General features: G+C 62.0%; 51 protein-coding genes and 2 pseudogenes (1 of these 53 cut by a window edge). 22 read left to right on the forward strand and 31 right to left on the reverse strand.

Annotation, left to right across the window (positions count from 1 at the left end; genetic code table 11):
- The 5 genes and pseudogenes from VE25_RS18995 to VE25_RS19015 form a co-directional block, all read right to left on the reverse strand.
- Positions 1–574, reverse strand: a pseudogene (locus VE25_RS18995) (class I SAM-dependent methyltransferase); the annotation flags it as partial.
- Between the two features lie 86 nt (positions 575–660).
- Complete coding sequence (locus VE25_RS19000; protein WP_046110247.1) at positions 661–1059, reverse strand: DUF3085 domain-containing protein; 399 nt, start codon at positions 1057–1059, stop codon at positions 661–663.
- 12 nt (positions 1060–1071) lie between these two features.
- Complete coding sequence (locus VE25_RS19005; protein ID WP_046110312.1) at positions 1072–1674, reverse strand: DUF1419 domain-containing protein; 603 nt, start codon at positions 1672–1674, stop codon at positions 1072–1074.
- A 128-nt stretch (positions 1675–1802) separates the two neighbouring features.
- Positions 1803–2783 (reverse strand): DUF3991 and toprim domain-containing protein, encoded by a 981-nt coding sequence (locus tag VE25_RS19010; RefSeq protein WP_083989059.1) that lies wholly within the window; start codon positions 2781–2783, stop codon positions 1803–1805.
- A 279-nt stretch (positions 2784–3062) separates the two neighbouring features.
- The gene (locus tag VE25_RS19015; RefSeq protein ID WP_046110248.1) at positions 3063–3248 is read right to left on the reverse strand and encodes a hypothetical protein; all 186 of its coding nucleotides are present in this window, start codon (positions 3246–3248) and stop codon (positions 3063–3065) included.
- A gap of 1186 nt (positions 3249–4434) precedes the next feature.
- On the opposite strand from VE25_RS19015, the gene VE25_RS19025 reads away from it, so the two are divergent.
- Together VE25_RS19025 and VE25_RS19030 are read left to right on the forward strand one after the other, a co-directional pair.
- Positions 4435–5415, forward strand: a complete 981-nt coding sequence (locus VE25_RS19025; protein ID WP_046110314.1) for a sodium-dependent bicarbonate transport family permease — start codon at positions 4435–4437, stop codon at positions 5413–5415.
- Positions 5416–5420: 5 nt separating this feature from the next.
- Complete coding sequence (locus VE25_RS19030; protein WP_046110250.1) at positions 5421–5732, forward strand: P-II family nitrogen regulator; 312 nt, start codon at positions 5421–5423, stop codon at positions 5730–5732.
- Between the two features lie 370 nt (positions 5733–6102).
- On the opposite strand, the gene VE25_RS23040 is transcribed toward VE25_RS19030, so the two are convergent.
- Positions 6103–6267, reverse strand: a complete 165-nt coding sequence (locus VE25_RS23040) for a hypothetical protein (RefSeq protein WP_160300005.1) — start codon at positions 6265–6267, stop codon at positions 6103–6105.
- A gap of 91 nt (positions 6268–6358) precedes the next feature.
- On the opposite strand from VE25_RS23040, the pseudogene VE25_RS22500 reads away from it, so the two are divergent.
- Positions 6359–6748, forward strand: a pseudogene (locus VE25_RS22500) (transposase); the annotation flags it as partial.
- A 594-nt stretch (positions 6749–7342) separates the two neighbouring features.
- Here VE25_RS22500 and VE25_RS22505 read toward each other — a convergent pair.
- The 5 genes from VE25_RS22505 to pyrC form a co-directional block, all read right to left on the reverse strand.
- A complete protein-coding gene (locus VE25_RS22505; protein WP_244466981.1) occupies positions 7343–8260 on the reverse strand; it encodes a DUF6671 family protein in 918 nt (305 codons plus the stop codon).
- A 63-nt stretch (positions 8261–8323) separates the two neighbouring features.
- On the reverse strand, positions 8324–10249 hold the full coding sequence (gene cysC, locus VE25_RS19040; RefSeq protein WP_083989060.1) for an adenylyl-sulfate kinase: 1926 nt from the start codon (positions 10247–10249) through the stop codon (positions 8324–8326).
- Entirely contained in the window at positions 10249–11178 is a 930-nt protein-coding gene (gene cysD, locus VE25_RS19045) for a sulfate adenylyltransferase subunit CysD (protein ID WP_046110252.1), read from the reverse strand. The genes cysC and cysD overlap by 1 nt, the downstream gene beginning before the upstream one ends.
- 162 nt (positions 11179–11340) lie before the next feature.
- A complete protein-coding gene (gene ilvD, locus VE25_RS19050; protein WP_046110253.1) occupies positions 11341–13062 on the reverse strand; it encodes a dihydroxy-acid dehydratase in 1722 nt (573 codons plus the stop codon).
- A 37-nt stretch (positions 13063–13099) separates the two neighbouring features.
- The gene (gene pyrC, locus VE25_RS19055) at positions 13100–14155 is read right to left on the reverse strand and encodes a dihydroorotase (protein WP_046110254.1); all 1056 of its coding nucleotides are present in this window, start codon (positions 14153–14155) and stop codon (positions 13100–13102) included.
- Between the two features lie 172 nt (positions 14156–14327).
- Here pyrC and nhaR point away from each other — a divergent pair, with 172 nt between their 5' ends.
- A complete protein-coding gene (gene nhaR, locus VE25_RS19060) occupies positions 14328–15242 on the forward strand; it encodes a transcriptional activator NhaR (RefSeq protein WP_210166890.1) in 915 nt (304 codons plus the stop codon).
- Between the two features lie 216 nt (positions 15243–15458).
- On the opposite strand, the gene VE25_RS19065 is transcribed toward nhaR, so the two are convergent.
- The 4 genes from VE25_RS19065 to VE25_RS19080 form a co-directional block, all read right to left on the reverse strand.
- Entirely contained in the window at positions 15459–15974 is a 516-nt protein-coding gene (locus tag VE25_RS19065) for a hypothetical protein (RefSeq protein ID WP_046110256.1), read from the reverse strand.
- 124 nt (positions 15975–16098) lie between these two features.
- Positions 16099–16584, reverse strand: coding sequence for an isocitrate/isopropylmalate family dehydrogenase (locus VE25_RS22810; RefSeq protein ID WP_046110257.1), 486 nt, complete (start codon positions 16582–16584; stop codon positions 16099–16101).
- Between the two features lie 89 nt (positions 16585–16673).
- Positions 16674–19094, reverse strand: coding sequence for a YbcC family protein (locus VE25_RS19075; protein ID WP_046110316.1), 2421 nt, complete (start codon positions 19092–19094; stop codon positions 16674–16676).
- A 22-nt stretch (positions 19095–19116) separates the two neighbouring features.
- A complete protein-coding gene (locus VE25_RS19080; protein ID WP_439328919.1) occupies positions 19117–20628 on the reverse strand; it encodes a proton-conducting transporter transmembrane domain-containing protein in 1512 nt (503 codons plus the stop codon).
- 153 nt (positions 20629–20781) lie between these two features.
- On the opposite strand from VE25_RS19080, the gene VE25_RS19085 reads away from it, so the two are divergent.
- On the forward strand, positions 20782–21687 hold the full coding sequence (locus VE25_RS19085; protein ID WP_046110259.1) for a LysR family transcriptional regulator: 906 nt from the start codon (positions 20782–20784) through the stop codon (positions 21685–21687).
- 307 nt (positions 21688–21994) lie between these two features.
- Here VE25_RS19085 and VE25_RS22515 read toward each other — a convergent pair whose 3' ends face one another.
- The 3 genes from VE25_RS22515 to VE25_RS19095 form a co-directional block, all read right to left on the reverse strand.
- The gene (locus VE25_RS22515; RefSeq protein WP_083989061.1) at positions 21995–22207 is read right to left on the reverse strand and encodes a Y4oE-related protein; all 213 of its coding nucleotides are present in this window, start codon (positions 22205–22207) and stop codon (positions 21995–21997) included.
- Between the two features lie 187 nt (positions 22208–22394).
- Positions 22395–23588, reverse strand: a complete 1194-nt coding sequence (gene tcmP, locus VE25_RS19090; RefSeq protein WP_046110260.1) for a three-Cys-motif partner protein TcmP — start codon at positions 23586–23588, stop codon at positions 22395–22397.
- On the reverse strand, positions 23585–24358 hold the full coding sequence (locus VE25_RS19095; RefSeq protein WP_046110261.1) for a DUF5131 family protein: 774 nt from the start codon (positions 24356–24358) through the stop codon (positions 23585–23587). Before VE25_RS19095 ends, tcmP begins: the two co-directional genes overlap by 4 nt.
- A gap of 482 nt (positions 24359–24840) precedes the next feature.
- Here VE25_RS19095 and VE25_RS19100 point away from each other — a divergent pair, with 482 nt between their 5' ends.
- The gene (locus VE25_RS19100; protein ID WP_046110262.1) at positions 24841–25869 is read left to right on the forward strand and encodes an IS110 family RNA-guided transposase; all 1029 of its coding nucleotides are present in this window, start codon (positions 24841–24843) and stop codon (positions 25867–25869) included.
- A gap of 438 nt (positions 25870–26307) precedes the next feature.
- Here VE25_RS19100 and VE25_RS19105 read toward each other — a convergent pair whose 3' ends face one another.
- From VE25_RS19105 to VE25_RS19120, 4 genes are all read right to left on the reverse strand, one after another.
- Positions 26308–27249, reverse strand: coding sequence for a DUF4238 domain-containing protein (locus VE25_RS19105; RefSeq protein ID WP_046110263.1), 942 nt, complete (start codon positions 27247–27249; stop codon positions 26308–26310).
- Positions 27250–27337: 88 nt separating this feature from the next.
- The gene (locus tag VE25_RS19110) at positions 27338–27982 is read right to left on the reverse strand and encodes an RES family NAD+ phosphorylase (RefSeq protein WP_046110264.1); all 645 of its coding nucleotides are present in this window, start codon (positions 27980–27982) and stop codon (positions 27338–27340) included.
- Positions 27979–28584 carry a helix-turn-helix domain-containing protein gene (locus tag VE25_RS19115; RefSeq protein WP_046110265.1) on the reverse strand — a complete coding sequence of 202 codons (606 nt, stop codon included), beginning with the start codon at positions 28582–28584 and terminating at the stop codon, positions 27979–27981. The genes VE25_RS19110 and VE25_RS19115 overlap by 4 nt, the downstream gene beginning before the upstream one ends.
- Positions 28585–28691: 107 nt before the next feature.
- Positions 28692–29801, reverse strand: coding sequence for an RHE_PE00001 family protein (locus VE25_RS19120; protein WP_046110266.1), 1110 nt, complete (start codon positions 29799–29801; stop codon positions 28692–28694).
- 283 nt (positions 29802–30084) lie between these two features.
- On the opposite strand from VE25_RS19120, the gene VE25_RS19125 reads away from it, so the two are divergent.
- Together VE25_RS19125 and VE25_RS19130 are read left to right on the forward strand one after the other, a co-directional pair.
- Positions 30085–31008: a recombinase family protein gene (locus VE25_RS19125; RefSeq protein ID WP_046110267.1), complete on the forward strand. Its 924-nt coding sequence runs from the start codon at positions 30085–30087 to the stop codon at positions 31006–31008.
- A 115-nt stretch (positions 31009–31123) separates the two neighbouring features.
- Positions 31124–31330, forward strand: coding sequence for a hypothetical protein (locus VE25_RS19130; protein ID WP_439328917.1), 207 nt, complete (start codon positions 31124–31126; stop codon positions 31328–31330).
- A 37-nt stretch (positions 31331–31367) separates the two neighbouring features.
- Here the strand turns inward: VE25_RS19130 and repC are convergent, their stop codons facing one another.
- The 5 genes from repC to VE25_RS19155 form a co-directional block, all read right to left on the reverse strand.
- The gene (gene repC / locus VE25_RS19135) at positions 31368–32678 is read right to left on the reverse strand and encodes a plasmid replication protein RepC (RefSeq protein WP_046110269.1); all 1311 of its coding nucleotides are present in this window, start codon (positions 32676–32678) and stop codon (positions 31368–31370) included.
- 166 nt (positions 32679–32844) lie between these two features.
- Entirely contained in the window at positions 32845–33855 is a 1011-nt protein-coding gene (gene repB / locus VE25_RS19140) for a plasmid partitioning protein RepB (protein WP_046110270.1), read from the reverse strand.
- Between the two features lie 75 nt (positions 33856–33930).
- On the reverse strand, positions 33931–35154 hold the full coding sequence (gene repA / locus VE25_RS19145) for a plasmid partitioning protein RepA (RefSeq protein WP_046110271.1): 1224 nt from the start codon (positions 35152–35154) through the stop codon (positions 33931–33933).
- Between the two features lie 429 nt (positions 35155–35583).
- Positions 35584–36813 carry a Fic family protein gene (locus VE25_RS19150; protein ID WP_046110272.1) on the reverse strand — a complete coding sequence of 410 codons (1230 nt, stop codon included), beginning with the start codon at positions 36811–36813 and terminating at the stop codon, positions 35584–35586.
- A gap of 259 nt (positions 36814–37072) precedes the next feature.
- On the reverse strand, positions 37073–37777 hold the full coding sequence (locus tag VE25_RS19155; protein WP_160300006.1) for an autoinducer binding domain-containing protein: 705 nt from the start codon (positions 37775–37777) through the stop codon (positions 37073–37075).
- A 211-nt stretch (positions 37778–37988) separates the two neighbouring features.
- On the opposite strand from VE25_RS19155, the gene traI reads away from it, so the two are divergent.
- Genes traI through VE25_RS19225 form a run of 14 tightly spaced genes read left to right on the forward strand, consistent with a single transcriptional unit; the run spans position 37989 to position 49140 of the window.
- Complete coding sequence (gene traI / locus VE25_RS19160; RefSeq protein ID WP_046110273.1) at positions 37989–38618, forward strand: acyl-homoserine-lactone synthase; 630 nt, start codon at positions 37989–37991, stop codon at positions 38616–38618.
- A gap of 25 nt (positions 38619–38643) precedes the next feature.
- Positions 38644–39627: a P-type conjugative transfer ATPase TrbB gene (gene trbB / locus VE25_RS19165; RefSeq protein ID WP_046110274.1), complete on the forward strand. Its 984-nt coding sequence runs from the start codon at positions 38644–38646 to the stop codon at positions 39625–39627.
- The gene (locus VE25_RS19170; protein WP_046110275.1) at positions 39617–39985 is read left to right on the forward strand and encodes a TrbC/VirB2 family protein; all 369 of its coding nucleotides are present in this window, start codon (positions 39617–39619) and stop codon (positions 39983–39985) included. Before trbB ends, VE25_RS19170 begins: the two co-directional genes overlap by 11 nt.
- On the forward strand, positions 39978–40277 hold the full coding sequence (locus VE25_RS19175; protein ID WP_046110276.1) for a conjugal transfer protein TrbD: 300 nt from the start codon (positions 39978–39980) through the stop codon (positions 40275–40277). The genes VE25_RS19170 and VE25_RS19175 overlap by 8 nt, the downstream gene beginning before the upstream one ends.
- A gap of 3 nt (positions 40278–40280) precedes the next feature.
- Positions 40281–42716: a conjugal transfer protein TrbE gene (locus VE25_RS19180; protein ID WP_046110277.1), complete on the forward strand. Its 2436-nt coding sequence runs from the start codon at positions 40281–40283 to the stop codon at positions 42714–42716.
- Positions 42694–43482: a P-type conjugative transfer protein TrbJ gene (gene trbJ / locus VE25_RS19185; protein WP_046110278.1), complete on the forward strand. Its 789-nt coding sequence runs from the start codon at positions 42694–42696 to the stop codon at positions 43480–43482. The genes VE25_RS19180 and trbJ overlap by 23 nt, the downstream gene beginning before the upstream one ends.
- A gap of 4 nt (positions 43483–43486) precedes the next feature.
- Positions 43487–43747 carry a DUF2749 domain-containing protein gene (locus tag VE25_RS19190; protein WP_046110279.1) on the forward strand — a complete coding sequence of 87 codons (261 nt, stop codon included), beginning with the start codon at positions 43487–43489 and terminating at the stop codon, positions 43745–43747.
- Positions 43748–43770: 23 nt separating this feature from the next.
- Positions 43771–44934 (forward strand): P-type conjugative transfer protein TrbL, encoded by a 1164-nt coding sequence (gene trbL, locus VE25_RS19195; protein WP_046110318.1) that lies wholly within the window; start codon positions 43771–43773, stop codon positions 44932–44934.
- Between the two features lie 33 nt (positions 44935–44967).
- Positions 44968–45630 (forward strand): conjugal transfer protein TrbF, encoded by a 663-nt coding sequence (trbF, locus tag VE25_RS19200; protein ID WP_046110280.1) that lies wholly within the window; start codon positions 44968–44970, stop codon positions 45628–45630.
- A gap of 41 nt (positions 45631–45671) precedes the next feature.
- A complete protein-coding gene (gene trbG / locus VE25_RS19205) occupies positions 45672–46493 on the forward strand; it encodes a P-type conjugative transfer protein TrbG (RefSeq protein ID WP_244466986.1) in 822 nt (273 codons plus the stop codon).
- Positions 46494–46495: 2 nt separating this feature from the next.
- Positions 46496–46957, forward strand: a complete 462-nt coding sequence (gene trbH / locus VE25_RS19210; protein ID WP_046110282.1) for a conjugal transfer protein TrbH — start codon at positions 46496–46498, stop codon at positions 46955–46957.
- Between the two features lie 14 nt (positions 46958–46971).
- The gene (trbI, locus tag VE25_RS19215; protein WP_046110283.1) at positions 46972–48279 is read left to right on the forward strand and encodes an IncP-type conjugal transfer protein TrbI; all 1308 of its coding nucleotides are present in this window, start codon (positions 46972–46974) and stop codon (positions 48277–48279) included.
- Complete coding sequence (locus VE25_RS19220) at positions 48279–48902, forward strand: hypothetical protein (protein WP_046110284.1); 624 nt, start codon at positions 48279–48281, stop codon at positions 48900–48902. The genes trbI and VE25_RS19220 overlap by 1 nt, the downstream gene beginning before the upstream one ends.
- 25 nt (positions 48903–48927) lie before the next feature.
- Positions 48928–49140, forward strand: a complete 213-nt coding sequence (locus VE25_RS19225; RefSeq protein WP_046110285.1) for a DUF6894 family protein — start codon at positions 48928–48930, stop codon at positions 49138–49140.
- Between the two features lie 177 nt (positions 49141–49317).
- Here VE25_RS19225 and VE25_RS19230 read toward each other — a convergent pair whose 3' ends face one another.
- The 4 genes in view from VE25_RS19230 to VE25_RS19245 are tightly spaced (at most 34 nt apart) and all read right to left on the reverse strand, a layout consistent with a single transcriptional unit that may run on beyond the window.
- On the reverse strand, positions 49318–51360 hold the full coding sequence (locus tag VE25_RS19230; RefSeq protein WP_046110286.1) for an ATP-binding protein: 2043 nt from the start codon (positions 51358–51360) through the stop codon (positions 49318–49320).
- A 34-nt stretch (positions 51361–51394) separates the two neighbouring features.
- Entirely contained in the window at positions 51395–52600 is a 1206-nt protein-coding gene (locus tag VE25_RS19235) for a GIY-YIG nuclease family protein (RefSeq protein ID WP_046110287.1), read from the reverse strand.
- On the reverse strand, positions 52593–54656 hold the full coding sequence (locus VE25_RS19240; protein WP_046110288.1) for a DEAD/DEAH box helicase family protein: 2064 nt from the start codon (positions 54654–54656) through the stop codon (positions 52593–52595). The genes VE25_RS19235 and VE25_RS19240 overlap by 8 nt, the downstream gene beginning before the upstream one ends.
- Positions 54653–57292, reverse strand: the 3' portion of a protein-coding gene (locus tag VE25_RS19245) for a class I SAM-dependent DNA methyltransferase (RefSeq protein ID WP_046110289.1). It continues 123 nt past the right edge of the window; only the last 2640 of its 2763 coding nucleotides appear in the window; its start codon lies beyond the right edge, outside the window — the gene reads right to left on this strand; its stop codon occupies positions 54653–54655. The genes VE25_RS19240 and VE25_RS19245 overlap by 4 nt, the downstream gene beginning before the upstream one ends.

Raw genomic sequence — 57292 nt, forward strand, 5'->3', positions numbered from 1 at the left:
AGCGCGACCACGCCACGCCCTCCCGCTGGACCCCCGCCCAGATCGCCCGGATGATGTATTCGGGGGTGAAGTGCGCATACTGGGTGCAGCGCGAAAGCGAGGCGTAGTCGCCGGCATCGACCGTGCTTTCCAGCTCCGCGCCGATCTCTTCCCAGCCCTTGCGAAAGCCGTCCTCGCCCGGGCGACGAAACACGCCGTTGGCAAGCTCCGACGCGCCGAAGCCGGTGAACCGGATCAGTGCGGCCTGCTCGTCGACCGACGCCGGGCGCTGTTCATCGACGATCGAGGCGGCGAGCCGGATCGCCGCTACGTTGTCGCGTGCGCGCTCCCGCCAGGACCTGGCGAGGCCGCGCATGCCAGCGAGATGGAAGTTCTCGCCCTTCGGTGGTGCCCGACGCAATAGTTGACCATCCGCCGTGGCGGGCACGGCAGGCGCGGGAGAATGCGGGGCCGGGTCGTCATCGTCCGGATCGTCCGCCGGACTGTCGGAAAAGGCGGTCAGGCCAAGGCCGAGACCTGAGAAAAGTGCCGTATCGCCGAACAGGTCGAGCGTGAAGGGGTCGTCATGGGACATGGGATAATCTCCAGGTGTTATGGCGAGCGCGATCACGCGATCCGCGTTTGCGGCCGCGCGAAACGCTGACGGGCTGGTGGGATGGGCTAGCGGGCGATCAGCGACAGCGAGACGTCTGTCTCGGTCAGTTGCACGCGTAGATGCGTGCAGCGTGTGTTGCGATCGAACAGCGGGATCAGTGTTTCGGCGGCGAGGAACTCGATGCCGTCGTCACCGCCGAAATGGCGGCGCTTGTAGTGCCACCAGTCGGGATTGCCGACCGGGTGGCATTCATCCGAATAGACCACCAAGGGGCGCTCACCCTCAGCGAGCTTGCCGTTGGAGAGGAGATAGACCCCCTGGTCACCGACCAGCCAGAGTCCCGGCTTTTCATCCTTGCCGGGCTTGGTGCCGTAGTAGGGATTGCGAAATCCGCCATTGGCGGCGGCATCGGCTATGCCGCGCTCGATCACCTTGCGAACGCCGAGAATAGGGAATGTGAACATGACAGCCTCCGATCAGGCTGCAATCGCGACGGGCAGGCAGCGAAGATGGACCGGCAGCTTGGCGCTGATCTCGGCATCGGTGAGGTCGTCGAGCAGCTTCAGCACCGTGCCCTCAGCGCCACCGTAAACGGTGATGGTGCGAGCGCCCCGGTCACACTGTGGCCAGCGCTCACCCGCATAGCCACGATAGTCGGCATGGGTCGTGCTCCAGATGTGGTCGAGGCGTTCAGCGCGCGTCATGGCACGCACAGGGCGGGATTCGCGCTCGACGATCGCTTCGCGCATGCGCTCGGCCGAACCCCTAGACGACATATCGCAATAGGCGTGGAAGTAGCGGGGCCGCCCATCGATCGAGAGGGCGAAGAAGACGCTGGTGATCGAGCCGGTCATGAATTCGCTGAGCGCGAACATGTCGCCGCGCATCCAGAGCGGCGGCAGGAGCTCGAACATGTAGTCGTGCTCGGCCCGGCCGATCTCGAACCACTCTCCATCATAGAGCCGGCCGGTGAGGCGTGCCTTGCTCATCGGTGCGTGGCCGTGGCGGTCGAACATCTGGAACATCTGGGCACGCGTCGCGACGCCCTCGAAGACCTTGCGGAAGGAGGATTGGGTGATCATGGCGGCTCCTGTCGTCCGTCGGCATCAAGCGCGATCCTGTCCACCCGACCGAACCATCACCTTCATGCCTTCTCATCACCCCTTCGCGCGGCCGCCTCTCCGGTCCGGCGGGTCAAGGGCCGGCGCTAGCCGGGCGCAGCTTCCCTTGACGCGACGGCCGGGCATGCGGCAGCGATTCCGTTCTCCTTTCCCCTTCCATTCTCGGGTTTCCCTTCGCCGGTCCTTTTGAGATCGCTGTTCCAATCCTCTGTGAATGGCCTCAGCCGCTCGTACCGGCACCCGATCTCACTCACGATTCCCTGCAAACGACCGGCATAGATCTCGCCCTGTCGATCATTGTCTGTGGCCGCGGCGATCAATATGTCGGGACCCGCGGCTATCGCCCGGATCGCGGCATCGCTGGCGGGCGACCACCCGCCCCCGGTGCTGACGTAAAGGGTGTCGGTGCGCATGCCCTCGAGCGCGGCAAGGCTCATGGCGTCGATCGCCGCCTCGGTGACGCAGAACCGAAGCGCCGCTTCGTTGCCGAGGCGGAACAATTCCTTGGCTCCGCCGGTAGAGAAGCCGCGCCACCGCGGGCCGCGTTCTTCCCATCCGCTCAGCTGGCCGGCCCGGTCGACATGCGCCGTCCAGATGCTGCCGCTCGGACCCTCGCGCAGCAGGTCTTGAGCGATAGCGGCGTGCAGAATGGATATGGGGATCGCACGCTCATCCGCCAGATACCGCCAGGCGCGAGATCCGCTGGCCGGAGGTCGTCGGCGCCGCCATCGCTCCGTGCTCGAAAGTGGGGTGCTTGCGCGCTTCGGGCGGTTCCAGGACGGCGGTACCGGAACATAGCCGACGAGACCGCGAACCTGCTCGACGGCCGCCGGGAAGCCGATACCGGCCAGGTGACCGGCGAGGGTGAAGACGTCGCCCTTGGCATCCGAGAGTGGGTCGAACCAGCCCCTGCCGGCATGGATGACGATGATGATCTCGCCTTTCCCGCGTCGGTACTTCACGGCGCGCGCGGTGCTCTCCTTGACGTCTACCTTCCAGCCCTCGCGCTCGAGCACGGCCGCGCAGGGCACCTTGGCTCGCAATGTCTCGATTTCATGTTGCTCCATGGTCGATCACGCCGGCACCGCGGGGCGTCCGGCCCTTTCCTTGTCCAGATCTGTTTTTTTCTGCCTTTCCGGCAGGCCTCGAGGTCGGCCGCGAAGCCGGAAGCTTGCCACGGGCGCACCGGCTTGCCGGGGCAGCGTAGCCTCCCTTGCGGGCTTCCCGGCGCAAGCGGCAAAACCTCGTCCCGATGAGCGCTCATGGGCGTCCACCCACCGCCAAGGAAAGGACCGTGCGGCGCGCAACCCGGCCTTGACGGGCGCGTGGCGCGTGTGGAAGGCCGCTCAGTGGGCCGGCCGACCGCCCTGATAGGGATCGTACTCGAAGAGCCGCTCGATTTCGGCGTCGTCGAGTTCGTCGGCAGGCACGACGCCGTATTCGTCGTCGACCTTGAAGAGAATGACCGGCACCATCAGGGTGCGGGCGAGGTTCCAGGCATGGCTCTGTGCGAGGGAAAGATCGTGCGACATTTGAAGGGCTCCGTCCATGGGCGGGGCCGATCCCCGCTCTGGCGCCCGTCGGGTCCGGGGCCCGGCCGCAATCACCGCGAAGGCGAAGCCGCAGCGGCCGCACGCTCGCGTAGCGGACCCCTTGTGGGTTGATTGGAGGAGGACGGACCTGGACCAGGAAGCCAGCACAGCAAGCGGGGGCGGGCCTGCGCGTGGATGGATCCGCATCCAGTCGCATCCTTCCCGGTAGCAGAGAGCTGTTGGAGAGACTGGACTTATGGTCCCTTCATGATCGTCGCGGCGACCTACCCGTTCGTGTCACCGCTTAGGATCCGATTGAGGGCCTCGATGACGAAGTTCGCGATCGACAATCGACCGGACGACGTCGATATCCATCTCGGCGGACGGTTCGATCCGCGCCACCTCGGCAGCTACCTTTGCCCAATGGAGGAACCGGCCGTCGTCGATCGCGCGGGATCGTGCTGCAAGCCGTTGTGCCTCATAGTAGGCAGTCGGGCCGTGAAGGCGGACGAGGTGCCGGGCGTCCTCCCGCCATTGACGACGGATCACACGCCGTCTCTCCACCCATGCCAAAATCGCCCTCAGCATCTCAGAAGCACTCCCCCAACTTGCACGAGCCTCACTGCCCGCGTCAGGAATGGACGCCCGGAGGGTGAAGACCCGCGACGCGGGGCTTCAGCTTCGCCGACAGTCTGGTTCCGGAGGAAGACGCCCCGCCCCTCGAAAGATCTTGAAGTTCACGCTATCCTTGCCGGATGTGCAATGCATATGAGCAACACGTTCGCTGGGTCGAATATTGCCAGATTATGCAGGCGTTGGAGCTGGAGATTCCAACGCAACAGACAGAACTCGATCTGCCCCAGGCGGACGACATCAGGATCAACGACATGGGACCGGTCATACGTGCGGCCGGCAACATGATCGAACTCGCGCGGCGACGTCGCCAAGTCAGGCAGTCGAGTTTTCAGCTTGCCTGGCTGGCCTGCGATAGGAAGGATATAGCCGCATCAACTCTAGCAACATTTCCCGCGCCTAATGTCCATCGACCATGTCGCAACGACAGCACCAGCTTTCATGGCGTCATCAGCCCTCCATCAGGCGCGGCTTCTATACGGGCATATTCCTCGCGCTTTTCGCGCGTCCGGCTGGCCAGTTTAGCGCATCCAAGTTCTTAAGGGGCAGCTCATTGGACAACATCCTAGCATTGGCGGGAGCGAACCTGGTCTCGCCGATCATTCTCAGTTTCGTGCTCGGACTCGCGGCGGCTCTGGTCCGCTCCGATCTGAGCTTTCCAGAAGCGATTGCCAAAGGGCTGTCCCTTTATCTCCTGTTCGCAATTGGTTTCAAAGGTGGGGCGGGCGTTGCAGCCCACGGCGTGGATGCGCGACTAGTCGCAGCCCTGGTTTCAGGTGTGGCGCTTTCGCTGCTCTTGCCATTTGTCGCCTTTGCCCTGTTGCGCGCCCTCGCAAGAGTGTCCGTGGTCGATGCGGCGGCGGTGGCTGGGCATTACGGATCGATCTCCATCGTGACGTTCGTCGCAGCAAGTACGCTTCTGAGCGGGCGCGGTATCCCGGCCGAGGGCTTCATGGTTGCGGTGGCGGCGGCTATGGAAGCGCCGGCGATCCTGTCGGCCCTTTGGCTTGCAATGCGGCGTGGCGGCGGGAGCGAGCGGGTGGGCACTGAACTCTGGCGCGAAATCCTGCTCAATGGCTCGATTGTCCTTCTTCTTGGCGCTTTTGCCATCGGCTGGATCACAGGAGAGAAGGGACTGGCGGAGATCGAGAGCTTCATAGTCGAGCCATTCAAGGGCGTACTGTGCCTGTTCCTGCTCGATATGGGGCTAGTGGCCGGCAGGGGCCTGCGCGGCAGCCGCGGCGTGCTGTCGCCCGGCGTGGTCGCCTTCGGCATCCTGATGCCGCTTGTGGGCGCAGCACTCGGCCTTGCAGCCGGACTGGCTCTGGGGCTGTCCCTCGGCGGCGTGGTGCTCCTGATGGTGCTGGGAGCTTCGGCCTCCTACATCGCCGTGCCTGCGGCCATGCGGGTGGCGCTGCCGAAAGCCAATCCCGCCCTGTCGCTGACCCTGTCACTGGGGGTGACCTTTCCGTTCAACCTGACGATCGGTATTCCACTCTATATGATGCTGGCTACCGCCGTGGCCGGGAGCTGAAGACGATGAAGATGCACGAGGCCAAGCGGGTGGAGATCATCATCGAAGCGGTGATGGAGCGGCAGCTTACCAACGCGTTGAACGACGCCGGGGTGACCGGCTATACCGTGCTTCCAGTGAGCGGCGGTTCGGGGCGCTCGGGCCAATGGAATCGTGAAGGACAAGTAGGGCGGGCCGGTGGCATGGTCGCCGTCATCTGCCTGATCCGCCCCGAGCGGTTGGACCGCCTGCTCGAAGCCGCCTTTGCCGTAGTCGAGCAGCATATCGGGGTTGTGAGCGTATCCGATACGCAGGTGCTCCGGGCAGAGCGCTTCTGACCGGGCATATCCACGGTCAGAGGACCACCATGAATAACGCCCAAAGCACCACGGCAACTTCCGTCAGCCGCGCCCATAGCGGCAGGCCGGCATAGGTGGCTTGCGCTGCGACGGAGGCCTCCAACCGCAACTATGAGATAGGGCAGCGGAAGGAAAAGGACGGCGAGCGCAGGGGCCACCGGGATGAACCCGGCGGCGACAAGCCCTACTAGCGCGCTACCGGCGGCCAGTAGGCTGGCCGGGGTGCCTTAGAGCAGAGCAATTTCCCAGAATGCCCGCGCCAGGGAAGCTGGCCCGTCCACAGCGCGCAAATCGGCTACTCCGTCCTGGCGAGCTTCTCGGCCGCTCGCTCCGCGGGGCTGCCGGGCACTCAGCCCGTCGGCAGCGTCTGCGGCTCGAGAGTCATTCCGCGAGTTCGCCACAGCGACAGCAGGATGGAGCTTTCTATCAGCACCACGGTGATCACCAAGGCGAGCTCCGTGAGCACGAATTTCCCGCCGTAGAAGTAGTTGGCGATCATCTTGAAGCCGATCACCACCAGCACCAGAGAGCGCGTATTTGATATAGACGAAGCGCGGCACGACGCCCGCGAGTGGGAAGTAGAGCGCGCGGCGGCCCGGGATGGCGAACGCGTTCGACGTGTACCCGGCATCGGCGTGGTGACCGCAACCACCTTTACCACGGCGATTGAAGATCCTTCCAACTTCGCCAAGTCACGATCCGTAGGCGCGTGGATTGGTTTGACCACGCGGCGATATCAATCTGGCGAGGTCGACTATGACGGACATATCTCAAGACGTGGTGACGCCAATCTGCGAGCTCTTCTGTATGAGGCCGCGACCGTGATCTTGACGCGCACTCATGCGGAAAGCGAGTTGCGAACCTGGGGGCTCAAACTTCGTGAGAAACTCGGTTTCAAGCGAGCCGCTGTCGCCGTCGCTCGGAAGCTGGCGGTCATCATGCATGCCATGTTGAAATCAGGCGAACTGTTCAGTCGGACGACGGCTACAGCATAAATACTTACAGTTCGATTGCGCCGAGACGTCCCTGCCGGGACGTGAGCTGGCCCATTCCGAGAACAGGCGTTGCACCGTTAAGCTATCTTGGCGCGTGCGCTTCGTACAGTGGAAGGGCCGTTCCGTGGAGACCCATCATGCAGCGACATCATATCGACTGCGAAGACGACCGTGCTCCCGGCATACGACACTTCATGCGGCAAAAAGGGCTTGCATTATTGGGTGCGATTAGACGACGCCTGCCGGCGCCCGAAACTCAGGATATGCTTCCGTATCCGGACGGCGCCACCAGACACATGACCAACTCTCGCCGAGAGCCCGGAGTACCGCTGTCCCACGCCTCGCACGCAGCTGACCACGGCCTCCGCAGCAGATCCGTAATTCGCGATAGAGATCAGTCAGATCGCCGCTCTGGCCGAAGCTAGTGACGCCGAGGGCATGCACCGGATTGCGCTGCACGCTGCCGAGCCAGCGTGAAAGTCGATGCGCGACGGAGCATGGCCTATGCATCGTCCTGACATTCGCTGATAGGCGTTGTACAGCAAACGTGCGTACACATGAGAGAGACCCAGATTCCTTTAGAGGTCCATCAGATTAGGGATTGCATCCGTTGCACTGCCCGGGATCTGCTGTGGGATGATCTCCCACGGAGCGCTCGATGCGGTGCCCGCATGCCGCGCAGCTCGAGACCTCCGCCTTGATAACCTGGGTCGGTTCGCCACACCATTCGCACGGCAGGCCGGGGATACGCTCGGTGACGTCATATCCGGGATAGGCACAAGCAGGGCAACGGCTTTTAAAGCGGCGAACGAGATCGCGGGTGGCGCGCTCAATGGCCTCCATCCTGGTTGGATTGAGATGGGCACGCATGTCGGTTTCGATGAAGGCTGCGCCGCAGAGCGCTACGACGTCGCGGACGGCGCGGTCGAGAACGTCTGCAGCGACAATGCCCTTGCACAGCGCAATGTCCGGTGCTGGTTGATGGCCGCGGCAGCCCATCACGATCAGACCCTGCTCGGGAAAGCGCATGAGTTCGGCGAACGCCAAGGCTGCAACAGGGCCGTCGACGATGCGGTGGGCGAAGTGAGTCTCGATGGTTGCATCGTGGCCCGTAATCTCGAGCCCCGTCGGCCGGTCGACAAGCAGCACGAGCTCGCGCCCGAGCGGGGCGAACGGAATCCATGGGTGTGGCCCGAAGCTGCCCTCGCTTGCGACAGCCACACTGGCATGCGGTTCAAGCTCGAAGGCCGCGGCGATCTTGGCGCGCGCAGCGTCGAGCTGCGTGCCGGTCCGCTCAATCTCTCGGGTGAAGGTCCCGAATCGGTCGGTATCGAAGGCCTGTGGCACAACGCAATCGAGCCCAAGCGCCTCGGCAAGCAAAGGGGCGATCACGCGTTCCTTGCCATGCATGGTGGCGATCACTGCCCGTTCGCCGGCCAGCCGGAAAGCGTCGCCATCGACAGGATTGAGAAGCGAGTGGCCTGGGGCATTTCGGAGATCGGAGATCGGCATGGGGCGTGACTCTACGTCGGTTCGTGGATGGGTACGGCGGATTGGGACATTCTCGGAAGCGCGTTAGTTGTCGGACACCTTGAGAGTGCGGCCGAGCTCCAGAAGACGGAGGACGCGATCCGCCAGGGCCTCGGCTGGCACGTCGTGAGAAGCGAGGCGCAGTTCCGGCGCCTCAGGCGCCTCGTAAGGCGCATCGATGCCGGGGACGTGGGTGGTTTTTCCAGCCCAGGCCTTCGCATAAAGTCCCTTAGGATCGCGCGCTTCCACCACCGTCAGCGGCGCGTCGACAAATATCTCATAGAATGGATGGCTGCCGGCGATCTCACGCGCGAGCGCCCGGTCGCGCGCATAGGGTGAAATCGCGCAGACCAGCACAACAAGCCCGGCATCGGCCATTAACTTCGCCACCTCGGCCATGCGGCGGATGTTCTCGACCCGATCCGCCTCGGTGAAGCCCAGATCGCGATTGAGCCCGTGGCGGACATTGTCGCCGTCCAGCACAGATGGATGGAAGCCGGCGGCCATCAGCTTGCGGTCGATGATGTTCGCAATCGTAGACTTGCCAGCCCCCGACAGTCCGGTGAACCACAGGATCGCCGGGCGCTGCCCCTTCGCCGCGGCACGCGCATCGGGAGCGGTATCGAAGGGTTGCCAAGGGATATTGCCCGCACGCCGCAGCGCGAAGTCGATCATCCCGGCACCCACCGTGGCATGGGTGAAGCGGTCGACCAGCACGAAGCCGCCCATGTCGCGGCTTTCGGCATAAGGGTCGAAGGCCACTGGGCGATCGGCGGCGAGGTTCACGACCGCGAGTTCGTTCATTGCGAGCTGACGGGCAGCCAGATGCGCACGCGTGTCGATGTCGATCCGATGCTTCAGCGCCGTGATGCTCGCCGGCACTTCGTCTGTGCCGAGCCGCATCTGGTACTGGCGGCCAGGGATCATCGGCACCTCGCCCAACCACAGCAGATGCGCCTGAAATTGATCCGCGATAGCGGGCGGCCCGTCGGCCGCAGCCAGCACGTCGCCACGGCTTACGTCCACTTCGCGGTCGAGCACCAGCGTGACCGACTGCCCGGCGACGGCCTGACCGGGGTCACATTCCTGGATGATGCGCGTGACGACGGCACGCGCATCGGAGCGCGCCACCATCAACGCGTCTCCCGGCCGCAGCCGGCCGCCGACGATCCGTCCGGAGTAGCCGCGAAAATCCTGGCCGGCGCGACTGACCCACTGCACCGGCATGCGGAACGGTCCGATCTCCAACGCATCGTCGACGTCGACCGACTCGAGCCATTCAATGATCGTAGGGCCGTCGAACCAGGGCATCGCGGCCGAGCCGGTCAGCACATTGTCGCCCTTGAGCGCCGAGACCGGGACGGCAACCGCGTCGGTTAAGCCGAGCGCTGCCGCGAGCTCGGCAATCTCGGCCGCGTGCCGGTCGAACGCAGTGCGGTCGAAGCCAACCAGATCCATCTTGTTCACCGCCACGGCGACGTTGCGGATGCCCATCAAGGCGAGGATATGAGCATGACGTCGCGTCTGGGTGAGGACGCCCTTACGCGCGTCGATCAGCAGCAGGGCAGTATCCGCCTGCGATGCGCCGGTAGCCATGTTGCGCGTATATTGCTCGTGGCCCGGGCAGTCCGCGACGACAAACTTGCGCTTGTCGGTCTCAAAGAAGCGCCAGGCGACGTCGATGGTGATGCCCTGTTCGCGCTCGGACATGAGCCCGTCGAGCAGCAGCGCGAAGTCGAGATCGCCCACCGGCACACGGCCTTTGCTGTCATTGAACAGGCGCGCAAGCTGGTCCTCGTAGACGCAGTCGGCATCGTAGAGGATTCGCCCGAGCAGCGTGGATTTGCCATCATCGACGCTGCCGCACGTCAACAGGCGAAGCTGCGACTTGGCTTGCTCGGCGGCGATGACGCGGGCGATGATGGCGTCCGGGCTTTCCTCTTCCGGCATCTGACGAGGCGTGTCGCGCATCAGAAATATCCTTCCTGTTTCTTGCGCTCCATCGATCCGGGCTGGTCGTGGTCGATCAAGCGTCCCTGGCGTTCGCTCGCACGGGTTGAGCGCATCTCAAGCAGGATCTCGGCGAGCGTGGCGGCGGTGCTTTCAATTGCCCCGGTATAGGGATAGCAGCCGATCGAGCGGAAGCGGACGGATCGCAATTCAGGCTGTTCGCCGGGCTCAAGAGGCATGCGGCCGTCGTCCACCATGATCCAGGTGTCCTGGCGGCGGACGACGGGCCGGAGCTTCGCGAAGTAAAGGGGGACGAGGGGAATGCCTTCGATCCAGATATAGGTCCAGACGTCACGCTCGGTCCAATTGGACAGCGGAAACACGCGCATCGATTCGCCGGGAGCAAGATGGGTGTTCCAAGCATGCCAGAACTCCGGCCGCTGGGCCTTGGGCTCCCAGCGCTGGGCCGGATTGCGGTGTGAGAAGATACGTTCCTTGGCGCGCGACTTCTCCTCGTCGCGTCGGGCACCGCCGATCGCAGCATCAAAGCCCCAGCGGCGCATCGCCTGCTTCAGGCCCTCGGTCTTGGTCGCATGGTTGTAGACCGCCGAAGAGGCGGTGAACGGCGTGATGCCGGCCTGCGCTGCTTCCTCATTCGTGTGAATCAGGAGTTCGAACCCAAGGCGAGCGGCGGTGCTGTCGCGGTGGGCGATCATTTCCCGGAACTTCCATCCGGTATCGACATGCAGCACCGGGAAGGGCAGCGGTGCCGGGGCGAATGCCTTTTGCGCCAGATGCAGCAGGAGCGAACTGTCCTTGCCGATCGAGTACAGCACGACTGGTCGTCGAAAACAGGCGGCAACCTCGCGGATAATGGCGACGGACTCGGCTTCGAGCCGACGAATGTGCGAGAATCGTGCATCAAGTCGGCTGGGAGCTTCGACTGTCATATCAGCATGGTCCTCCAACTCTCAACTTGTGCGGCGGCAGAGGAGATGGCGGCTTCTTGAGCTTCCAAGTGCCCCTTGCAGAGACGTCGCGCGCGGTCAGGTCGATACGAGACGGAGCGCGCAAGCCGCGAATAACCGCGGGCATTCAGCTTCGCCCGGCATTCAAATGTCGGCATAGCAGTGCGTCTCCGCGGCGGACCCAGGGTGGGTGACCGCGCCTTTCGAGGCGGGCCCCACGGTCTGCGCAAATTTCCATAGTGCCCCCGATTGAAAGTTGTGGTGACGCGGTCGCCACTTCTTGCGCCGAACCTCCAGCTCTTCGGCCGAGAGCTCCACATCGAGCGTACCCACCTCGGCATCGATGGCGATGATGTCACCGTCCTTCAGCAATGCGATCGGGCCGCCAACGGCCGCTTCCGGATCGACATGCCCAATGCAGAAGCCGCGCGTGGCGCCGGAGAAGCGCCCGTCGGTGACGAGCGCCACCTTGTCGCCCATTCCCTGGCCGTAAACGGCTGCCGTGGTCGCCAGCATCTCACGCATGCCGGGGCCGCCCTTCGGCCCTTCGTAGCGGATGACGATGACCTCCCCCGGCTTGTACCCCCGCTTCTGCACCGCATCGAAGGCTGCCTCCTCGGAGTCGAAACACCGCGCCGGTCCGCGGAACTTGCGGTTCGCCAAACCAGCCACCTTGACGATCGCGCCCTCGGGCGCGAGCGTGCCGCGCAATCCGATTACGCCGCCGGTGGGCGTAATCGGGTCGGAGATCGGGCGCACGATGTCCTGGTCGGTCGGGAAGACCGCATCGGCCAGGTTCTCACTAAGCGTGCGGCCAGTTACCGTAATGCAGTCGCCGTGCAGGTAGCCGCCGTCAAGCAGCACCTTCAGGAGCACCGGCACGCCGCCGATCTCGAACAGATCCTTGGCAAGGTAGCGCCCGCCGGGTTTGAGGTCGGCGATATAGGGCGTGCGCTTGAAGATCTCGGCGACCGCATGCAGATCGAAGTCGATACCCGCCTCGTGGGCGATTGCCGGCAAGTGCAGCGCCGCGTTGGTCGACCCCCCTGAGGCGGCCACCACGGTGGCGGCGTTCTCCAATGCCTTGCGGGTAACTATGTCGCGCGGCCTGAGATCGCGCGCCAGCAGGTTCATCACGGCTTTGCCGGACGCTTGAGCGAAAGAGTCGCGACTCTCGTAAGGCGCCGGCGTGCCGGCCGACCCCGGCAGCGCAAGCCCAAGCGCCTCGGAGACGCAAGCCATCGTATTGGCTGTGAACTGGCCGCCGCAGGAGCCGGCGGACGGGCAAGCGACGCATTCCAGCGCGTGCAGCTCGTCGGCGGAAACCTGGCCAGCCTGATAGCCGCCCACCGCCTCGTAGACGTCCTGCACGGTGACGTCCTTGCCGCGAAACCGCCCCGGCAGGATCGTTCCGCCGTACAAGAACACGCTCGGCACGTTGAGGCGCACCATCGCCATCATCATGCCGGGCAGCGATTTGTCGCAGCCGGCAAGCCCAACCAGCGCGTCGTAGCAATGGCCGCGCATGGTGAGCTCGATCGAATCGGCGATCACGTCCCGGCTCACCAGCGACGACTTCATGCCCTGGTGGCCCATGGCGATGCCGTCGGTCACGGTGATGGTGGTGAATTCGCGCGGCGTGCCGCCGGCCGCCTTGACGCCTAGCTTGGCTGCCTGCGCCTGGCGGCTGAGCGCAATGTTGCACGGCGCCGCCTCGTTCCAGCAGGTGGCGACGCCGACAAAGGGTTGTGCGATCTCCTTTTCGGTCAGCCCCATGGCGTAGAGGAACGAACGATGCGGCGCCCGCTCGGGACCAACGGTTGTGTGGCGGCTCGGCAGCTTGGATTTGTCGAAGCGATGTGTCATGGGTCGGCCTCGGTTCGTGAGCAGGGAACGGTTTCTTTCAGTCCGGCGGCGCAAGGAGGCGCCAACGAACCACCCCGTCCGGGCAGAACACCCGCACCTGGTCCTTATCTCCAACCGGCAGGGTTTCGGGGGGATGCCACGGCGACTGAGCGAGTGTGACCGTGCCGGAGTTGGGCGGCAGACCGTAAAATCGTGCACCGTTGAGAGACGCGAACGCCTCAAGCCGATTCAGCACCGCTTCTTCCTCGAAAACCTGAGCGTACAATTCGAGCGCAACCGGGGCTGTAGAGATGCCGGCGCAGCCGCAGGCCGATTCCTTGTCCCGGACCAGGTGAGGCGCCGAATCCGTGCCGAGGAAGAACCGGGGATTGCCGGAGGTCGCCGCTGCCCGCAAGGCCAGACGGTGGCGCTCCCGCTTGGCTACCGGCAAACAGTACATGTGCGGCCGGATGCCGCCTGCGAACATCGCATTGCGATTGATCATGAGATGATGAACCGTAATGGTGGCGCCGATGGGACCCTCGGCATCCTGCACGTAATCCACGGCTTCGGCGGTCGTGATGTGCTCGAAAACGATCCGCAGCGCAGGGAAGTCGGACCGGAGCCGGGTTAGCACGCTGTCTATGAACGCCTTCTCCCTGTCGAAGACGTCAACTTCACTGCCAACTACCTCGCCATGGACCAGGAGCGGAATGCCTAGGGCCTGCATCCTCTCCAAGACCGGGTAGACCCGACCGACGTCCGTTACCCCAGCGGCGGAGTTCGTCGTGCTGCGCGCCGGGTACATTTTGACCGCGGTGAACACCCCCTCGGCGAAACCCTGGGCAACGTCTGCGGGATCGGTCTCATCGGTGAGAAAGCATGTCATCAGTGGCGCGAACGTCCAGCCCGGAGGCGTTGCTCTGCGGATCCGATCGCGATATGCCGCAGCCTGGCTCGCCGTCCTCACCGGGGAATCGAGGTTGGGCATGACGATGGCGCGCGCAAATGTGCGCGCCGTCCACGGCAACGCCATGCGCAGCATATCGCTGTCGCGGAGGTGTACGTGCCAGTCATCGGGTCGAGTGAGGTTTATCTCATTTACCGGAGTAATTTCGTCTCCTTTCCGCGCCTAAGGCGCACCTGCGGTGGTGTCTGCAGTTCCGCCGGCGTGACCTCTCGAATCTTGAGGCGGTGCGGAACGTAAGCTTGATCTAGCCTCGAAAAAAGCAGATTATCCGGCAGGATTTATTCGAAAAAATCTGCGAACAGGACGGTCCCCTGTGTTGAATTACAAGCAGTTGCATTATTTCTGGAAGGTTGCAAAAACAGGCAGCATCGCGCGCGCCGCCGAACAGCTGCGCCTCGCGCCACAGACGATCAGCGCCCAGATCGGCACACTGGAGGAAGCACTCGGAACAGAGCTGTTCCGCCGCGTCGGACGACGGTTGGAGCTGACCGCGACAGGGCAGCTGACCCTGTCCTACGCCGATGAGATCTTTCAGATCGGAAGAGAGCTGGAAGAAACCGTGCGCAACCGCCCGGGCCGCGGCGCCATGTTGTTTCGCGTAGGGGTGGCGGACTTCGTTCCGAAGTCGATCGCATACCGCCTGCTTGCTCCGGCTCTGGATGGTACCGAGAGCGTGCGGCTGATCTGCCGGGAGGACAAGCTGGAACGGCTGTTCGCCGAACTCGCTATTCACAAGGTGGATCTTGTGCTTGCCGACCGACCGCTGCCCTCCGAGCTAGGCGTGAAAGGCTACAGCCATGCTCTCGGACGCACACCTATTGCCTTCTATGCCGTACCTGGGCTTGCCAGGCGCTGTCGGGAGAACTTCCCCCAATCCCTGGACGGTGCCCCCATGCTGATCCCAAGCGAAGGTGCGACCGTGCGGGAGGCGCTCACGCGTTGGTTCAGCAAACATCAGATCGAACCACGCATCGTAGGCGAGTTCGACGACACCGCGCTGATGAAGGCCTTCGGCAAGGCGGGCACAGGCGTTTTCCCAGCACCGGCGGTGCTGGCCGAAGAGATCAGAGGCCAGTACAATACCGAGATCATCGATTGTGCCGACGGCGTCGCCGCAATGTATTATGCCATATCGATTGAACGCAAGCTGACCCACCCGGCTGTGGTGGCGATCAGCGAAGCAGCGAAGAAGGATCTGGTCATCGACGACAGAGACTTCGCCTCATCTTGAGCGGGGCCGCCCGGCGTAATCGCCAGCGCGAACGTGAGCCCCATGGGCTCATGCGCGGCGTGCGCTTTTTCGGTAGGATTGGTACACCTTCGGTTTTCGACCGCGACGCTCGCATCGTGCGCCGCGGCCACTCCCGCCGCAGCAGAGCGGCGACGCACCAGCATCATGCTGGCTACCCCGTCGAGTGCCATGGCAGCAACATTCCGCGCCGCACGCTCACTTACGCGGGTGAGTTGCTGTCTCCAGGTAGTCCGACGGCAAGGAAATCCTTCCCGTCTCCCCTTCCTGCCAGAGCGAAGGCATTACGCACGACGGGCGATGCCGCCGCAGTTCGTGCATTTCGGATTGTACTTCAGATACGGGCAGGTCGTCGAGGAATACAGGGATGAATCGTCGCCGTGCCGCGTTCTCAGCGTCGGCTATCGACTGCTCCAGTAGCGTTTCCAGGAGCGGGAGACGCACCACCCGCTCGGAATCCAACCAGCATAGCGTCCAGACACCACCGAGACTGACGGACTCGCGGACCTTGCCAAACCCGGCAGCCGTCTTCGGAGCTTTTTCGTTCAACTCGGCGACCATCTCTGCTGCCATGCCAGGGTCAAGCCAGATTCCGATCAAAGGCTCGGCGCGCGAGGCTGCTCGCTTTCTGTGGTGAAACGCCAGAAATGCGGAGATGTCCTCACATGCGCGAGCCAAGTCCGCAGGGCGGTGAACAACTGCAAACATGCTCATGCCACACCTCGATATGTAAAAAGCCGCTTCGCGATCAAACGGCGGAACCAAGGGCCGTCAGCCAAACCGCCCCTGACAATATGGAACGCTTCGCGCTCTAAAGCCGTGAGATGAGAAAGGCTCATCATTGGCCCTGACCCAAGGAGAATGCCGCCTCACCGTCGAAGGTGAAGAGTTGCTCCGTCTTCACGGAATCAACCCCAGCGTGGGCCAAGTTGCGCAGCAGATCCACGATCAAGGCCTTATTGAACTGCCGGCCCGGCTTCATCATAAACAGGCAGCGCCAGGGGTCGGTGCAGAACGTCTCGGGCAAACCCTCCGGCCAGACCTTCACGCCTCCGCCCTGTGGCGTAGCAATAGGCGCTTTGTAAAACACCTTCGTCCGGCGCAGGCTATTCCAGGCGTCGCCGGTAACCCCCGCTGTGTTGCCAGCCAGATAAAGCTTCTCAGCGATGTCAATCGTCTCGACGGCCAATCGAGCGCCGGCGGCCTGCAGCACTTTCAGGCTGGCGTCCATGATCTCCGGGCCGATGCCGTCGCTAGAGGCGACGGTGATGGGGACGATACTGCCTTCCGTCTTTTTCGCTGCCTTGGACTTTACATTGCTCATGACTTCCTCCTGAGTAAATCTAGTTAGATTTCCTGCAAGGCGTTGCGCAAGCCTCCGACTTGAGAGCAGCGGCCACCCCTGCCATGAGTTCAGCCCACTGCTTCGAGGCGCAGTTGCGGGTCGCAACCGGCCTGCATAGCCTCCCATTCGAGATCGCCGGCGTAGCGCCAAGCCACGCGGCCTGCCTCATCAAGAGCGAAGAGATGCAGCCAGCGATTGTCGAACAGGGCGCGGACCTCATCGTGCCGCTTCAGGATACCTGTCATCGCTTCCTGCGGCGCCTCGATGCAGACGGACAGGCGTAACGGATCGTGGACCAGCCTCTCTCCATCGTGCACCGATTGCCAGGGCAGGCCCGGCCGCAGCAGACCGCCATTGCCCTCGACGACGCCGATGCCGCCGGTGACATTGTGCAGGAGCTTGTTGCCCGCGCCGAACACCTCTGGCGCCACGGTCGAACCGTAGTATTGCAGGCTGATCCAGCTCGCTACCACCACGGGTGCCGTCATGATCAGCTCGAGCACGCCGAACCCATCGTCCCTCTTCCAGTCGTAGTCGTGGAGGAAGGCCCGGCCCTCAAGGTTCTTGCCCGCAGTGCGGGCCCGCGGCGCGGCGATGAAGGCGCGGCAGCCGGCGAGTGCCCATTCGGGGCGCACCTCGGCCCAGTTGCGACTGCGGTGCGGGACTTCTGCCTCGCGCTTCGCCCGCGGCAGGCGCAGCGCCCTTTCGGTCCGCGTGACCTTTCCCGCCGCGGCGAGCCAGGCGCATGCCCGCTCGAGATCCCCCTCATGAGCCGCCGAAGGATGATCCTGCTCGTAGAGGACGACGGCATCGGTGGTCGTGTCGTGTAGCGCGCCGACGAACAGCGTGTCTCGGGGGATGTTGATGCCCCTCTCCACAAGCTGGCGTCGCACCTCCGCATCGTTCAGGAGCGCTGCGAGCAGCCGGGCATTCACTTCGCCGGAATAGCCGCCGCAGGCCCCGCAGTGCAGCGCGCTGGCGTGCGGGTTGTTCACAACGTTGGCGCCATGGCCGGTGAGGAGGACGAGGCGCGCGAAGTCCCGGGTCAGCGACATCGCCCGTAGGACCTTGTCCGCCGCCTCGGCGCGGGCCTCGATGTCAAGGGCCGGGTCGAGCCGTGGCGCAGGATCATCCGGCCGCGGAGCCGATTCGAACCCGAGGGCGTCGCGCAGTAGCTTCAGGATGTAGATCGGCCCCGTCGCCTCGACGAAGGCAAACGAGGAGACGGCGGCGAGCTTGAAGCGGCCCCAGGCCCTCTTCGCGCGCTTGCTGAACCGCATCGCTAGATCGGCTTTCGCGAGCTCGGGACCGCCCGAGACGCTCGTGACGGCTGCGTTGAGCAGAACCGGCAGCCGGTGCTCGCGCACGTCGGACGCGAACTGCCGATGCTCCGTCGCGATCCCGAAGAAGCCGGCAAAGCCTGACGTGCGGATTGCCGGATCCACCGCCTCGAGCGCCCGGCGGAAACGCTCCGAGCGCACGTCGATGCAGAAGAACGCTTGGAGCGCCGGACGCAAGTCTGTCGCCGTGGGCGCTGGATCGCCAAGCACTGCGGAAAGCGCTCGCTGGTCCGCGCGCTCCGCGGCCTCCTGCAGGATCGCGTCGACCGCTAGCTCGGGTGTCGGTGTATCCGGCGCAGCGTAGTCGGCCCGCGCGCTCTCCCAATCGCCCACGATCTCCTGCGCGTAGCGGGCGAACAAGGCGTCCTCCCAGATCAGGCGAATGGCGAGCAAGTCCCTGAGGGTTGTGTCGGACTCGCCGCGGAGCTCCGCCTGCCACAACTGGTAGCGGGCGTATTGCGACCATCCTCCAAGGGTCATGAGCAGCCGGTGAAAATACGTCTCGAGCGCCTCATGCTCGAGGCCGAGACGCTCGACGGCCCGGACAAGCACCTCCTCGGCGCGCTCTGGCGCGTTCACGACATGGCTCGCGAAACCCGTGAGCCCGACGATCTCGGGCGTCAAGTCCCGGCTCGCAACAGCACGCCAAGCGGGATACGCGCCCTTGCCGCGAGGCGCAGCCCACAGGGCTTGGCCCTCATCGAAATAGCCCGCGGCCCATGTCCCGAACCGCTCGGCAATCAGGCCCGGCCAGTCGATTCCCGAGGCGCGCGCCGCTAGATCGGCCACAGTAGGGATCGCTTGTGGAGTCGACGCAGGTGTCTCGGCAGCCACCTTCAGCGCAGCCAAATCCGAGGGGCGACAATTCGGTGGCGCCACCGCAAACGCGGCGGCGAGGTCTTCATCCGTGATTGTGCCCACCTCGATGCGTTCCCGATACCAGGTGCGCGGCATCGTGACGGCCGCCCCGGCAACGCGCCCGAGCCGGGCGCCGGCCTCGGCCAGGCTGCGGTGCGCCTGCCCGAGGAACGGGTTGACCGCGACGCTCGAGCTCAGTGGCCAGACCGGCGGGATCGCCCGCGCCGCGGCATCGACAGCATTGGACAGCTTGTCGCGACAGAGCGGGACCGGCCGGGATTGCATATTCATCAGCAGATTCTCCATAACTTCGTCATACGGCGCGTGCGAAGGACCAGCCGCCGAGTATGCGGTCGAACACCGCGTTGGCATAAAGCCCATTCGAGAGGTGCACGCGCAGACCCGCCGCCGCCGGGTGATAGGCCCAGAGCGGGAACATGGCCTGCGCCACCGCCACGATTCCGAAGCTGATCACGGCGAGCACGATCAGCGCCCACTCGAGCGGCCCAGGCGCCGGCGTGGGCGGCAAGGTGCCCGACATCAGCCACTGCGCTCCCGTCTGGAGCCCGAAGTATCCGGCTGCGGCCGCCGCCGAATAGAGGGCGGTGCGCCGGGTGAGGGCCCTGGGTGCGGCGTCAGCCAGTCCCTGCGCGAGCAGGTAGGCCACGCCGAGGATCAGGATGGCGCCGAGCGCGATTGCCTGGGGCGACTTCTCCGCGATCCCGAAGACGGCACCGATCACAGCGTAGATCACGAGCGCGAGCACAAAGGCGCGGCCGACCGCCTTGGCGTTCGGAATCGCCACCGGGCCGGGTCGCCGGGTTGCCGCCACACGCTCGACAGCGCCGCCCGAGTCGAGGAAAGCGTGCGCCTTGTAGAGCGAGTGGGCGACTATGTGCAGGAGCGCCAGCGGGAACAGCGCGAGCCCGCATTGCAGGATCATGAAGCCCATCTGCGCAACCGTGGACCAAGCGAGCGAGGTCTTGACTGCCGGCTGGGTTAGCATCACCAGGCCGCCGATGAGCGCCGTGAAGCCGCCCACCATCACCAGCACCGCGAGCACGCTAGGCACGAGCAGCATGAGATCGGCGAAACGGATCAGTAGGAAGCCGCCGGCGTTGATGACCCCGGCGTGCAGCAGCGCCGAGACCGGCGTCGGCGTCTCCATCACCTCGGTTAGCCAGCCATTGATCGGGAACTGCGCCGAGATCAGCAGTGCGGCGAGGGCGATCGGGCCGGTCGCCCAGAGCGCGCTTACCGGGGCCTCCCCGGCGCGGGCGGCGTCGAGGATCGCCACGATATCCGTGGTCCCGAACCCTGCCGCCAGCAGGATCGCGGCGGCAATCAGGGCGACGTCACCGATCCGGGCGATCACGAAGCGCTTGCGTGCCGCCCGCCGCGCCTGGACGCGCTCGGGGTAGAAGAGCAGAAGTTTATGCAGGAACAGGCTTGTCGCGATCCAAGCGGCAACGAGCTGTACGAGACCGCCCGCCTGTACGAGGAACAGGACGGAAGCGAGGGTTGCGCAAAGCCAGCCCGTGAAGGCGCCGTGTCGCGCCTCGCCGTCCATGTAGCTTGTGGAGTAGCGCAGTGCGACCCATCCGACAAAGGAGACGAGCAGCAACATTACCGCGCTGACGGCATCGAGGCGTACCCAAATGCTGACCTCGCCGATGCCAATCATGGCGCCGCCTGGCCCGTTGGCAACCAAGAGTGCCGCGGAGAAAAACGCGACTCCGAACGAGGCCAGCGCCGACAGTTCGGCAAACCTGGAGGCAAAGCGCGACCGTTTCCCAGTTTGGATGAAAGCCGCAGCGGCAGCCATCAGCAGCAGGCCAGGGGCTAACAAGGGCACTAGATATTCGGGCAACTCTGGCTCCTTCCGAGGCATGGCGTGGTTGGGTGTGCTACATACCGTGCTCCTGGCCTCCAGAAAAATTCATTGTTTATGCGTTTTCGTTCTGTTAAAGCGAACGAAATGGTCACGCTGAACTACAACCACCTCAGGTACTTCTGGGCAGTGGCTCACGACGGGAACCTCACCCGCACCGCCGAGCGGCTGAACCTGTCACAGTCCGCGCTATCCGTGCAGATCCGCAAGCTCGAGGAGCGGCTCGGCCACTCGCTTTTCGAGCGCCGCGGACGGCAACTCCACCTGACCGAAGCCGGGCGCATTGCCCTCGACTACGCCGATGCGATCTTCGCAACCGGTGATGAGTTGATCGGAACCCTGAGGGAGACGGGCCGACTCCGGCAGGCCCTGCGAATAGGGGCGCTCGCGACGCTGTCGAGGAACTTCCAGATCGGGTTTCTCCGCCCGGTCCTGGGGCGCACGGACGTCGAGGTGATCCTGCGCTCCGGCAGCCCGGCGGAGCTTCTCCATGCGCTTGAAGCGCTCAGCCTTGACGTGGTACTGCTCAATCAGCCTGCCGCACGCGATGCCGCAACGTCTTTTGTGTCGCACCGCCTGGTGGAACAGCGCGTCAGCTTGGTCGGCGTTCGAGATCTCCTGACAAATGCTGGTACGCTCGCCGATCTACTCGCTTCCCGACCCATCATTCTCCCAACGCTTGAAAGCAGCGTCCGTACCGGCTTCAATGCCTTGGTCGACCGAATGGGAGTGCGTCCGCAGATCGCCGCAGAAGTCGACGACATGGCGATGATGCGTCTCTTGGCTCGAGAAGGTATCGGGCTTGCCGTGCTGCCGCCGATCGTTGTCAAGGATGAGTTGGACAGCGGTCTGCTGGTGGAGGCCGACAGCCTTCCGGGAATCGCAGAGACATTTTACGCCGTCACAATGGAACGAAGGTTTCCCAATCCGCTACTGCGCGAGCTGATCGAGCTGAGAGAGACCCAGTCCAGCATAGTGCATGTCTCCAAGTAAGTGCCCTCCGAAGAGGAAGAGGTTTGGTCCCGGTCCCGTTCCCTCCAGCGCGAGATCGGTTTGGAAACGTCGCCCGTTTGGTGCGTCAGAACAAGTGTCCGGTGAAGGCGCCGCGGTTCAGGGCGAAGTGGCCATCTGGTTTTTTGAGCGGGATCGTTTCGAGGAAGAGTATGCTCGCCGCCGCGCTGATGGTCATGCAACAAGCGACCAAATGATCGCCAGTTTGAATTGTTCGCTGGATGACGGCTTCAATGCGGTTGCCGTCCGATCGATGACAATGCCGCATAGCCGGGAAGAAAAGCCCTGTCTACGCCCACCCGACATGTGAGGCTTTTTCAAGTTTCATGAAGAGATCGAACCAGAAGCGATATTCGGCGGAATCGCGTGCACCTAATGCGGCAAATGCACAATATGCGACCGATGTCGTCGGATCTCTGCCGAATTCGTCAATTGCGGCTTCGACGGCTTCGTCTTCGCTCAAAGTCTCCCATCCGAGAATTACAGGGCTGCCAATGTTCATGACGCTATCCCCTTTGTATTTTGCGCCCAAACACGCTTGACCCCACTCCGGCTGCATGCACCCGAGTCTTGCCGAGCGCATCTATCTGCGTAAGCAGCGGTCAGTCCGATATTCGACCGAAATCTCCCGATGCGGACTGATGGGCGGGCGCGCAGCCACGTTGCATCGGCTGCGCGAGAGGATTCGATCAACCTGGGACGGCGGCTGAATCAGATCCAGGCGAAATGGGCGGTGGCGTCAGCCCGATAGGGTCGTCATCGCCGGGGGTGCTCTTCCTTGATCCGTTAACGCGCCATGTGTTCGCTATGAGTCCCTCCTTCGCCAGTTCGGCACACACCTGCCTGGCATCCGTCCTCCGGAGCATGAAGGTCTCGATCATGGCCTGCCACACAGCCGAGAATGGGAAGGCCCTGCCCTCGGTCCGCAACTGGTCGAGCAGCCATTCCCGGGCCTCCGTCCGGTAGCCCTTCACCTGCGCCTCTATCGGAAGCGGCGACTGGAACCCCGCCATTGCGAACATATCCAAGGTGCCGGTCGCGGCCTCCCTCAGCGCCTGCTTCGCCTCGTGCCTGTGCATGCCGTGCGCCCTCATGGCCGAGAACTCGACCTCCCGGTAGGTGGCGAGACCTTCGCCGCTGCGCGTGCCGTAGACGATGGAGAAATGCTGGCGATCCGACAGCTTCGCGATCGGCGTGGACAGGACGTGGCTGAACATGCCTGCCTTCCGGAACGCCTCGGCGAAAAGGGCCTGCACGGCCTCGTGCCGGCGTAGCGTGCAATCGAGGCGGCTGCGCCAGTCCTTGCCGAGGATGCCGTCGAACGAGGCCGTGATCTTCGGGTCATCCCACGCCGTGAAGCGGTTGATGAAGTCGAACATGTAGTTCAGCAGCACCTCACCCGGCTGGTGCTGCATGATCCTGGCGATCTTATCGAACTCGTATCCCGTCCAGCCGGTCGGGTCGATGAAGGTCAGGGCGAAGGACGTTCCGACGACCTTCATGATCTCGTCGACGGCGTCCTCGAGCCTGCCGTGGAAGGTGTGCACGTAGAAGTCGTTGGCGGGATCGTGATGCTGCATGACCGCCGCGCGCAGCTCGGCGTAGGCGCCTGCCTTCTCCTCGACGAAGAAGCAACGGATGCGCTTCCGCTTGCCCTGTGCGCGGAGCTGCTGCTGGGCGTCCTTCAGCACCCGGATCGCGATCATGAAGGAGGTGTCCGAATAATCGTCGGTCTTCGCTTCCCAAGGGCCGGAGAAGCCATCGACATAGGTCAGCGTCGGGTATCCTCCGAGGAGGAGCTTGAACGCGAGGGACTGCAGGTACTTCTCGAGGATAAAGTGCTTGGCGAACGTCTGCTCGCGGCCAGCGTACTCGGGTTTCATCTGTCTCCTGCCCTACTCCGCGGCGACCGAAACTCCCCCCGAGTCGGACTGACGCAAGGTAACTGGCTCCATTCCTTCCCGTCCAGCGTCCGGCCGCCGCTTTTCGGCCGGACCCCTCCCCATTGCTTGAAGAAGAACGCGACGCCCGCCTCGTTGCACTGATCGCGGACCTCCCTCACCCAGTCCGGATGCATCGGTCTCGCTCGAGGTCCGCTCTCCCCCCCGACGATCACCCAATCAATCCTGCCGAGGTCCATGCGTCCCATGGGGCCGATGAGCGGTTCGACGGAGAGGAACCGGATCGAAGCGTTCATCTGCTGCATGTGCCGTATGCGCGACTTCCTGCTGCCGTCCTCGACGGACGTTCCGAGCCAGATGTGCGAAGGGGCCGCGTCGTCCGCGTGGCGCCTGTTCACATAGTCCCGCATACGCGAGCTGCGCTTGGTCAGGATCTGGAACGTGTGCCAGTCCGCCTTCTCCATGGTATCGAAGACGCGGTCGACGAAGGAGAACGGGACCTGCTTGTGGAAGAGGTCGCTCATGGAGTTCACGAATATCATCTTCGGCGACTTCCATGCGAGCGGCTGCTCCAGCCGTTCCGGACGCAGCATGAGGTCGAAGCCGCGCTCGAACGGGTGTCCAGGCGTGCCGCGGAAGCGCTCCGAGAACCGCTCGGCGTAGCAGTTATCGCAGCCCGCGCTGATCTTCGTGCAGCCCGTGACCGGGTTCCACGTCGCGTCCGTCCATTCGATCGCTGTCGTGCCGGCCATGCGAGCGCCTTGGAACATAAAGGGAACACATAATGCATCGCCCGCGGTTAGGGAAGCGTTAAAAGTTTAGCGATCATGCGGTCATGCGAAACTCTCTCGACGCAGACACATCTCGCCACCGAAAGGGTTCTCCACCAATCGCCCCATCCCAAGCCGTGCAACGCGGGATCTCGAATCGGATTGACCGGATATTGTCCTCGGGCCCGCTGCCAACGCGCCGGTCTCCATCAATATGCCAAGTCGCGGGTTCGCAGCTTGTTGTCTATGGCCATGGGAAAGCTGCCATCCTCGCGCGGCGCCTATCTAAACCCGCTTCCAGAAAAATTTTTTCTTGCGGTTTGATAAGGGGGCTAGGAGCGGTCTGGCAGATCTCAGACGGATTTCGCAGAAAGCAGATGATGTGGATGGCTCCCGCTCCCGGCATCTGAGTGCCAAAGTGTGGAAGCTGTCAAAGCAACCACGAGCCAAGGGAGCCATCCGCCATGGAGATTAGCACGATCGGCCTGGATTTGGCCAAGAACGTCTTTCAGGTCCACGCTGTTGATGCGACGGGCAATGTCGTCATCCGCAAGGCGTTGCGACGTCGGCAGGTCCTGCACTTCTTCGCCAAACTGCCGCCTTGTCTGATCGGCATGGAAGCCTGCGGGACATCGCATTATTGGGCGCGCGAGCTGGTGACGCTGGGCCATGTGGTACGGCTGATGCCACCGGCCTACGTCAAACCGTATGTGAAGCGCGGCAAGACCGACGCAGCTGACGCCGAGGCGATCTGCGAGGCGGTGACACGGCCGACGATGCGGTTCGTGCCGGTGAAGTCGGCAGAGCAGCAGGCGGCGCTGGCGCTGCACCGGACGCGCGATCTGCTGGTCAGGCAGCGTACGCAGTTGGTCAACATGATCCGCGGCCTGCTCGCCGAGTTCGGTATCGAAATGGCGCGCGGGCTGCACCGTGCGCTTGCGTTAGCCGAGCGGCTTGTCGCCGGCGAGGCGCCAGAAGTGCCGCCCCTGGCGCAGCGCATTGTCGCTGGGCTGGCGCATCAGATCGGTGATCTTCAGCTTCGCCTGACAGCGCTTGAGAAGGAGCTTCTTGCCTTGCATCGCTCAAGCGAGCTGTCGCAACGGCTCGCAACAATCCCTGGCATCGGCGTCATCTCGGCCACCGCGCTGGCGGCCTCGGTGGTCGAACCGGAACGCTTCCGCTCGGGCCGACAGTTTGCCGCTTCTTTGGGCCTGACGCCGCTTGCCAACTGCAGCGGCGGCAAGGAGCGATTGGGCAAGATCTCGCGCATGGGCGATCGCTATCTGCGTAGGCTGCTGGTGGTCGGTATGACCTCGCTCGTAAGGCGGGCGAGAAGCAAACCGGATTCGGTCGATCCGCGGATAGTGGCGATGCTCGAGCGCCGATCCGCGCGCGTCGTAACAGTCGCTGCGGCCAATCGGACTGCGCGCGTCGTCTGGGCAATCATGACCAAAGGGGGCACCTATCGGTCGCCGCGAATAGCTGTCGCGTAAACCAAAACCCAGGAAGAGCGCTTCAGGAGTTTGCGAGGGCGACGCGATGTGATGGCGAACCGGTTAGACCGGGAGCCGGGACAACCCGTGCTATGTCGTGGGCGTCATTGCCCGCAAAGCAGAGTGGGACCCAGTTCGCGGATACCATCAGGGCCAGCGGTCATAACTCCGACCGCATGACAGGCCGGACAGAAGACTGCACCCGACCACCCGCCAGAAACGTCAAATCACCCCTTGCAATGCGGGAGCCATCCACAGAAGACATCGGGTAACTTCGGCGATGCCGTGCCATGATGCGATCCTCTCTGAGTCCGCTTTCTGTCACCCACCCTTGCGAGTCGGAGAGACCGGGGATCATCGAGAGGTTGGCGGCAGACCTGTAGCCGAAGGGCGGAAGGGCCTGGACACTCTGACCGACGCGAAGGGCAGCGCCCTCAGTCAATTTTTTTTGCGGGTACCTTGCTGACTGAGCTGCAAAATGCCGTCACCATGCTCCACGGTGATATTCCAGGTCTCCACCCGAAATTCCCTGTTCTTTGCCACAAAGGATTGAACCCAAGGCGCCATGAGTGAGGTGTAAACGACAGTCTCGGCCGACCTCACAAGCTCCCGGTTTATGGCAACTACTTCATGCCTTGCCAGCTGCATCACGCGATGGCCGAAATCCGGGAAATCAAGACTGTCCCCTTTGGTGTCGAAATTCGGTCGGATGCGGATAGCCAGGTCAGGAGTGAGAGGGACAACCCGGTTGAGGATGCGGGGATCCCCGGCCTGTTCATTGGCAACCGGATAATCGCTCGTGAAGAAGGGGCAATCGGCATGCTCGTTGACCAGGATGTCCCACTTGAAGTTGCCGAGGCGAGCTACACGGTCAATGATGGAAGCGATGCCAACCGCTTGGGGGTACTTTGGGTCGATATCGACGATGACGCGGCCGTCTTCGATCATGTCCACCAGTGTGCCTTCTCCCATTTCTGGCGGAGGCTCCTGCAAGTCGCCCCGCCGCTCGACCATGGCGGCCAGTATTTCGACGGAGCCGCGCACCGGAGTGGAGTTGATCCGCATGGCGGCAGGCGAGCACGACATGACATAGGCCACGAAGCCTGCAATCGTGTAGATGGCTGCGCCATCCGGCTTACCCCGCCGCAAAGACTTGACCGAGCTGTTGTAGCGTCCCTCGATTGTCTTGAGGAAATCTTCAACGGCGCGCTCGTCCTCGAGATAGACGTTCGTGTTTCCGTCCTCGATGCGGCACTGGCTCGCGGAATTGCACTGGTATTCCAGCAGATCCGCCTTGCGGATCGCATACATCCGCTTGCCCAGGGCCGGAGCATAGAAGTTCTTGAGATGAACTTGGGAGATGTAATGGTCGAGCGCCATGCCTTAGGTCTTTGGGGTCTGCTTGGTCTGTCGGAAAGCGCCATGTCGACACGAGGAAGGTCGCCATCGTGCCCGCCTGTGCATCGAGTTATTCGAGGGGTGGGGAGACGGATTTGCCATAGCTGTCGAGCACTGCGGCCACGTCTCCAAGCATGCTCGACAAAGAGTGGGTTTCCTGAGCTTTAAGGCGGACATCGGCTCTTTCAAAGATCGCGAAACAGGTCTCGCTGGAGTCATGGCGCGACTGGTAGGCTAATCCATCCGGACGGTCTGGGTGATCCCAAAGGGCGTCCGACCAAAGGCCGCAAGGCTGATAGGGGCCCGTTGAAATCGAGTTGTCCGTCCCGACCGTCTGCAGTCCCGATCCATACAGGCGCACAATCCGCAAAGGTCTGTCAGAGACAAGCCCGGATACGGAGCGCCCAACGATATCGGTCATGGCCACCATGAGACGTTGCGGATTGCGCACGAGCGTTTCGGCTAGGGCGCCGCGAAGGGTAAGGCCGGCATAAAGGACGCCGAAGCGTCCGCTGGCACTGTCAAAGCGGTTCGTCGGCGGCACGTTGGGGCCTGGGCCAAAGTAGATCGGGTCGAGCGACGAACGGTGGACACGGTGCAACACCTGTCCGGCCTGAATCTGGTCGATTGGCAGCGATATTTCAGCGAGCCATACGGGTGGAGGAGGCGCCAGACCGGAGGGACCGCGGGGCGCGGCCCGCTTCCCCGGCGTCATGCAAACCCGTCCTGCGCCTCACTGCGCAGGAGGCGAAGAACCGCACCCCGGTCACCGGACTTCAGCGCTTCAAGGGCCGATCGCCCTCCAAGCGCCGAGTCGGACGCGAGCAGGAAATCGAGCGCCACCCATGGCCCGGCCGAAGCGTAGGCTCGAATGACATCCGCGATACCGGCGACGACGTCCGTCTCTTCGAATTGACAGGCGGGATAGCGCCAGCCGCTCCCCTCGCGAACAGCAAGCAACGCTCCGGCTCGCCGGCGCTTGTCGACAGCTTGACGCGAGATGCCGAGAAGTCGGCCCGAATCCTCAGCCGACAAGGTGCCGCCAGCGCGCTCAATCAGGCGCTTGCGGTGTTCGACGTTCCTCGCCAAGGCAGGGACCAGCGGGTCGAGCTCGATGACGGATGGACCGACAACCTCGGACCGGCTGAGGAGCCATGCAAGCGAACCCGCATCGGTTGGCGCAGCCAAAGCGTCGGACAGTGTCTTCGGCGACGCGGTGGCCGCCATGCGCTCAAGCGCTGATGTTGCGCGCCGAAGAAAGGCCGCCTGCAGGGAATCAGAACGAGTGCTGCTCGGGTTTGGCGCAGTGCGAACCATGATAACCTCGCTGGTTGTCTTAGGGATTATATAGATACGCTAGCGCCGCCGTCAACCAACTGCTCGCTGCAGGTGCCATGGTTCAGTGAGTCCGTTGGCGCGCGTTTTCAGAGAATTCCCCATGCGCGATACCGTCCCCTGCCCGTCATCTCCCGCACGCCAAGCTCAGTAATGAGGTTAAGCGCGCCGCGCGGCGTTACATTCACCTCCTTGGCGATCATCGTCGCAGACACGATCGGCCGCGACAGGATCAGATCAATCACACCTGGCAGACTGCTCGACGAACGCCTGGACCGCAGCCGGCGCTGCATTTGCTCCCGCGCCTGGGCAAGCCGAGAGATCTCCTTCATGCCGGCGTCGCCGGCGGCCGACATGGCGTCGAGAGCCGCCAGTAGACGCGTCGTCTTGCTCCGCGACCGTCGGCGTTCGCGTGGGATCGTCTTCAGCCCGACATTGATGCAAAACAGATGTGAGGCCACCTTGCGCCGGGATCGGAGCCAGGCGCCGACCACCAAAGGGCCGAGCCAGTGCTTGTTCTGGAGTGGTTCCAGGGTTTCCCACGCCTCCCAAAGAACTGCGGCCGCGAGCGTCGGTGGCATGTCTTCGACCTCACGACCGACCGCATGCCATTGCTCGATCCTGCCGCGCTCATCCCATTCAGCATCGCGGACGACCAGATCTCCCACGATGACACTTTGGGGCCTCTCGGTATGAACGGCGGGAGCCCCTTCCAGAATGCGCCGGGAACGTTCGAGAACCGCATCGATCGCGGCGAATTCCGCGGACAATGCCTCCTCTCCTCTTAGAGAGTCGTTCCCACCGCCATCATCAACCGGGCCTTGCTCAAACTCGGCTGCCCCATCTGGCGCGCTTCTCAGGCCCGAAAGCGCTAAAAGGCCCGAGCCGCTGACAGCCCAGGCGGGATCGGCATCCGCGATCCGTCGGCGGGAGCGCAGTATCGCATGCGATATGATAAGCTCATGCGTCGGCGCCCGCACGTCCATGTGGGCATCATGAAGGACGAGATCCTCGACGTGCACAAGCTCACCCGAAATCCACATGCTTGCGGCCGCATCGAAGAAATGACCCCTTTCGACAAAGCCCTTCCCCACAGGGCTGCGTCGCACCGCTTCGTCGAGGCGTGCGAGCTGATCCTCCGCCCCCCCGATCGCCGGCAGGAGGGTTTGGAAGGGCAAATCTCCGATTTCATAACACATTGTAATAACGTCACTTTGTTCACCATGCGGAAGCTATCATAGCCATCGCTTCCGTCATAGCGGTACATTTTCCACGCGCGCGTACTATAGGAACGTCAGCAGCTTCCGGATTGAACAGATTGCTCCTCGAGCGTGGCTAAGATCGACGAGAAACGCCGATTTGCGGGGATTCCACGCCCGGCCGAGTCCCTGAGAGGTGTTCAAGAGACGTTTACAAACGATCGGTTATCCGTATCTTCTACGTTTGTAATTTCGTCTCCGATACGGTTCTCGGGCGCTCCAAATGGCCAAAACACCGCACAACCACTCCTCCCGTCGACCACAGGGCCGGCAAATCGGCTATGCGCGCGTCTCGACAGACGAGCAGGCTACAGAAGCCCAGGAGATGGAGTTGCGGTCGGCCGGATGTGAGACAATCGTCCGGGAGCACGGCTCGGGGGCCTCACGAGCCCGCCCTGCCCTTGCCAAGATTGTCCGCGAGATCGACGCCGGCGACACGCTTGTCGTCGTTCGGCTCGACCGCCTGGCGCGCTCGGTAAGCCATCTGCTCGATGTCATCGAGGACCTGACGGCAAAAGGTGCGCATTTCCGGTCGCTCAGCGACCCGATCGACACCACGACGCCGCAAGGCATGTTTTCCCTGCAGGTTCTTGGCGCCGTGGCCCAGCTGGAGCGGGCTCTCAACTCCGAGCGGACCAAGGCAGGCATCAAAGCCGCCAGGGCAAAAGGCCGGATGCCGGGCAATCCAGGGGTCCGCGAACGTCGGCCGGACGCGCTGGCTAAGATGACGGCCGCGCAAAAGGCAGCCTATGGAGCGCGTCTCCAGTCATCCGCGAACCAGTGGCTTCCCATTGTGCGGCGCATGCGACCCGACCACACATGGGACGATATCTCCCGCGTTCTCAGGCAACGTGGTCTCGATTGGACTCCTGAGCGTTTACGGCGCGCGGTGAAATGGATTGTCAGCGAGGGAATGGCCGACAAGTCGCTTCTGAGGAAGTCGCCGCCTCGGCCAGCTGAGGATCGTCTGATGACCCTCGTGGCGGGCATCCATTCCTCCAATCCGGAGCTGACCTTGCGCGAAATAGCCAACCAGCTCGAGCGCCTTCATGAGCGCACGCCCCGTGGCGGTACGAAATGGGCACCATCGTCCGTCAAGAACCTCATCGACAGGGCAAAGCGCAGCGGCTTGCTTGAGGCGGCCTGAACACGCAACCGAGGACTGATTTTGTGGGCCGTACGAAGTACAATTCGCGGGCCTCGATCGTAGCCAGAATATCCCAAACGGTCCGCAAACTCCGGAGCGCGCAGCAGTGGAAGCCATGACCGTCAACAGCCGAGACGATTTCGCGCAATGGGCCATCGAGCGAACCAAGTCGATCCTGACCGACCAGGGTTCGGATCTCGCTTCCGCGGCGCGATGCGGAGACGATGCCCGGTTGGGCGAAGCTGCAAACGCCCTCGGCCAGGCGATCATCGATGCACTACTCGAATCCTTTGACGGTTTGATCGACGACGACAGAGACTGACCGACTTGCCACCCGCGAAATTCAAATCGAACAGTCATCACGATCTGGGCTTGTTCAGCGACCGCAGAAGGGCTTCCGAGACCGCAAGCCGCCCTTCCTCACCGCCGCTTGGCGGTTCGTGGCCAGCCTTCACCGCCGATTTGTCCGCGTCCAGCTTGGCGCGCAGCAGCGCCATGATCATCGGCCAGGTCGAGAATTTGCCATCCCTTGCCTTGTCGGTCAGGCTGCGTAGATACCCGCCAGCGCTGTTGATCTGGTCTGATCGCTGGTAGATCGCTGCGAGTGTGATCGCCGCATGCTGTTCGCCCATGACCTCGCAGGCGTCTCGCCACGCGCTGGGACTGATCGCCAGCATCGGCCGCGCCAGTTCCGCCGCGGCCAGAAAGTCCCGCCAGTGCCGGATTTCGCCGCCCTGGGTCAATTCTCGCAGGTTCGGGCAGGCATCCAGCACAATGCCCAAAGGCAATTCGCGCTTCGGCAAGCTCCGTACGTTGTCGGTTTCCGCGGCGCTGCCGCTCGCTTCATCTTCTTTTCCAGAGCCCTCTTCAGATTCAGATATGGAGTCTGGGTTTGAATTCTGTATGTGGCGACCAGAATGGGACTCATTGGCGTCCGGATTCTGCGTTTTTGCAAATGATTCCAAGACATCGAGGATCTCCGTGTAGAGGCCGTGGAGATCGCAGCAGATATCCTCGACGAGTTGCCTCGGCGCTGAGCGCGGCAAGCGCCCGACGATGGCCTGATAAGTCTGGTGGACCCTGCCCCAATTGCCTGGAACGTTCTCCTCGATGCCGGTCTCGATGAGCTTGACGATATCGCGGCGCAGGAGCGTGAGACGCTCCTTGGCGATCCGAAAAGCGTTCTTTTCGGCCCGTACGGTGTCCGCCAGCTCCTGGAATTCCTCGGCCCGAGCAACGATCGGGGAAAGATCGAACCCGTATGCCTGTTCGACCTGCCCTCCCCTGCCCTTGCGGGCGAAGCGCTTGCCGTTCGGACTATCGCGGCGAATGATCAGCCCACAGTCGACCAGGACGGCCAGGTGGCGCCGCAGCGTCGTCGCCGGCATTCCATTCGCACGGGCCATGAGCTGCTCGTTCGACGGCCAGACGATCAGTTCACCGTCGCCTTTGAGCTCCGTTTCCGGGTGGAACGAGAGCAGGGCATTGAGAATGGCGAGAGCGCGGTCCGTGGCGCCGATCAACTCGCGTGCTTCCCGGATCGTCTGGAACGCTTTCCATTTCTGCACCAGCGCACCGTCCGGCACCGACTTTGCCACAGCCTGGCTTGCCATCATGCCAAGCGACATCGTTCGCCGCCCAAAGGGCGTCGTTGGGGTATGCGTCTGCATTGTCCTTCACCTATCGCTAGGCAAAAGAAACCTGCTCGCCGAATCGGCGCTCAAACCGACCTGAATGGTCTTGACTATGATTCGCGGAAGTGGGATTCTCTCAGTCGCCAAACTTAAAGAGAAGGTCTTCCGGAATTGCCGTTTCGGGGGCCTTTTTCTTTTGCGCTCAATCTCCGTTCGTGGTTGCTCGTTTTTCCCGACGGAAAGCCTCATACAACTCGCTGAGATTTTCCGAGAGGTAGTCACCGAACGCTGCTGCGTCGGTCCCCTTCGCCTTGAGGGCGATGGTGAATTTCTTGCCACTGGCCACCATCTCCGCGGCGACACGCCCATCAGACGGCGCCCAGCTGCGTTTGGACGGCGCCTGCGCGGCACGGCGGCGCGGCTTGGATGCCTTCAGCTTCGCGACGATCGCATCGAACCGCGCTTCGCTTGGCATCCCATGAAAATCGGAACTCGATGCCAGAGCCAAGGCAGTGTCGACATTGCCCGGCTTGTCGAGGAGGAGCTTGAGCTCATACCAGCGATCACGACCGACAGCCTTCGCGCGGCCGATCGCTTCGAGCAGATCCTTAGGCATCGAGGCGACAGAGAGCATCTTTGAAAGCGTCGGCCGATCGACACCGATTGCGGCGAGGGCTGTGGCGTTGTCCTCGTCGAATTTCCGCTGAACGATGTCGGCGGCAAACAGTGCTTTCTCGATGAAGGACGTGTTCGCTCGCGCGTTGTTTTCCTGTCCCTGGGCGATCACATGATCGCGCTCGGAGATATCCTTGATGACAGCGCGAAGCTTGAGACCAAGCTCTTTTGCGGCGCGCCAGCGGAGGCGACCGAAGACCAGCATGTAGCGGCCGGGTCGCTGCGGGTGAGGGCGAAGGAGCGCCGGGGAGTTCTGGCCGGAACTGCGGATCGACTCCAACACCTGAGCGTAGTCGGCCTCGTAATCTTCCTGATCGACGTTGAGCCGGTCGTTGGCGAAAGATTGGTCTACCAGGTCGGGGTCAACCTCGATTATCGTCTCACCCTCGAGCAGCTTGCCTGCCTGGGCCGCCATTTCGTCGATCGAGCTTATGAGCGATCGTGATGCCCCCTTGAAGGTGTAGTCTCGTGCAACTGGGCGCTCGGCGGGAGCGTCGCCGTTGTCCATGATGCTGGCAAAGGGATTTTTCCGCGCCATTTGACTAGCACCCCCTTATGCGGTTTATGCGCTTGAAACCGTGGGCTTTTTTGGCGGTTTTGACGGCAGTCAACATCATAACCGCCCCCATGCCTGGTGGATCAGTCCCTGAATCTCGAAGTTCACGGCATCCATGCTGTCGATCGCCCGATCATAGGTATCGCGATTGAAGTTCGATCGCTCGACCTCATAGAGCGTCTGCTTGGTGAGGCCGGCGTCAGAAATCGCCGTGGATTTGAGCATCGGGCTTTTCAGGATTTCCTCGGCAAGCATCGACTGCATGAAGCCGACCATCTGCGCCTGGGGAATGTCCGTGGGCTCGTATCGGGTGATGAGATAGCGCAGCCAGTCCAGCTGGACCTTCGCGCCAGCACTCTTGATGGACTTCATGATATTGCCCAGCATCAGCAGAAACTGACTCATGGACATCAGGTCCAGCATCTGCGGGTGGACGGTGATCAGAACCGAGGTGGCGGCCGACAGTGCCGACAGCGTCAGATAGCCAAGCTGCGGAGGGCAATCGACGACCACGACGTCGTAGCGCTCACTGACCGAATCCAATGCCCGGGCGACCCTCGTGAAGAACCGCTTTCCTTCCTGAGACGGAGACTGCATGGCAAGCGGCGTCTCGTACTCATATTCCTGCAGCTCCAGGTTCGCCGGGATGATATCGAGCAAGGGGAAGTTCGTCTTGCGGATGACATCTTCGGCCGGGGCGGGGTTGTCGTACCGGATCGCGTCGTAGAGCGAGGGGTTCTTGTCGAGCTCCGGCTGGAAGCCATGGAGGGCTGAAAGCGAAGCCTGCGGATCGAGATCCACCGTCAGGACCCTGTGACCGGTGAGCGCCAGATGCTGCGCGAGGTGCGCCGTGGTGGTGGTCTTTCCCGATCCACCCTTGAAGTTGACGACCGCAATGACCTGCAGCTTCTCGCCAGGTTTGCGGTAGGGCACATACTTCTTGGAATCCGATCGCCCGTGCTTATCGAGATAGTCCCGAAGCTCGGTCATCTGCTCGGCCGCGTAAAAGCGCCGCCCGCCGGCACCGACGAAAGGCTCAGGACCTTTCTTTTCAAGATGGAGGCGCTTCAGATTGTTCGGACTGATCCCAAGATAGTGGGCAACTTCGGCCATGGAGAACCGCCGAAGGGTCTTCTGGCCCTCGGTCGGAAACTTCTCGACGCGCAATTGGTCGAGCTTGCGCGAGATCTCGGCCCCTTGGGCAAGGATCTTGTCGTCAAACTCAAAACTTGGGAGAAATGCCATCTCCGCTTCGTCCCCCAAATGAGAAAATAGCGCCATATTCGACCTTTCGGCCAATCTGGCGCCAGTATGAGCGATTCCCTTTCTCTGGCAAGCGATTTTGGGTTAACGAAACCTTAACGACGCGCCCAGGTCCACTCCAATAAGATCGCTCAGCGGAGCCTAACAGTCTGGGTTCGCGGCGTCGGCGAGCACGTTTTCTGCTGCGTTTTCACTCGCTTACTTGCTCCGCGATTGATGACTCCGAGAGAACATTCAATGCCACGTGCCGCTGGTTTGATCTATGCAGAACCCTGAGAAGTTTCACAGTCGTGCATTGCGTCAAACTGGGTGAGTCGGCGCGACTGCCGCTCCATTGCGGCGACTCACTTTCACCCGAGAACATCTGACCCTTAGCCGGCTATACGGCGTCCACATTTGGCGGGGCTGCCGGAGCAGTTCTGGCAAGTTGTCGCCCTTAAATTCCACTCACTTGAAAGACGGTGAAGGCGGTTCCGGGACATTGACTTCGGCGTCGGTGAAGAGATTCGGAAACAGCCGTTCCCTGAAATCGAGGGGGAAGGCAATGCGTACCGGTGCCTTCGGAGTGTCGGATTTCAGAAACCCGCGCTCGACGAGATCCGACAGCGTGTTCCGGGCCGTGCGCTCGGATGTTTTCAGCACGAAATTGGCCTCGCCACGGGGCAACCTGCCGTGCCGCAATACGGCCGCCACCAGATCAGGTGCTCGTTTGTCGTCGACGACATCTTTTATTAGGGCGCGGTAGCGAGCATCGAGCCGTCCGAGGTCGAACATTGCAGTCGAGAACCGTACTTGGTCCAGCGCGACCGTAAGGAACCATTCGACGAAATCCTTGAGCGCTGATTCGGAAAGATTTCCCCGGCCATCACGATCACCTTTTCTGGGGCTGTCGGCGTGATCCATCATGCGCTTGTATTCGCCACGATCTTTCAAGCCACGAGCGAGACCACGAGATATCGACCACAGGCCATTGCCTCCAATACCGGCCTTGAGCGCCATGGCGTGAGACATCAGGCGACTGACGCGGCCGTTACCGTCTGGAAACGGATGGATGTAATTGAGGCGGTGATGAGCTGACGCAATCGCGATGATCCGCAGGCTGGCCTGCTTTTCGGCCATGGCAAACCGCTTCTGGAAATACTCCATGAAAGCCACCACCCTGTCAGAAGATGGCGGCTGATGGCGGCCGACAGCCACATCATGTTCGGCGGACATCCGGAACTCGCCGGGAACAATCTCGGCCTTAGCACCATCAGGTTTGTCGATGAACCGGAATTCCTCGGGCATCTCGTCGTAGAAGGCGCGATGAACCCACCGAATGAAATCGATCGAAGTCGGGCTCGGCAGCTCGCCGCGCAACCCGAGGCCGTCAATCATCCTCTGAACTTCAACATGGGCCTTCGCCTCCAAGGCGAGGGGACGACGTTCGGGATCTATCTCGGCGCCAGCCAGTGCGCTCTCGATATCTCGAGGTCGGGTGTTGTGGCCTTCGATTAAATTCGAATAGTACGAATTCATGACTCGTACGAGATCGGCCAATTCGTCAGCGGACTCCGGATGCAAGCCTCGGCCGAGTTCATCGGCGGCCTTCTGCAGCTCGATTGCAAGATCGGCCAGGACGGTCGGCACTGCGTCGTCAAAAAACAGCGGCTCGATCCGGCCAGGGGTTTCAAGCATTCTTTGCCGATCTCTATCGTGCCTCAATGGATTGCAGTGTAAGGCATTAGAGACAACAAGTCAGCACAATTGCCGATATTAGTTGCCGATCTCCCTTGCCGATATCGGCGGCCGATCAAGACGCGAACCCGAACATGCCTCAAACGGCCGGCCGGATAGGGTAGGGGCCGTAGGCGCCATCGCGGACAACTCTCTTGCCGTCGCCAACCACAACTTACACGAGGTAGAGGCGGAACGGCCTTCACGCGGGCGAACAAGATCAGATCAACTGTTGACGTACTGCAAGCGCGACGGCGTGGGTGACGTTGGTGGCATCGAGCTTCCGCCGAGCATTCTGCAGGTGATACTCGACCGTCCGAACCTTGGTCCCGACGATTTGCGCGATTTCGGACATGCGCTTGCCTTTTGCCATCCAGCTCAGACAGAGACTCTCTCTGGGGCTTAGCTTGACGGTGACAGCAGGCATCGGCTCGAGCATCCAGCGACGCGCATAGACATCCACGTGCGCTGCAATCGAAGCGGCAAGGAAGGGGCATTTTACCAGGCAATTGTCACACCGGTTCGAGGACGCGAGCGTGAATAATACTGTCCTGCCGAATCCGGCCGACACGGGCACTGATATCCCCGATGCGATGCCATGATCCCCGGCTTCTCCAAGGAAGCGGACCTGGTCCGGCGACAATGCTCGTGCAAGATCGCGTTCGGACCACGCAAAGCAGCGTTCAGAACGGCGGGCTTCCTGCACGACGGGATCGATGCTCGCGTATTTCTTGTTGATATAGTGGCCTTGCCATGCGCGCGGGTATGTCGAAAACGTGTCGATCTCCGGCCCACAAACCGAGAGATAGGCGAACCAGTCAAATCCCAATTCGCCGGCGAACTCCTTCACCGCGGCTTTGACCGGCGCCATCCCCTGGGCCGTTTCTAGTGCATCTCGCAACTGGTCGAAGGCTTTGCTCGGCAAGTGTCCTCTCCGGGTGATTTCGTCCTCAAATCGAGTAGTCGCAATTTCGAGTTGCATCGCAATTCAGCCATAAATGCGGCAACGGCCCCTCGGCACTCCCCCCTGTCTATCACGGCGACGACTCTCCATCCCCTGTGACTTTTCACAGCTGGCGGTGCGCCGCCGCACGGGATTCAAGAGACCGCAATTCAATGGGTTAAGGATTGGGGTCATGCGCGTCGTCGCCATTTGCCGTACGAGGGCTACAAGTAGTGAGCAACGTCTGCTCAGGCATATGCATGAACTCCGTGCCAGGGTCTTCAAACACAGGTTGGACTGGGAAGTCCACGTAGAGCACAACCAGGAAACGGACGAGTACGACCGGCTCGATCCGACTTATCTTGTGCTCGTCGGCAACGATGGACAGGTGATCGGTTGCGCCCGGCTGCTTCCTTCCACCGGGCCGACAATGCTCGGTCAAACATTTCCGCTTCTGGCTGGCGCAGCTCGCATACCCCGATCGAGCAGCGTGGTCGAGAGTTCGCGCTTTTGCATCGACACCGAACGCAGCGACATCGTCTCGGCGAGCGGACTGCGCGACGCCACACACACCTTGTTCGCCGGCATCATCGAATGGTCGATGGCCAATGGGTTCGACCGGATCGTCACTGTTACCGACGTTCGGTTCGAGCGCATCCTCAACCGGGCGAAATGGCCGCTGGAGCGGCTAGGATCTCCACATCCTGTTGGCAATACCATTGCTGTCGCGGGTCTCTTACCTGCCGACGAAGCCAGTCTCGAGTTGGTGCGGCCGTCGAGCTACGTCCCCCTCTTCCCGGCCGCTGTTGAAGCCGCGGCCTAACCAGCAGCCGGGCAGGGGGCGGTTTATGAGCGAGTCGAAACGACGGCTGATCCTCGGTCTGCAGGACGCACTTGGCGCCACGGTCACCACCGCCCTCCATGACCCCGACGTTGTGGAGGTCATGCTCAACCCCGACGGCAATCTATTCATCGAGCGGGTAGGGCAGGGGATAGCGGCGGCGGGGCGAATGGCCTCCCATGACGCCGAGACGGTCATCGGCAAAGTCGCCCACGCCCTCAAGACCGAAGTCGACCAGGACCGACCTATTATTTCCGGGGAATTGCCCCTTGGCGGACATCGCTTTGAGGGGATTTTGCCACCGGCCGCGCCCGCGCCGATGTTCACGATCCGCAAGCGCGCCTCGATGCTGATCCGCCTCGATCGGTATGTCGCCGATGGCATCATGACGCCCGAGCAGGTGGATGTGATCCGCGATTCGATCGTGGACCGGCTCAACATCGTCGTGTCGGGAGGCACCGGAACAGGCAAGACCACACTCACCAACGCGATCCTGGCGGAGCTGGTCGAGACCACGCCGGAACACCGGCTGGTGATCCTGGAGGACACTGCCGAGATCCAGTGCGCGGCGGAAAACCATGTGATCCTGCACACCACAGACACGGTCGATATGGGCCGTCTATTGAAGTCGACAATGCGGCTGCGTCCGGACCGCATCATCGTGGGCGAAGTCCGCGACGGCGCGGCCCTCACGCTCTTGAAGGCGTGGAACACTGGCCATCCGGGCGGCATCGCGACGGTTCACTCGAACTCGGCCGCCGCCGCTCTTACCCGCCTTGAACAGCTCGTCGCCGAAGTCAGCTCCCAGCCGATGCCGGAAGTCATCGGGGAGGCGGTCGACCTGATCGTCTCGATCGAACGCGCGCCCGGCGGGCGAACCGTTCGCGAAATCCTGAGGGTCGAAGGCTTTCGCGACGGGCGATACCTCACCACGCCGGTCGGCGCGTCGAAACCCGAATCCATCCAGGGAAGAAATCTTCATGTCGTCTAAGAAGGCTTTCACGCTCATGGTCGGCCTCGCGGCCGCATCGCTCGTCATGATCGAACCGGCGCTCGCCAGCGGGGGAGGGGGCCTGCCCTGGGAAGGGCCGTTGGAGCAGATCCAGGAATCCATCACTGGCCCGGTCGCCGGCGCTATCGCGCTCGCAGCCGTCGCCATTGCGGGCGGCATGTTGATCTTCGGCGGCGAGTTGAACGATTTCGCCCGCCGGCTTTGCTACATCGTGCTCGTCGCCGGCATCCTGCTCGGCGCAACTCAGATCGTCGGTCTCTTCGGGTCCAGCGGCTCATCCATCGGCGTGCCGCTCGAGGCGCACGAACAAGGGCCGGTGGTTGCCCCGCATGGCTGAGAGGGAAAGCCGGCTGGCGACGGCGCGGATACACCGTGCCCTTTCGCGTCCGACGCTGCTCTTTGGGGCTGACCGTGAGCTCGTGCTTCTGACCGGGCTCGCCGCGGTCATTCTCGTCTTCGTCATCCTGACAACCGTATCGGCGCTGCTCGGCACGGTCATCTGGATCGTGGTTGTCGGGCTACTGCGCATGATGGCGAAAGCCGATCCACTGATGCGCCGCGTCTACCTGCGCCACATCAAATACCGCCCCTACTACCGGCCGACCTCTACGCCTTGGCGGACGTTCTGACTTATGGTTGCACTCAAGCGATTTCGTCATTCCGGCCCGTCCTTCTCCGACCTGCTGCCCTATGCGGCCCTGATCGACAACGGCACCCTCTTGCTCAAGGACGGGAGCCTGATGGCCGGCTGGTATTTCGCCGGTCCGGACAGCGAAAGCTCGACCGATTTCGAGCGCAATGAGGTCAGCCGCCAGATCAATTCGATTCTCGCCCGCCTCGGATCGGGCTGGATGATCCAGGTCGAGGCCGTGCGTGTGCCGGCGACGGCCTATCCCGCACGGGACAACTGCCACTTCCCCGACAAGGTGAGCGCGGTGATCGATGAGGAACGGCGCAAGCGCTTCGAGGCCGCTGACGGACACTACGAGAGCCAGCACGCCATCATCCTGACCTATCGCGAACCGGAGAAACGCAAGTCCGGCCTCGTCAAATATGTCTATTCCGACGATGAGTCCCGCGCGACCACCTTTGCCGATCGCGCGCTCGATCACTTCCGGCGTTCGATCCGCGAATTCGAGCAATATATGGGAAACGTCGTTTCGATCCGCCGTATGGTGACGCACGAGATCGAGGAACGCGGCGGAACCCGTATCGCCAAATTTGACGACCTGCTGCAGTTCGCCCGCTTCTGCATCGTCGGCGAAAACCATCCGGTCCGTCTGCCCGACATTCCGATGTATCTCGATTTCGTCGTCACGGCCGAATTCCACCACGGTCTCTCGCCGCTCGTCGACAACCGCTATCTGGCGGTCGTGGCAATGGACGGGTTTCCGGCCGAGAGCTGGCCAGGCATTCTCAACTCGCTGGATCTGATGCCGCTCACCTATCGCTGGTCGAGCCGCTTCGTTTTTCTCGATCCGATCGAGGCTCGCCAAAGGCTTGAGCGCACCCGCAAGAAGTGGTTGCAAAAGGTGCGGCCGTTCATGGACCAGCTGTTCCAGACAAACAGCGGCGCGATCGACCAGGACGCAGCGCTAATGGTGGCGGAGACCGAGGACGCCATTGCCGAGGCCAATTCACAGCTCGTCGCCTACGGCTACTATACGCCGGTCATCGTCATGTTCGATGACGACGAGGCACGTCTTCGAGAAAAGACCGAAGGCGTGCGCCGGCTGGTCCAGGCCGAAGGCTTTGCCGCGCGCATCGAAACGCTGAATGCCACCGAGGCTTTTCTAGGGAGCCTGCCCGGCAACTGGTACGCCAACATCCGCGAACCGCTGATCAATACCCGCAACCTTGCCGATCTTGTGCCGCTCAACTCGGTCTGGTCGGGCTCACCGGTTGCGCCGTGCCCGTTCTATCCCGAAGGCTCACCGCCGCTGATGCAGGTCGCAAGCGGATCATCGCCGTTCCGTCTGAACCTCCATTCGGGCGACGTGGGTCATACCCTGATCTTTGGTCCGACCGGATCGGGCAAGTCGACGCTTCTGGCGCTGATCGCGGCACAGTTCCGCCGTTACAGCCGAGCGCAGCTCTTCGCCTTCGACAAGGGCAAGTCGATGTACCCGCTGACGGTGGCTGTTGGCGGCGATCATTACGATGTCGGGGCAGGGGAGGCGTTGACCTTCTGCCCGCTTCGCCAACTGGAGGATGATGGCGACAAGGCCTGGGCGGCCGGATGGCTCGAAACACTTATCGAGCTGCAGGGCGTGAAGGTAACGCCCGACCATCGCAATGCTATCGCCAGGCAGATCGAGCTCATGGCCGCAACATCGCGCCGGTCGCTTTCCGATTTCGTGTCGGGCGTGCAGATGCGGGAGATCAAGGACGCGCTACGCCATTACACCGTCGATGGTCCAATGGGCCACCTGCTCGATGCCGAGGAGGATGGCCTGACCCTCTCGGATTTCCAGACATTCGAGATCGAAGAGTTGATGAACCTTGGCGATCGCAATCTCGTGCCGGTCCTGCTCTACCTGTTCCGTCGCATCGAAAAGCGCCTGACCGGCGCCCCCAGCCTCATCATCCTCGATGAGGCCTGGCTGATGCTCGGCCATCCAGCCTTCCGCGAGAAGATCCGCGAATGGCTGAAGGTGCTGCGCAAGGCAAATTGCGCCGTCGTTCTGGCAACGCAGTCGATTTCCGACGCGGAAAAGTCCGGCATCATCGACGTGCTCAAGGAAAGCTGCCCGACCAAGATTTGCCTGCCGAACGGCGCGGCGCGCGAAAGCGGCACGCGCGAGTTCTATGAGCGCATCGGCTTCAACGAGCGGCAAATCGAGATCGTCGCGACCGCTCTACCCAAGCGCGAATATTACGTCGCCTCGCCTGACGGCCGGCGTCTGTTCGACATGGCCCTCGGGCCGATCACCCTGTCTTTCGTCGGCGCATCCGGAAAGGACGACATCAAGCGCATTGATGAGCTGCGAGTCCATCACGGCGACGAATGGCCCGTCCACTGGCTCAAGCAAAGAGGTATCGAAAATGCCGAAGCACTTCTTGCGTAGTTCGCTCGCGAGCGTCCTGATCGCTGTCAGCCTTGCCGCGCCGGCCCAAGCCAGCGGGGCACTCACCGGCGCGACCGAGTTCACGCAGATCCTCAACAATGGGGAACTGATTGCGCTTGGCGGGCAGAACGCCGAGCAGATCGCCAATCAGGTGACGCAGATCTCCAACCAGGTGGAGCAGATCGCAAACCAGATTCGCATCTACGAGAACATGCTGCAGAACACCATGCAGCTTCCCGATCACGTGTGGGGGCAGGCTCAACAGGACCTCGCCAACCTGCAAGGCATCGTGCAGCAGGGGCAGGGCATGGCCTTCTCGATGGGAAACCTCGACGATGTGCTCAAGCAACGATTCGACAGCTATGCCGATTTCCAGAACGGTCTACCGAACGGGCAGGATTTTTCGTCCGCCTATCAATCCTGGTCGGACACCAATCGCGACACCATCGGTGGAACACTGGCGGCGGCTGGCCTCACGGCCGAGCAGTTCGCGACCGAAGAATCCACCATGGCGCAACTTCGCTCTCAATCGGAGTCCGCCGACGGCCAGATGAAGGCGTTGCAGGTCGGACATCAGATCGCGACCCAACAGGTCGAGCAGATGCAAAAGCTCCGCGGCCTCGTCTCTCAGCAGATGACCATGATGGGCACCTGGTATCAGTCCGAGCAGGCTGAAAAGGATCTCGCTCAGGCTCGCCGGGACGCATTTTTCGGCTCTGCCGCTCCGTCCACCTCCGGCGGCCAACAAATGCAGCCTCGGTGGTGACTCCATGGCAACGCTCAAACTCCCCATCGTCGTCGTGATCGCGATCGTTGCCGCCCTCGTGGGCGGCGCGGCATCCTATGTGTTCTTCCCGAATGCCGATCCGGAAACGAAGGCGCTCCTTCAGCGCCAAGTCGAACTTGCCGAGCAAGAAGCGGCGGCGCGCGAGGAGGCCGCCGAGCGGGCAAAGGACTTTTTCAACGCCAATCCAGACGACTACCCAACGTCGGGAGGCCAGCAGATGGCCCCCCGGTGGGGCGACAACTGAAGGCCGGAGTCATGCGCGCTGCGATGCTTTTGAGATTGTCTAGCATGATGATCGTCGGGCTTGCCATGGTCGATCCGGCCTTTGCGCAGGACGGTTCGATCCTGACCGATCTCGAAAACCAGGTCGCCAGCGCAGCGCGGGGCTGGCAGGACACCGTCATCGATGCGGCAACCTCGCTGTTCTGGATACTGGCCGGCATAGAAGTGGGTATCGCGGCGATCTGGCTCGCGATCCAGGCTCCGTCGCTTGACACATGGTTTGCAGAGCTTGTGCGGAGAATCCTCTTCATCGGCTTCTTCCTCTTTGTTCTGCAGCAGGGTCCGGACTTGGCCAAGTCGGTTGTCGATAGCCTGTTTCAGATCGGCGCGGATGGCGGTTCGGCGTCGCCGGCCGACGTCTTCAATGCCGGCGTCAAAGTGGCATCCGAACTCTCGGAAAATGCCCGGTTCGGCCTTTGGGAGGACAATGCCCTCGCAATGGCCTCGGTCTTCGCGATGATCGTCGTTGTCATCTGCTTTGCCCTCGTGGCGGCGATCTTCGTGGCCGTGCTGGTCGAAATGTACGTCGGTCTGCTTGCCGGCATGATCATGCTTGGCCTTGGCGGCTCGTCCTTTACCAAGGATTTCGCGGTCCGCTACCTCGTTTACGCCTTCTCAGTCGGCATGAAGCTGATGGGACTCGTGATGATCGCGCGCATCGGCTCCGAGGTGCTGATCGGCCTTTCGAACGATACGGCTTCCGACGATCAGTTCCTGACTACCCTGACGATCGCGGGGATTTCGGTCGTCGTCTTCATGATCTCCATGTACGTGCCGAACATCATTCAGGGCGTCGTTCAGGGCGTTTCCGTCGGCAGTGGCATGGAAGCTATCCGCAGCGGTGGCCAGGTTGCCGGCTTCGCGGCGGCCGGTGCTGGCATGGCGGCCGGCGGCGCCGGCGTCGTCAAAGGTGGGATGGCCGCCGCCTCGGCGGCATCGCAGGCCGGCGCATCGCGTGGCGCGGCTGCAATGGCCGGGTTGAAAGCCGCGGGCGGCGCGGTCGGCTCCGCGGCGACCGACAAACTGATGGGCATCCCTGGCGCCAAGATGGGTTCGACCCTCGGCCTCGCCAACGAAAAGCTGCGGCAAGGCAACAATCCGGGCGTCAGCTCCAGAAGTTCAAACAGAAAGATGGACGCCGACTCGTGAGGTCGGCCGGCCGTATCGATCAGGCGAGGCTAGATGGCGAAGCGCAAATACCCCGACAATCCGTATCTGGCCGCCCGCTATGAGTGGAACGAGCGTTACGGCAGCTACATGCGCGCGGCCTCGGCCTGGCGCACCGTCGGTCTGCTTTCGATGAGCATGGCGGTGATCGGGTTCGGCTATGCCCTCTATCAGTCCACTCAAGTCAAGCTCGTTCCTTATGTGGTCGAGGTCGACAAGCTCGGGGCGGCGGTCCTGGCTGGCTTCCCCGCACAGATCGAATATGCCGACGAGCGTGTTGTGCGCTCGATGCTCGGCGCCTGGGTGTCGAACTTCCGGTCGATCACCCCGGATGCGACCGTGCAGAAGGGCTATATCGACCGCACCTACGCGATGCTGAAGCAGCAGGACCCGGCGACCGAGAAGGTCAATAACTGGTTTCGCAACAACTCACCCTTCGATCGCGCGCGCACCATGACGGTCTCGATCGAAGTCAACAACGTCGTCGCCCTCTCGAACCAGAGCTACCAGGTCGACTGGAGCGAGATCGAGCGCGACCGTGCGGGTAAGGAACTGCGCACCCGCCGCTTTCGCGGCATCGCCACCGTGACCCTTTCGCCGCCCCAGGACGAGGCGGTCATTCGTCTGAACCCGATCGGCCTCTACCTCAAGGATTTCGATTGGACGGCCCAGCTTTGAGAAACGCTCGCGGAGTCAGAGTAATGTTCAACCTCAAGAAAATGCACGCGGGCGTGTGTGCGGCAACCCTGTTGCTGGGCACGTTCGCCCTCAATGTCGCCGTTGCGGCCGATCAGCAGGGCCTTAGCAGCAACGAAGCGCGGGGAACCGGTCTTTCCACCCAGTGGCAGGGCACCGCCGCGGTGATGACGCGCGGGCCGGACGGCAAGGTCATTTACCTCTACGGCCAAACCCAGCCGTCCGTCGTTTGCTCGCCTCTCCAGCTTTGCGAAATCGAGCTGCAGGCCGGTGAAGCCGTGCGTGACGTGCTGGTGGGTGACACGGTTCGCTGGAAGGTCGAACCGGCAACCTCCGGCTCGGCCGAAGGCCAGAAGATCCACCTGATCGTCAAGCCTTCGGAACCCGGGCTCGAGACGTCCATGGTGGTGACGACATCGCGGCGCACCTACCACATCCGGCTCAGGTCGCATCATCGCGACTACATGGCCCGCGTTGCCTTCGAATATCCCGAGGACGTGCAGGCCAAGTTCGATGCCCTCAACGCGCGCGTCGAGGCGAGCATCATTCCCGGCGCCGGCGTCCCGGCCGAAAATCTGAGCTTCAATTTCGCTATCAGCGGACAGGCCCGCTGGCGCCCGACCCGCGTCTACACCGATGGCGTCAAGACCTACATCCAGTTCCCCGGTCAGATGATGAGCGGCGATGCGCCGGTGCTGTTCGTCGTCTCAGGCGGGGAAAACCGCATCGTCAATTACCGGCTCAACGGCACGATGATGATTGTCGACTATGTGTTCGATCGCGCAGTGCTGCTTTCCGGCGTCGGCTCCCGCCAGCAGAAGATCACCATTTTGAGGAAGGGCTGACCATGCGCGCCATCCACCGACTTTCCCGCGTCCTGGCTCTCGTTGTTCTCACCGGTACAACGACCGCATGCACCACGACGGGCGGAGGATACTTCACGCCGACCGTGAGTGCCGATGCCGCCAATCTCTCGCCGGCCGCGGCCTCGGCCGTCGCCGGCGACATGGTCGCCAAGCTCGCCGAGCATGTCGGCCCAGGCACCGGCACGATCGTCATCAAGCCCGACGATTCCGCGTTCGGCCTGGCGCTCGAAGAGTCGCTGCGCGGCTGGGGCTATGCCGTCGCCTCGAACCAGGAGGCTCCCGGCGACAATATGATCCCGCTCGCCTATGTCATCGATACATTCGAGGGCGCGGTCATGACCCGGATTTCGACGCCTTCGGTGGAGCTGACCCGCTCCTATGCCATGTCGGCGACCGGCGCGACACCGACAAGCCCGCTGTCTGTCATGCAGCGTGCGAGCTGAGAGGGGGAGGGGCCATGAGTTCGCTCGATCTCTCTCCCGGCGCAGAAGGCGGCGACGAAAAGCCCAGGATCCGGCGCCTGAACAAGCTGCCGGTCTTTCTCTTCATCGGCCTGGTCGTCCTTTTCTTCGGCGTTATCATTTGGGGCCTCTCGATCCGCGGCCTCAACCGGAGCGGCGGCGCGATCGATACCTCGACTGGCGCACCGGCAACCGACTTCGCCGACCAGCTCAAGCGCGGTGTTTCCGATGGCGTGATCGAGGAGCCGCGCCCCGCGCAGCAGATCCAGGTGGTGCAGCCCGTCGAACAGGCGGAAGACGAACCGCAATCCACCAATCCTTTCCAGCGCCAGCCGACAACACCGCAACAGCAACAGGCGACGCCGGTCGAAAGCGAAGCCGACTGGCGCGCGCGGCTGCAAAGGGAACAGGACGAGCAGATGTTTCGCCTGCTGCACCAGCAGCGTATGGCCCGGCTCCAGGCCGACGATGCCGCCTACGACAGCCCGATCGCGGTCAATATCCGCAGCGTAAGGGAAGCGGCACAAGCGGGAACGCCACAGTCGACAACAGGGCAGGGGGCGCTTGGGGATCGGGCGGGCATCGCCGATCTCTACGCGGCCGCGCTGCGCGCCGGCGGCGCCGGGCAACAGGCCGATCCGAACAACCAAGCCGGAAAGACAGACTTCTTCAATCAGAACATTACCGATCTCGGTTATCTGCCGAACCGCGTCGTGCCGCAGCAGTCACCCTTTGAGCTCAAACGCGGATCGGTGATCCCGGCAACGCTCGTAACCGGCATCAACTCCGACCTTCCCGGCCGGATCACCGCCCAGGTCAGCCAGAACGTCTATGACAGTGCGACAGGCCACCGGCTGTTGGTCCCGCAAGGGGCCAAGCTCTTCGGCCGGTACGACTCCAATGTCTCGTTCGGGCAAAGTCGAGTGTTGGTGATCTGGACCGATCTCATTTTCCCGAATGGATCGACACTTCAGATTGGCGGAATGGCGGGCGTCGACGCCCAAGGCTATGGCGGCTTCCGCGACCAGGTCGACAACAAATACCTCCAGACCTTCGGCTCGGCGATCCTCATTGCATTGATCGGCGCCGGCATCGACATGGCCGTGCCGGAAAGCTCGACGCTTGCGACGCAGGACACCGCCTCGGACGCCGCGCGGCGCAACTTCGCGGAGAGCTTTGGTCGTGTGGCCGACCAGACCATCTCCCGCAATCTCAATGTCCAACCGACCCTCACTATCCGCCCGGGCTACGGGTTCAATATCATCGTGGAGCAGGACATCATTTTCCCGGGAGCCTATCGCTGATGGCTAGGCTGTTTTCGCTCGCCCGCAATGCCGCGGCCATTGCGGTTGGAGTACTTCTGGCTGGTTGCCTCGCGCCGGAAACCATCGACGCCAACATTGTGCTCGAGGGATACAAGTATGACATGCGTGTCGAAACCCGCCTCGCCGACCCTCGTGCCGTTAACGCGATTGCCGACGGCCACGTGTTCACAGAGCAGGAAGAGGATCGGATGCGGGCAGAGGAGCGCAAAGCCGCTCGAATGCCCGGCTTTGAGGGCTTCACCTACGCCGGAGAAGGGCGCTTTGATCTCGTCGTGAAACTCACCGGTGAGCTGGACGCAAGCGGGTCCGCAATCGGCGTGCCGAACACGCGGGCCAAGTCGCAAGCCGACAATTTTTTGAGCATTCGGCGCATCGACGACGGAACCATTGAAGTCAGTACGCCAGAGATTCCGGAACGAGCCCGCGCCGAGCTCGGTCAGATCGCCATTGTGCCCAACGGGACGGTGGCCGTGACCGTGACCGGCACAGTCATTGAGACCAACGCCGACGAGACGCCCGGGTTCTTCGGTGGAGCGTATCGCTGGAACATCTCGTCCTGGGATGACCGGGTGTTTCTCAAGGTCAAGCCGGCTGTTGATTGATCCAGCTTGGCACGATGGAGGATGAATGCCCCGCTACTATTTCCACATCCACAGTCACGACCAAGAATACCCGGATCGAACAGGAGAACCGCTCGATGACGACGCCCACGCGATCGCGATGGCGCACCGGATCGTGTCGGAAATCGCTGAAGAGCCGGAGCATCGGGAGATCGAGGTAAGAGTGGTTGGCCGAAAGGGAAGGGCGGTCGCAACGGTCGCCTCAAACGGCCTAAAATAGCGACAAAGCGCCTGCATCCGGAAGGCTTTAGTCAGCCGATCATATTAGTCGTCTTCTCAGCTTCTGGCTGCGATGACGGCGGGCCAGCGGCCGTGACGGTCCGGTTTGATCTGCACGTCCCTTTCCTCGATCAGCACGCGTTTGCCGAGCATGAGGGATACGTGTTTGCGGTGATCGCTAGCGATCGGTCGTCGGCAAATTTAGCTTCTCGAAAAGGACCCGGTTTCGCTTCTGTGCGTCGCTGAGCAATTTTGTGTATGAAATAACCTCGTAATAGGCGTTGAGGGTCTCGTTGAAACCGTAATAGCCGAGATTGTCCGGAGTGCGTCGCGCGCCCATGTTCTGGATTCGAATTTCCACGGGTGGAGTGAGGTCGCAAATCACATAGCAATAAGCCGGTATGTTCTGGTTCGCCGGCCGGATATAGCGGCCCTGGCGGTCTTTCTTCTTGCTCTCCCGAATTTCGCGGACCATGCGGTACACCTGCGTTACCGGGTCCTCATCTTGGTAGGCAGTGCGGTCCGGCTTCTTAAACTCAATGACGACCATCGACTGAAGTGGCTCGGCATCCTCACTGAACGCCAAGGGATGATTGAAAATCAATAGATCGGGTCGGCTCAAGGAATCGGTTTCGAGTGGCTGCACTTGGTCGAGCCGCACGTCGGATGACAGGAACGAATGAAAGGTCAGCCGCTCGTCAATGATCCAAAGGTTTTGCTGCTCGAACGGCACGTCATCCGAGGTCGCGCGCATGGGGAACACCAGGCTATGGACCGTCTTCTCAAGCCCGTAGTCTCCCGTGTCAGGGTCTTGCGTCAGGTATTTTTCGAGCAGCTCCAGAATCACGCGCCGATGGACGATGTATTGCGCAAGTGACGTTTTCCCGATCTCGTTCTCGTCTTCGACGAACTTTTGAAGCCGTGCGTAGTATTCCTGCGTGTTGTCGGCAGCCGCCGGCTCCGAAAGGATGCGCGCGCCTTCCTGCTTGAGGCGTACCTGTCGCTGATAGAGCTGGCGGTGCAGCGCCATTTCCATCTCAGTCTTGCTGGCTTGGGGCGGAATGTCATCGATGAACTCCCCTTTATACTTCATCAGCACGCGATATTGCGGCCCGTCCTCGGCAATATAGGAAGTGAGGGCGGCCTCCTTCTGCGTGTTGATCGCATCCAAAAAAGATTTCAGGTCCTCGGTCACGGCAGCGAGCGCACCATCGCGAATAGCTTTCAGGCTAATTTCGTCGGCGAAAAGCTCGGACGGCGCGTCTTCTGCGCTGCTGCCGGCGTCGCGATCGCTGGCGGCGGCCTCTCTGGGAATCGAGAAATCTGTGCGCTCGCTGTTCACTTTGTCATCGAGAAACTGGCCCTGGACGAACGCGAGATAATAGAAGCTCGTATTGCCGGGATCGTTGAGCTTATTCTTGAGGTTGGAGAGGAACTTGGCGAGCCGCTCCGTGATGACCTCGCGAAAATGCGCGGCGTAAACCAGCTCATGATGATCGGCGAGTGCGCCGCGCAGCCGGAATCCGCTGAGCGTGAAGCTGTGCCCGCCAACGGAAAAGCTGCGCTTCGTGGCGAACGTCTGAAAATTATCCCGAAAGAACTCACGAAGGTCGATCGTGTCGGCCGAATCGGAAAGCGTGAGAGCGGGGCCGTCCGGGTCAAGGAACAGGGGCAGGAAATGCCCGATTAGGCGCTGCGCGATGATATCGAGCTGGCGCGGGCATTCGTCCACATAAGGGGTGCGGTAGCCGACCAATCGCACGCTGGTCTCGGGCTTCTGGCGATCGGAGGGAAGCGCCTTCCGCGGCAGGTCCTCGTCGCTCGCGACAAAGGAAAACTTTCGGCATAACAGCCCGTCCGTGTCGGGCACTCGGAAATGGCTCTCCACTTCAACGCGCGAGAACGCCTTCAACCACAGGAACCGGCCAAGACCTTTCCCGCCGCGTGTGGCCTTGTAGGGAGAATCGACGGTCTCGAAGCTGTCGAAATTCGCGTCGGTGAAGCCGATGCCGCTGTCGATCACGGTGAACGCCTCGATCGGCCCCGGCTTACCCTCGTCCAGACTGCCCTGCCGCTCGGCGATGATCCGAATGACGTGGCCTTGGCCGCCCGCCTCCTCGATCGCCTGGAAAGAATTCATCACGGCTTCAAAGAGCGGAAGGAGAGTCTTCGTTTTCGGAAGATTGGTGTTCCGGATGCGGCCGGCAATGCTGGCTTTCATGATGCCGGCGTCCTCGTGCGGTGGCTGTCCCCGTTCATCTGAAGTCCTCGCTGACTGCCCGGGTGAGCGAGGCCGTCTTCGGGTCGTAGGTGTAGCCGGTGATCGTTCCGTCCCTGATCTTCTCGATAGCCTCATCGACCACAAAAAGCGGAACGAGGAACCATTCGCGCGGAATGACCGGCTGACCGAAGCGATCCTTGATCTCAATATCGAGGCGGGCAGCACCGAAGATCCGATGGATTAGGTTTTCAAGCCGAGCGCGGTTGATGTTGAACAACTCGTAGGTTGCGACAACCTCGACATCTGCCATGAGAAAGGTCGGGTCGAGCTTGGCATTGGCGAGCCGGCGCGCGACATCGCCGCCGGTAACGCCAATCTTGTGCAGTACGTCGCGGTGGGCGGCGACGGCCGGATGATCCGATTTGCTCCGCAGTACATAGACGATGCCGCTGGCCTCCTCGCCTTCCTCATTCTGATCGGCGAAGAGCGGTCCGGCCGAGGGCTCGACAATCCGACGGCCACCCGGGTCCTGTTGCAGCGCCTTTTGAAGCGAGCGCATGAGTAAATTGCTCTCGGTCCCGTTGTCGAAGATCACGCGAAGCCGGGCGTCGATGTTACCGTGCTCGTTGGGGGTAGGCTGTTCCATCGTCGCGACATAGGCTTTCTGGCCGCCGAGGATATAGAACCGGCCCGGAGCGATCTCGGATTTGCGCTCGAAGCGCCGGGTCTGCCGCAGGCCGGCGTTGAGTTCCTTCTGCACCTGCTCGAACAACGGCTTGAATTTGTTGAAATCCCCGCATTGCTGGCGGTTGGCGATTTCCTCCGCCGCGCGCTTCTCCGCAGCCGACCGGACGTGCCGCAGGTCCGTTATGTCGGTCGGCTCGCTGTCCACCCCAAGCTGCGCCAGAAGCTCGTCATCGTCGAGTTCATCGCCAATGCCGGTCGGAGCAGACTCTGCACCGGCCAGAATCCCGTGGTGATCGAGGGGAGCGAGCAAGTTGCGGCAATCGGCTTGCTCGCGCAGACGATCGAGGCGCACGGCGTAAAGGCGTTCGAAGATATCGCGGTCCTCACCGTGCTGCGGGGCGCGGCTGCGCTGCTCGACGAAACGCTGAATCTCCTCGAATCCCGCGATTACACGCTCTTCCCGCGGGGTCCGGCTCGACTCCTTCTTCGTCTCGACCTCGACGCCAAGCTCTTCGAGTAGCGCGTCATCCTCATCGGTGAAGCCCTTAGCCACGCGCCGCCTCAGCCTTCATGCGTTGAAGGAACGCCACGCCTTCGGCCATGCGCTTCTCCCAGGCGTCGGGCGAGGTGATCGAGGGCAACCGGCCGCGCTCCTGCTTGAATTTCAAGGCCCGCTTGGCAAGCTCGCGCGCTTCCTCGATGGTGAGATTGACGCGCTTGGCCCCAATCACGGCGGCAACCTGCTTTAGGCTCTCCTCGCTCATGGTTTTGGCGAGGATTGAATAGGCTTCGCCGAAGGGGTTGATGCGGTCAATCAGGTCGATGTCCAACTCGCGCACATCCATTGCGAACTTACGGACCCCCTCAATGAAGGCGGTGTTCGGGCTCTTCTCGCCGTCGCCCTCGGGTCCGCCCAGGGCGACCTCCTTGGCCTTTTGCGTGAGATTCAGGGCGGCGACGGCGTGCTGACGCACGGCCTCTTGATCTTCCTCGTCCAGTTCGGGAAACTTGTCCTTGATGATCTTGCCCATGCGGAGCTGCGTCAGCTCCTCCGGCACCAACTCGGAATCGAAAAGCCCGCGTTCGATTGTCGTCTTGTCCTGCACAAAGGCGGCGATGACCTCGTTCAAATCTTGCTGGCAAATGCGCTGCGCTTCCTCGCTCTTCGGCGCGACAAGACCTTTGATCTCGATCTGGAACTGCCCCGTCTCCTCGTTGAAGCCGACATTGGTCTTGTTCGGATCATAGCCGCCTTCGCCATAGTCGAAGCCGGGCGTCGGTCCGCTCTGCGGGTTCTTGGGCTTGAATTCGAAGCGCGGCGCAAGCACTTGCTCCATGAGCAGGCTTGCCGCGATGGCCTTGAGCGTGTCGTTGACCGCCTCGGTGACGGCTTCCTCGGAGGCGTCCGGCTCGGCAATCAGGTTGGTGAAGCGGGCGCGGGTCTTGCCCGGCGCGTCGCGGGTGGCGCGGCCGATAATCTGCACGATCTCGGTGAGGCTCGACCGATAGCCGACCGTCAGCGCGTGCTCGCACCAAATCCAGTCGAAGCCTTCCTTTGCCATGCCGAGCGCGATGATGATGTCCACGTGGTCGCGGTTGTTCTTCTGTGTCGGGTCCTTCAGTGCGGCGGACACCCGGTCGCGCTTGGCGGGATCGTCGTCCACCAGGTCGGCGATGCGCAGCACGCGGCCTTCCGGCGTTTTGGCCAATTGGAAACCCGTCACGGGGTCTGCCCCCTGCCATTCGCCTAACTCCTCGATGATATGCTCGACCTCCCTGATCTTATCCTTCGTGCTCTCGCGCGAATTGACGGAGGGGATGTGAACGATCGTTTTTTCGGCGGGGTCGAGCACCTTCAGGATGTCGTCGGCATAGGAGCCCGAATAGAAGAAATACCCGATGTCGAGCTGCTTCAAATATTCGTAGCCATTGAGCTGCTCATAATAGGTGTAGGTGACGGTATCGAACTTCGACTCGTCCTGCGGGGCGAGCACGGCTTCGGCATCGCCCCGGAAATAAGAACCCGTCATCGCCACGATATGCACGCGGGCGCGGGCGATGAATTGGCCGAGATGCAGGCCGAGCTTGTTGTCGGGGTTGGCGGAAACGTGGTGGAACTCGTCAACCGCGATCAGCCGGTCGTCGAAAGCTTCTGGCCCGAACTTGTCCACGGCGAAGCGGAAGGTGGCATGGGTGCAGACCAGCACCTTGTCGTCGCTTTGCAGGAAAGCCTCGACCGAGTTGACCTTGCCGCCGTTGTCCGAGCCGGGCGCATTGCAGAGGTTCCACTTTGGCGCGACAGTCCAGTCGGCCCAGAAGCCGAACCGCGTCAGCGGCTCATCGTTGAAGCTCGCGCCGATGGATTTTTCCGGCACGACGATGATCGCCTGCCGGAGCCCCTGATTGTGGAGCTTGTCGAGGGCGATGAACATGAGCGCGCGGCTCTTGCCCGAGGCGGGCGGCGACTTGATGAGAAGGTACTGCTCGCCCCGCTTCTCATAGGCACGTTCCTGCATCGGCCGCATGCCGAGGGCGTTGGCCTTGGTCGAGTTGCCGTTGCGGGCGTAGGAGACCGAGACAGAGGGGACTACTCTCTTTTCGTCGGTCATGCGTGCGCCTCCGCCTTGCGTCTCTTCGCCGTGCCCGATGACGCGGCCATTTTGGTGTAAAGCTCAAACAGCTTTTCCAGCCGTTCGGTGTCATTGCGGAACCGGCGGCCGATATAGATGCGCTCAAGCACCTCGTCGTTGCGCTCATGCGCTTCGCGCAGGTTCGCCGGCATCTTCTCGGGATCGTAAAGGTCGGCGATCGTCGCTGGGAAATGCGTTTCGCGCGCAAGAAGGATGTCCTCTGCGCAGCGAGTTAGATCGGCTTTGTTCTTCTCTGTGAGAGTGGGCACCGGAAACGTGTTCCAGCCGAGTGTCTTGGAGAAACGAAAGTCCGTTTTCATCCGCCCGCAGACTGCAGCAACCCATGCCAGGTGAAGCTTCGACACAAGGATGCTGAACTCAAAGAGATTTCCCCCATAAATGACGTACGCTGCATTTGAGACAACAAGGTTATCATCACAAATATCGGCGGGAAGGTACTCCCTATTCTCGGAGCTGGTGGCGGATATTATTATGGCGCAAGAATTCTTATGAGATCGTTGTGCAAATTTATGCGGAGTTCGTGCGTATCCTTGCGTTGTTTTCGCGGTGGATGCCAATCTGAAGGCGCGTACATCATCGATTTTCTTACGGATCGGCGGCACCGCTAATGCGCTTTCGAGTTTATTATCTTCGATCCAGAGACACCAACGAACCACTCCGCCCGTGAGCTCACTGGTCCCAGCAAGTCGTTTTACTAGATTGCGAGCTTGGGGGTATGCACTAAGAAGCTCGGTTTTTTCGCTATTGCTCATGATGAGGTGACCACCGTCCCGCGGCATACTTCCTGCAACAACCTCGGAAATGTCGGCCGAGATCGGAACATTTGACGATGTAACGAACTGGGGAGAGCCAGGGACTAGATAGGGCGATATCGAACTGCAGGCTTGAAATGTATCCTTCTCGAATACCCCAAGAACGGAGCTTGATGGTTGACCTAGGCCGACAATAACGCACGTTACCATTGCATTATTACTTGCATTATTGCGCCAAGCGAACGGCCGATGGGCAAACGTTATGTGACAGCCCTGCTCAAAGATACGGCTCCAAACATGCTGCACCTGCTCACCCTCGCAAACAGAGCTCGTCGAGACAAATGCCAGCGCACCTTGAATTGCCCTCAAGAATCTTGAGCCTTTTATGTACCAGCCGCAGACGTAATCGCAGTCTTTATAGTCATCGCCACCGCCAAATATGGCGGATAGATCCGACTTTTGTTCAGGTGTCTGTTTTCGTGCGCCCTTGAAAGGCGGATTTCCGCAGACGTACGTCTCGCCACCCTCGTTCGCGAAGTCGATCTGCGCCTGGTCGAGCGGCGTGTGAAACAGATCGTCGGCAATATGTTTGACGCCCGTTCCCGTAGGTGGGCAAATGCTCAACCAGTCGAGTCGTAAGGCGTTGCCACAGGTGATCCAGTTCTCGGCATCAAGCGGCAGGAAATCCTGCAAGGCTTCCTTCTGACCGCGATAGAGCACATCGCACTGATATTCGGCGATGATGAGGGCGAGGCGCGCAATTTCAGCCGGGAAGTCACGCAGTTCGATCCCCCGGAAGTTTGTCAAGGGAAGCTCGCTCCGCTTTTCCGGTTCGCCCCGCCGCTTGTTGATCTCTGCCTCGATTGCTCGCATCTCCTTGTAGGCGATCACGAGGAAGTTGCCGGAGCCGCAGGCTGGATCGAAGACTCTGATCCGCGACATGCGCTTGCGCAGGTTCAGCAACACGCGGGGATTATCGCCAGCTTCATCGAGGCGAGTGCGTAGATCATCCAGGAACAGCGGGTTGAGCACCTTCAGAATGTTCGGAACGCTGGTGTAGTGCATCCCGAGCTCACCGCGCTCTTCGTCCTCCGCCACAGCCTGGATCATCGACCCGAAGATGTCAGGGTTGATCTTTGTCCAGTCGAGATTGCCGATGTGGAGAAGATAGGAACGCGCGATCCGGCTGAAACGCGGCACGTCCATGCTGCCGGAGAAGAGCCCCCCGTTTACATAGGGGAACTGGTCGGCCCAGCGGGGAATCCCAGCCGCCGTGCGCGCGTCGCCTTTCATGTTCATTGCGCGGAACAGCGTACCGATCACCTCTTGGGTGTTGGACGAATCCTTGGCGCTCATCTGCTCAATGGTGGTGGTGAAACGCCGTGTGCCGCCGAAGATGTCGGTGTCCTCGGCAAAGAAGCAGAAGATCAGCCGCGCCATGAAGTGGTTCATGTCGGGGCGGCGCTCGGCCGTACCCCATTCGGGATTGTCCTTGAGAAGCTCGACATAGAGCCGGTTCAGGCGGCTGGTGGCGCGGATGTCAAACGAGCTGTCGCGGAGCTGCTTGACGGTGGTGATGCCGGCAAGGGGCAGGAAAAAGCCAAAGTGGTCGGGGAAGTCGGCATATGCGCAGGCGACAGTCTCCTCGCTCGCCAGGTTCTCGGCCTCGAACGTGTCACCATCGGTTGCCAGGATGAATTTCGCTTTGGCCCTGCTCGTCGCAGGGCTGGTCTTTAGCGCGGCAAGCGTATTCGTGACCTCGCCGCGAGCGGCGACGGCGATATGGATTTTGTCGCGCTGAAGGACGCCGTTGAGGTCAGAGTTGTTCGTGTGTCCTGTGCG

The sequence above is a fragment of the Devosia geojensis genome, from assembly GCF_000969415.1.
In the GTDB taxonomy this organism is placed as follows: domain Bacteria; phylum Pseudomonadota; class Alphaproteobacteria; order Rhizobiales; family Devosiaceae; genus Devosia; species Devosia geojensis.

Coding starts and splice junctions, on each gene's coding strand:
- VE25_RS19000 (WP_046110247.1), bottom strand. CDS start 1,059: ATGTTCACATTCCCTATTCTCGGCGTTCGCAAGGTGATCGAGCGCGGC.
- VE25_RS19010 (WP_083989059.1), bottom strand. CDS start 2,783: ATGGAGCAACATGAAATCGAGACATTGCGAGCCAAGGTGCCCTGCGCG.
- VE25_RS19015 (WP_046110248.1), bottom strand. CDS start 3,248: ATGTCGCACGATCTTTCCCTCGCACAGAGCCATGCCTGGAACCTCGCC.
- VE25_RS19030 (WP_046110250.1), top strand. CDS start 5,421: ATGAAGATGCACGAGGCCAAGCGGGTGGAGATCATCATCGAAGCGGTG.
- VE25_RS22505 (WP_244466981.1), bottom strand. CDS start 8,260: ATGCCGATCTCCGATCTCCGAAATGCCCCAGGCCACTCGCTTCTCAAT.
- cysC (WP_083989060.1), bottom strand. CDS start 10,249: ATGCGCGACACGCCTCGTCAGATGCCGGAAGAGGAAAGCCCGGACGCC.
- cysD (WP_046110252.1), bottom strand. CDS start 11,178: ATGACAGTCGAAGCTCCCAGCCGACTTGATGCACGATTCTCGCACATT.
- ilvD (WP_046110253.1), bottom strand. CDS start 13,062: ATGACACATCGCTTCGACAAATCCAAGCTGCCGAGCCGCCACACAACC.
- VE25_RS19065 (WP_046110256.1), bottom strand. CDS start 15,974: ATGAGCATGTTTGCAGTTGTTCACCGCCCTGCGGACTTGGCTCGCGCA.
- VE25_RS22810 (WP_046110257.1), bottom strand. CDS start 16,584: ATGAGCAATGTAAAGTCCAAGGCAGCGAAAAAGACGGAAGGCAGTATC.
- VE25_RS19075 (WP_046110316.1), bottom strand. CDS start 19,094: ATGAATATGCAATCCCGGCCGGTCCCGCTCTGTCGCGACAAGCTGTCC.
- VE25_RS19080 (WP_439328919.1), bottom strand. CDS start 20,628: ATGGCTGCCGCTGCGGCTTTCATCCAAACTGGGAAACGGTCGCGCTTT.
- VE25_RS19085 (WP_046110259.1), top strand. CDS start 20,782: ATGGTCACGCTGAACTACAACCACCTCAGGTACTTCTGGGCAGTGGCT.
- VE25_RS22515 (WP_083989061.1), bottom strand. CDS start 22,207: ATGAACATTGGCAGCCCTGTAATTCTCGGATGGGAGACTTTGAGCGAA.
- tcmP (WP_046110260.1), bottom strand. CDS start 23,588: ATGAAACCCGAGTACGCTGGCCGCGAGCAGACGTTCGCCAAGCACTTT.
- VE25_RS19095 (WP_046110261.1), bottom strand. CDS start 24,358: ATGGCCGGCACGACAGCGATCGAATGGACGGACGCGACGTGGAACCCG.
- VE25_RS19100 (WP_046110262.1), top strand. CDS start 24,841: ATGGAGATTAGCACGATCGGCCTGGATTTGGCCAAGAACGTCTTTCAG.
- VE25_RS19105 (WP_046110263.1), bottom strand. CDS start 27,249: ATGGCGCTCGACCATTACATCTCCCAAGTTCATCTCAAGAACTTCTAT.
- VE25_RS19110 (WP_046110264.1), bottom strand. CDS start 27,982: ATGACGCCGGGGAAGCGGGCCGCGCCCCGCGGTCCCTCCGGTCTGGCG.
- VE25_RS19115 (WP_046110265.1), bottom strand. CDS start 28,584: ATGGTTCGCACTGCGCCAAACCCGAGCAGCACTCGTTCTGATTCCCTG.
- VE25_RS19120 (WP_046110266.1), bottom strand. CDS start 29,801: ATGTGTTATGAAATCGGAGATTTGCCCTTCCAAACCCTCCTGCCGGCG.
- VE25_RS19125 (WP_046110267.1), top strand. CDS start 30,085: ATGGCCAAAACACCGCACAACCACTCCTCCCGTCGACCACAGGGCCGG.
- VE25_RS19130 (WP_439328917.1), top strand. CDS start 31,124: ATGACCGTCAACAGCCGAGACGATTTCGCGCAATGGGCCATCGAGCGA.
- repC (WP_046110269.1), bottom strand. CDS start 32,678: ATGCAGACGCATACCCCAACGACGCCCTTTGGGCGGCGAACGATGTCG.
- repB (WP_046110270.1), bottom strand. CDS start 33,855: ATGGCGCGGAAAAATCCCTTTGCCAGCATCATGGACAACGGCGACGCT.
- repA (WP_046110271.1), bottom strand. CDS start 35,154: ATGGCGCTATTTTCTCATTTGGGGGACGAAGCGGAGATGGCATTTCTC.
- VE25_RS19150 (WP_046110272.1), bottom strand. CDS start 36,813: ATGCTTGAAACCCCTGGCCGGATCGAGCCGCTGTTTTTTGACGACGCA.
- traI (WP_046110273.1), top strand. CDS start 37,989: ATGCGCGTCGTCGCCATTTGCCGTACGAGGGCTACAAGTAGTGAGCAA.
- trbB (WP_046110274.1), top strand. CDS start 38,644: ATGAGCGAGTCGAAACGACGGCTGATCCTCGGTCTGCAGGACGCACTT.
- VE25_RS19170 (WP_046110275.1), top strand. CDS start 39,617: ATGTCGTCTAAGAAGGCTTTCACGCTCATGGTCGGCCTCGCGGCCGCA.
- VE25_RS19175 (WP_046110276.1), top strand. CDS start 39,978: ATGGCTGAGAGGGAAAGCCGGCTGGCGACGGCGCGGATACACCGTGCC.
- VE25_RS19180 (WP_046110277.1), top strand. CDS start 40,281: ATGGTTGCACTCAAGCGATTTCGTCATTCCGGCCCGTCCTTCTCCGAC.
- trbJ (WP_046110278.1), top strand. CDS start 42,694: ATGCCGAAGCACTTCTTGCGTAGTTCGCTCGCGAGCGTCCTGATCGCT.
- VE25_RS19190 (WP_046110279.1), top strand. CDS start 43,487: ATGGCAACGCTCAAACTCCCCATCGTCGTCGTGATCGCGATCGTTGCC.
- trbL (WP_046110318.1), top strand. CDS start 43,771: ATGCTTTTGAGATTGTCTAGCATGATGATCGTCGGGCTTGCCATGGTC.
- trbF (WP_046110280.1), top strand. CDS start 44,968: ATGGCGAAGCGCAAATACCCCGACAATCCGTATCTGGCCGCCCGCTAT.
- trbG (WP_244466986.1), top strand. CDS start 45,672: ATGCACGCGGGCGTGTGTGCGGCAACCCTGTTGCTGGGCACGTTCGCC.
- trbH (WP_046110282.1), top strand. CDS start 46,496: ATGCGCGCCATCCACCGACTTTCCCGCGTCCTGGCTCTCGTTGTTCTC.
- trbI (WP_046110283.1), top strand. CDS start 46,972: ATGAGTTCGCTCGATCTCTCTCCCGGCGCAGAAGGCGGCGACGAAAAG.
- VE25_RS19220 (WP_046110284.1), top strand. CDS start 48,279: ATGGCTAGGCTGTTTTCGCTCGCCCGCAATGCCGCGGCCATTGCGGTT.
- VE25_RS19225 (WP_046110285.1), top strand. CDS start 48,928: ATGCCCCGCTACTATTTCCACATCCACAGTCACGACCAAGAATACCCG.
- VE25_RS19230 (WP_046110286.1), bottom strand. CDS start 51,360: ATGAAAGCCAGCATTGCCGGCCGCATCCGGAACACCAATCTTCCGAAA.
- VE25_RS19240 (WP_046110288.1), bottom strand. CDS start 54,656: ATGACCGACGAAAAGAGAGTAGTCCCCTCTGTCTCGGTCTCCTACGCC.